This window comes from Heyndrickxia acidiproducens DSM 23148 (genome assembly GCF_000374345.1).
Classification (GTDB): domain Bacteria; phylum Bacillota; class Bacilli; order Bacillales; family Bacillaceae_C; genus Weizmannia; species Weizmannia acidiproducens.
The window spans coordinates 1-57671 of sequence record NZ_KB893976.1; the positions used below are offsets into that span (position 1 = coordinate 1).

Below are 57671 nucleotides of genomic sequence, written 5' to 3' on the forward strand. Positions count from 1 at the left end.
ACTTTAGCTTGGTTTTCGCAACTTCGGTATACATGGTGTAGGCGATTGAACGTTGAAGATTTTACGTGACAGACGTTTTTCCTGTCACAACCTCATATCTTCAGTTTTCAAAGAACAACTTACAAATATATAATAGCACATATGTTCCTGCTTTTCAACAACTTTGGCTAACGCCAACCGACATTCATCTCCCACCTATTCATTGGGCTAATGCCCTTCACATTCCTTGAGGTGGGAGTCTTCTGTCGGAAAATGATAAAATAATCCTTACTTCCTCAAAACCCAAGATTATATTTCTGAATCAAAATCTCATTCACCATTACATGCCGGAGAAAGATACCGGGACCTTGCAAAAGCCCCCGGCGTAAAATATGGCAGTGCTGAGCCAAGAAGCAGCAAAATTCATCCTTATATTTTAATATTGGAATATGATAGAAGTATAATCAAATTTGCGGAATGAACGGGGGCCGGCCGGGGCAAAATCCCGATGATGTGACAGACCGCAATCTGAGAACCGCCGAAATAAAAAACCCCATTCAGCCTGTAAACCGGCTGAATGGGGTTTTTAATGCTCAATCTAATTTTGTTTCTTCTTTTAAACGCATTTTCTTATCCTGTTCCTGCGGTGTTTCATACACGCCGACTGTTTTAATCGTAAACGAAAGGAGAAAGCCTATGATGGTCAGAACGAGTGTAAAAACAAACCCGTATTGGACGCCGTTTGTCAAAGCTTCAGCCGCATTATGCCCGTTTGATAGCGTATAGGCATGTTCACCGGCGGCCAGGAACGTCGCGGACAGGGCTGTTGCAATGGCACCGCTCACTTGCTGTGCCGTATTCATGATCGCACTGCCATCAGGTGAGAGTTCTTTCGGCAACGCATTCAGTCCGTTTGTCTGCGCAGGGGACATAACGAGCGGCGCACCGATCATGAGCAAAATATTTGCTGTGATCACGAAAAGAAAAGAGGATGTTGTTTGAATGTTTACAAACATGGCCGCTGAAATTATACAGATGATAAAGCCGATTCTGACGAGCCATTTCGCACCGTACATATCATACATTTTACCGGAGACAGCAGAAACCACCCCGTTAACAATTCCTCCCGGCAAAAGAAGGATACCGGTGAGGGCGACCGCGACCAGTTTTCCGCTTTGCCAGTACATCGGCAAAAGAAGCATGGATGACATAATGATGCTGAAGACAATCATGATCATCAGGGTGCCGATCGTGAACATTTTATGCTGGAATGCCCGGACATTCAGCATGGGTTTATCCATTTTCAATTGCCTGATGGCGAAAATCAGCAGTCCGATAACGCCAATGGCAAGCGAAACAATGACTTTCGTATTTCCCCAGCCACCTTCACCGGCGGAACTGAATCCGAACACGATGCCTTCAAAGCCAATGGTGGACAATGCAATAGAGAAGATATCGATTTTCGGCCGTGTTACTTCATTTACGTTTCTGCAAAATATAGCAGAAATGAAAAAAGCAAGGATCAGGAATGGCAGCATGACCCAGAAAATCCATTGCCATGTAAGTGTACTCAAAATAAAACCGGCTGCAGTCGGGCCAATTGCCGGAGCAAACATAATGACCAGGCCGACAATGCCGAGTGCCGCGCCTCTTTTATGCGGCGGAAAAATGGCCATCACCGTATTAAATATGAGCGGGATGAGAATACCGGTGGCGATCCCTTGAATGAGCCTGCCAACGAACAATAAAGTGAAGGTATGGGATAAGGCTGAGATGAGCGTGCCAATCATAAAGGCGCTTAATGCGGTCAGCAGCAGCTGCCTGGTTGTAAACCATCTGATCAGTAACCCGGAAACCGGAACCAGAACGCCGACAACAAGCAGGTATCCCGTTGTCAGCCATTGGACGGTGGAAGCTGTGATGTGCAGGTCTCCCATTAAGGAAGTTAAAGCGATATTTAAAGCTGTTTCACTGAACATGCCGACAAAACCGCCGATTAAAAGCCCAAGCATAATTGGAAATTTTTTTACTTCTGTTTGCAATGGTAAAATCTCCCCTTTGATTTTAAGTAGACCAGTCATCATAATCAGCAGAAAAGAACATCAGGTGTTCTTTAGAATATACGGGGTTTTTTCAGCCAGCATTTTAAAAAAAGATACATCCTGGTAGGTAATCGACATCGTCATGGCCCCTTCCATTAAAATATAAACAAGGGCAGCCGTCTGCTCCGCACTTTCTCTGGAATAACCTTTTTGAACAAGATAATCGGAAATCAAGGACATCCATTCGTGATACGCGCTTTTGCATGCTTCCCTGATATTTTCACTTGTACTGACGCTTTCAGAGGCAATTAAACCAATGCGAAACTCAACTTGCTGATCATTCAGCACTTTAGATGCGACATGAAGAAACTGGGCCTGTATAGCTTCGACAGGATCCTCATAAGAAGATAGTAAAAGTTGTACTTCCTCTTTCACCTCGTTCTTTACGCTGTCAATTGCTGCAATTGCAATTTCTTCTTTCCCATTAGGAAAATGGTAATACAAAGAGCCTTTTGGGGCCCCGCTGTCTTTAATAATTTGATTAATGCCTGTCGCATGGTATCCCTGGATCTGAAAAAGATACTTCGCAGTGTGGATGATGCTTTCCCGCGTATTCTGTTTCTTACTCATAGAAATTCTCCTTGATTATATAGATCGGTCTAAATAAAAACGTAACACTGATTCATTTGATTGTCAAACGGGCAGGACAGTCTTTTTCTTTTTGGAAAATTGCGAAGGAAACAGCTATACCGGAACGGATAAAATTGAAAAACGGATAGGAACAAATTCCTGAAATTTGCGGGCATAGGTTTTAACTGCTTTATTTACGGAAATAGATGAGCATCACAGCAGCAATCTTTTAATAAGGGTTGAGCAACGCTTACCGGGATTTTCCGGTAAGACATATTAAAAAAAGGGGGCATTATATTTTGGATCAATCTCTTATCCGCCGGCAAAAAGAAGAAGCAGTGAATATTGAAAGAGTCAAAAGAAAACCTCCTCAATTAACGCTTAAAGAAAAAGTTGCCTATGGCGCGGGGGACATCGGCTATAATTTTATGTTTGACCTCGGCCAGATTTATTTGCTGAAATTTTATACGGATACATTAGGACTGCCTGCTTCAGTCGCAGGAATGGTATTTTTGGTCTCGAAAATCTGGGATGCTTTTTCAGACTTCACAATTGGGACTTGGATTGACCATCGCAAACATATCGGGCCGAAAGGGAAATTCCGCCCGTTTATTCTCTATACAGCGGTTCCGCTTGCACTCATGACCATTACCAGTTTTATCACGCCCGGCTTCTCGCTGGATGGAAGAATCATCTGGGCCTTTGCTACTTACATGGCTTTCGGCACGATTTATAGTATTTCAAGCATACCATACGGTTCCATGGCACCGGCCATGACGAAAAATTTAAATGAACGGGCTGAATTATCCGCGTTCAGGCAGGCAGGCGCAAACCTCGGGCTGCTGATTACAACAGTAGGTTTTATGCCGCTTGTCCTGTTGTTTGACAACAATAAAATCGGCTACCCTGTAACCGTGGCGATCTTTGTATTAATGGGCGTTTTACTGCAGATTTATTCTTATGCAAACATTAAAGAACGGTATGTGGAAATCAAACCAAAAACAGAGACGCACACCATAAAAGAAAGTTACAAAGCTTTAATGAAAAATGGGCCGCTCATGATCGTCAGTCTGGTTAATTTATTCACAATTTCCGCTTACAATGTGAAACTGGCTGTCCAGGTGTACTACTGCCAATACGTGCTGAACAATGTGACCATTGTTTCTTATATGGGATTTTTTAGTATGGGCTGTGCTTTTTTGGGCATTGCTTTCGCCCCTTTGGCACAGAAAAAAATCGGCAAAAAGCTGACTTATATGCTTGGCTGTGCCATTTGGGTTGCGGGAGATTTGCTCGCTCTATTTTTTGCAAAGGAAGCCGTGATTTTTATTCTGTGTGCATGCCTCGCATTTTTTGGAAATGCTTTTGTGAACAGCTTAAACTGGGCGCTCGTTTCCGACTGTGTGGAGTACGGGGAGTGGAAGACCGGCCGCCGTACAGAAGGCATTGTGTATTCCTTCTTTACTTTTTTTCGCAAATTATCGCAGGCGGTTGCCGGGTTTATTCCGGGCCTTGTACTCGGGCTGGTTGGCTATGTGCCGAATGCCGTACAGTCCGCAACGGCCATTTTTGGCATTAAAGCGCTGATGTTTATCTATCCGGTTGTACTTGCGGCTGCAACAATTGTTGTGTTTGGTTTCTTTTACAGGCTCACAGAGCAAAAATACGAGGAAATTACGGCAGATTTGAGCCGCCGCTAACCTTGTGTGAAATTGAACAGCCTTCGCATCCGCGGAAAACGGTGCAAAGGCTGTTTTTTTGCAGTGAAAAGCTTCATTTTTTATAATTGAAATTTAACCGGCAAAAGATTTCAAATTCAAGTATAATCAATGTAGGGATTAATCCGGATGGACAAGCTTACGTCTTTACATTCATCCGGCAGTTTAACCGGTTTGATTTTGGATATAAGCTCCAGGGAAGTTCCCAACGCCGGGTTACACAAAATGGGAGGGGAATAAATGAGAGAAGTAAGATGGAGTGTTTTGTTGAAATACATCCTGCTGCTCGTAGCGGCTGTACTTGCTGTTAAGTATTTTGATTCGATCATGAATGCATTCAGACATTTGTGGAGCGTTGCTTACCCGCTTGTGCTGGGAGGAGCAATTGCTTATGTGCTCAATATATTAATGAAAAAAATAGAACGCTTCTATTTTCCAAACTCCGGCAGTAAAATCGTTGCAAAAACGCGGAGGACGGTCAGCATTCTTTTATCCTTTGTGATTATTTTCGGGATCGCATCGATACTCATTTTAATTATTGTCCCGCAACTGATACAGGCCATTACAGTTGTCATCGAAGCAATTCCCGAGTTTTATAATAAAAGTGTTGCGTACTTTCAAACAAATGGTGATAAATATTCCGATATGGGTAAATTAATTTCCAGCCTTCAAGTCGATTTGGATTCGATTTCGCAAAAAGTAACATCCTCTTTATCGAAAGTATTGACGGACATTCTGAATTCCACCTTTTCGATTGCAGGTGCTTTTACAAGCGGCATCATGAATCTGATCATTGCGATTATTTTTGCCGTTTATATTTTGTCCGCGAAAGAAAAACTGTCATTACAGGCGAACAAGGTGATCCAGGCATTTTTAAAAAGAAAAAATGCGGAAAAAGTTTATTATGTATTAAATGTGGCGAATACAACCTTTTCCGGTTTCATTGTCGGGCAATGTGTGGAAGCGGTGATTTTGGGGAGTTTGTGTACGCTTGGCATGTTTCTTTTTCAGTTTCCGTATGCTGCAATGGTGGGCGCCTTCATTAGTGCAACGGCTCTGATCCCGGTGGTGGGCGCCTACCTTGGTGCGGCTTTCGGTGCCTTTATGATTTTGACGGTTGATCCGATGAAAGCCTTGTTTTTTCTCATTTTTATTGTTGTTCTCCAACAGGTGGAAGGGAACATCATTTACCCGCGGGTTGTCGGTTCCTCGATCGGCCTGCCGGGAATCTGGGTGCTGGCGGCTGTCATTATCGGTGGCGGATTAGGCGGTGTGGTTGGCATGCTGTTAGGCGTTCCGGTAGCAGCAACCCTTTATAAACTCATCAGCAATATCGTCAATAAACGCTTGAAAACACCGCGAACCGGCTGACGGAATTTGTACGTGCTCATGCTCAACGGTGTCACAAGATTTGCTGGATAAAATATGGATTTCTACACGAAGGAGGACATCCAATGAAACTAATAGCGATTGATTTTGACGGTACATTATTAGCCGATAATGGAACGATAAGCGAGGAAAACGCAAAAGTGATTCGTGCGATGCAGCGGCAGGGGGATATTGTTGCCGCCTGTTCAGGGCGTTCGCTTCATGATACGCAGCATATTCTTAAAAAAGCAGGCCTTGCTTGTCCGGTGATAACGGGAAACGGCGCGATTGCATACCATTCGAACCAATGTATCCAAAAACTTTTGCTTCCGGATAAAGTGATGGATGAGATTCTGCCGGAACTGGAAGCACAAGGATATTATTATGAGCTGTATACCAATCAGGGCGTGTATGTGCTGCAAAAGGGAAGGGAACGGCTGCAAACTGAAATTGATTCGCTCCATGAAAAAGATGAAACATTTTCCGTCGATTGGGCTGCCGGCCAAATGGAGCTTCAATTCCAGCAGTACGGTATTCATTATTTCCATCATTATAGTGAACTGGATCTTCCTCATTTGGAAATCTACAAAATTTTTGTATTGTCATTCAGCCCGGAACGTTTAAAGCAACTCCGCAGCCGGTTAAGCGGCAGACAGGACTTATCAATGACCACATCGGGGCGTGCAAAATTGGAAATTGCCCATGCCGAAGTCAGCAAAGGCAATGCCCTTACTTTTATGGCCCGCCATTTAAACATCCCGCTGAAAGATACCATCGCAATCGGGGATAATTTCAATGACCTTTCGATGTTTAAAGCAGCCGCTGTAAGCATTGCGATGGGAAATGCGGAAGAAGAAGTGAAAAAGCAAAGCACCTATGTCACAAAAACCAATAACGAAAACGGCGTGGCCTGTGCACTGCGGAAATATGTATTGAAAAATGATCATTAAATACGGTTTAAAACGGTTGTATATGGATCCGGTTAACCATAAGGCGGATAAAGCCTGGCACGCACATAAACATTTTTCATAAGGGAAACCTAAAATAATCATACTCCTTATTAATCTTGTATAATAGAAAAATAAGCAATGATTATGAGAGGGTGTTAAGCGTTGAGCGTATACCATATTCCGGAAAAAGTCCAGATATTTGGAAAAGATATTCGGAAAGGGCAACTGAGATATCATCGTAAGCGGACGGCTGTAACGAAGGAATTTACTTTCGATGCTGCCCATCATTTGCATTTGTATGAAGGAAAGTGCAAAAACCTGCACGGCCATACATATAAAGTAAAAATCACATGCAGTGCGTATTTGAATGAAATTGGCATCAGTATTGATTTTGGCGATCTGAAAAAAATATTTCACGAAGCCATTGAGGAGAAACTTGACCATCAATACTTGAATGAAGTGCTTCCGCCGATGAACACAACTGCGGAAAATATGGTTGTCTGGATGTGGGAAGAGATCGGAAACAGGCTGAAACAGCAAAAAGATTACGCGGACAGGGGGGCAAGATTAGAAGAACTGGTATTATATGAAACGCCAAAAAGCTATGCAACGATGAAACGGGAATGGATGGAGGAAGAAACAGATGGCAAGTAAAATACCGGTGATTGAAATATTTGGTCCAACGATCCAGGGGGAGGGCATGGTCATCGGAAAGAAAACCATGTTTGTCCGCACGGCCGGGTGTGACTATGCCTGCAGCTGGTGTGATTCTGCCTTTACCTGGAACGGGGAGGAAAGAGACCGGATTGCGCTGATGACTGCAGATGAGATCTTCCGGAAACTGAAAGAAACAGCAGGGGAAAATTTCAGCCATGTCACGATTTCGGGAGGCAACCCGCTTTTGCTGAAGGGCCTGGGAGAACTGATTGAGCTGCTTAAACAGCACCATATCCGTACAGCGGTTGAGACACAGGGATCACGCTGGCAGGATTGGTTAACAGATGTCGATGACATTACAATTTCACCAAAGCCGCCCAGCTCGGGGATGCGTACAAATTTTGACCGCTTGGATTTGATGGTCGGCAAGTTAACCCATTCAGGCAGCCGTCTTTGTTTAAAAGTCGTTGTGTTTGATGAAAAGGATTTTGATTACGCTAAAACGATACACAAACGTTTTCCATTGGTTTCTTTTTATCTGCAAGTGGGCAATCCGGACATCATTTCGCCTGACCGGGATCAATTATCAAGTATGCTCATTCAAAAATATCAATGGCTGATTGACTTAACCTTGAATGCTGAGGAAATGAATGATGCTTATGTTCTGCCCCAGCTGCACACATTGGTTTGGGGAAACAAGCGAAAAGTATAAAAAAGGCCGTCCTGTACAGTTTTGGCAGGGCGGCTTTTTTGTCAGACGTGCTGGCTTGCGGTGTGATCCGGTGTGGCATTTTCAGCCTTTTTATCTTTCATCCGGCTGTAAATATTTGCAAGTAAGGAACCGGACAAATTATGCCAAACACTGAAAATGGCACTCGGGACGGCAGCAAGCGGAGAGAAGTGGGCTGTTGCGAGCGCTACACCAAGACCAGAATTTTGCATCCCGACCTCCATCGATACTGCTTTTTGTTTGGCGAGATCCATACCGCACAAGCGGGCGAAGAAAAAGCCGATCACAAAGCCGAGCAAGTTATGCAAAATGACAACGGCAAAGACCAATAAAGCAGTTTGCGCAATTTTTTCAGCGCTTCCGGAAACTACGGCGGAAACAATCAGCACGATGGCGACAACCGATACGAGCGGCATCGCCTTTGCGCCGGCCCGCGCTTGTCTGGCAAAGAATTTTTTCACGATAAAACCAAGCGCCAATGGGACAATGATAACCTGAACAATAGAAAGGAATAAAGACAGTACACTAACATGGACCCATTCGCTGGCAAATAAAAGGATTAACAGCGGTGTAACAAGCGGCGCGAGAAGTGTGGAGACCGAAGCAATCGCAACGGCAAGCGCGACATTTCCACGTGCCAGAAAGACCATCACATTCGAAGCTGTTCCGCTCGGGCAGCACCCTACTAAAATAACGCCGACCGCGATATCTTTTGGTAAATGAAGGCCGAAAGCGAGTGAAAAAGCGATGAGCGGCATGATGATAAAGTGGCCGATGACCCCGAGTGCCACTTCTTTCGGCCTTCTGAAAACCTCTTTAAAATCGGATAGTTCCAAAGTCAGCCCCATTCCAAACATAACAATTCCCAATAAAGGAACAATATAATCGCCCAGCCATACAAAGTGCTGTGGCAATAGATAAGCGATAGCCGCAAAAAGCAGCACCCACAAGGTGAATGTTTTTCCGGCAAATGTGCTGACTTTCTCAATGACTCCCATATGAAAACCTCCAAAATATAAACTGTTTTATAAAATGATAGAATATCTGACAAAATAAATCAATATAAATTATTTGATATTTTTAAATATTTGTTATGGAATCTGGTTTTTTCGCCACTTACTGCCTGTGAGTCCGGCCGAATGTCTAGTAGGAACCCCTAAATAGACAAAAGCAGCCTGTGAAACCTGCCGTCTGGTTGAAAAGATCAAAAAACAGCGCAATGCCGTTTGCATTACGCTGTTTCACCTTTTTTATTCTTTTTTCATTGCCAATACTTTTTCCACATCCGGTGTTATATAGACCGTCTGCTGGTTTTCATAAATCACAAATCCGGGTTTGGCGCCTGTTGGTTTCTTGACATAGCGCACTTTTGTATAGTCAACCGGTACGGAACCGGAATGGCGTGCTTTGCTGAAGTAAGCGGCAAGATTCGCGGCTTCCAAAATGGTTTCGTCTGCCGGGGTCTTGCTGCGGATCACCACATGTGAGCCCGGAATGTCCTTCGTATGAAGCCAGGTATCATCCCTGGCCGCAACCTTATTTGTTAAATAGTCGTTTTGCTTATTGTTTTTCCCGACTAGAATCGCGGTGCCGTCTGAAGCCACGTATTTTTCCAGCGCAATTTTCGCTGCTTTCCGGCGTGTGTTCCTGCGGTGCCGGCTTTTCAAATAGCCTTCTTCCTCCAGTTCTTCACGGATTTCCCCGATATCTTTAGGGGAAGCTGTCTCCAGCTGCTGAAGCAGGTTATCAAAATAGCGCACTTCATTTTTGGCATGTTCGATTTGTTCCTGTACGACTGTTTGGGCATGCTTTGCTTTCTGGTAACGTGAAAAATAATGTTGTGCGTTCTCAGCCGGACTTTTCCGCGGGTCAAGTTCAATTTCCACCGTTGCGCCGTTTTCATCATAATAATTTTGGACTTCGATTTTTTCCATGCCTTTTGAAACGGCATAAAGATTGGCAGTCAGCAGCTCACCAAATAATTGGAATTGCTCGGCGTTTTGCGCATCATCAAGAGTGGCTTTGAGCTTTTTGATTTTTGTTTCATTTTTCTCAAGCTCATTTTTAATAAAGCGTTCAAGATCATGGCTTTTCTGTTTGACGCGGTCGCGCTCGGCTTTGCCGATATAGAAGCGGTCGAGCAGTTCGCTCAATGTGGCAAACGATTTGACTTCGCCTTCAAGATGTTTGAGCGGCATAAAATAAAAATATTCTTTTTGCGCACCGGATATCATCACCGGCTTGATGTCGTGCGCTTTTATTTGTGCCATAACTTCCAAAAAAGCATCCGAAACAGCATCGGGGTTGGAATATTTTGCGCGGTACATGATTTCTTTTGCCAAAAGCGGGGAGACGCCGGCAAATTGCGCGACGATCTGTTTATCCATTTTCCCGCTGTTCCAGTCCAGTGCCGCGATAATATCTTCCCATGTTGCTTCGAGCGGATTCCGTTTATGCTGTTCCGGCGGAAAAACATATTCCTGCCCCGGCAGAATCGTCCGGTATGTGTTGACGGCAGGCGGCACATGTTTAATACTGTCGAGAATCAGATTGCGATCTTTTTCTACTAAAATAATATTACTGTGGCGGCCCATAATTTCCACATACAGCTGCTTATATGAAACGTCACCGATCTCATTTCGGCCTTTGATTTCGAATACGACGACGCGGTCAAGGCCGGTCTGGTAAATCTCTTCAATAACCGAGCCTTCGAGATGCTTGCGCAGCAGCATACAGAACATCGGCGGATCCTGCGGGTTGTCATAAGGCTCGTTTGTCAGCTGGATTCTTGCATAGCTTGGATGCGCCGACAAGAGGAGCCGGCGGTTTTTGCCGTTTGCCCGCACAATAAAAATTAATTCATTTTGATATGGCTGGTGGATTTTACTAATCCGCCCGCCCTTTATGGTGTCCACAAGTTCCGTTGTCATGGCGCTTGTAAATAATCCGTCAAAAGACATATGGCATTCCTCAATTCTTTATTTTTCACGGCAATGTCTGATTGCCGAAACGTTTCTCTTTGCCCGCAAGATAAATTATATCATTTTTTTGGACAGGGCTGAATATGTTGCTAGTAAGACGATATTGGGCAGAAGCAAGGGGAGAGTGTATTGTAAATGATGTTTCATGAAATGAGTGAAAAAGACGTCGAACAGGCATTAAGCACCAATCTTGAAAAAGGGCTCACGGAAAAAGAAGCAGAAAAAAGGAGAAGACAGTACGGGTATAATGAGCTGGCGGAAGGGGAAAAGGAATCTGCCCTCATTCTCTTTTTAAGCCAGTTTAAAGATTTTATGACGCTCGTCCTGCTTGCTGCGACGGTCATTTCCGGGTTTTTGGGCGAGTATGTCGACGCGGTTGCCATCGTCGCGATTGTTCTGATTAACGGGTTTCTCGGCTTTTTCCAGGAACGCCGGGCCGAAAAATCTTTGGCGGCGCTGAAAGAACTCTCAGCCCCGCAGGTTTATGTACAGCGCGGGGGGCAGTGGCTGAAAATCCCGTCAAAGGAAGTGGTGGCCGGGGATATTGTAAAATTTGAAAGCGGCGACCGTATTGGGGCCGATATCCGCATCATAAAAGCCAATAATTTAGAAATTGAAGAGTCGGCGCTGACCGGAGAATCGATTCCGTCTCCTAAAACAAGCGCCGCCCTCTCCGGGGAGAATGCCAGTTTAGGAGACCTGCGCAATATGGCATTTATGGGCACGATGGTCACAAGGGGGAACGGTATCGGGATTGTCACCGGGACCGGGATGAAAACAGCAATGGGCGAAATTGCCGATATGATTCAGAATGCCGATGCCCTGACAACCCCTTTGCAAAGAAGGCTGGAGCAGCTCGGGAAAATTTTAATTGTCGTTGCGCTCTTGCTGACATTGCTTGTCGTGCTCGTCGGTGTCTGGCGCGGACATGATTTATATTCAATGTTTTTAGCAGGTGTATCGCTTGCGGTAGCGGCGATTCCGGAGGGGCTGCCGGCCATCGTTACCATTGCCCTCTCGCTCGGCGTTCAGCGCATGATCCGCAAAAACGCGATTGTCCGCAAATTGCCGGCTGTTGAAACGCTCGGCTGCGCATCTGTGATCTGCTCCGATAAAACCGGAACCATGACGCAAAACAAAATGACGGTGACCCATCTGTGGAGCGGCGGGCAAACTTGGCAGGTTTCGGGAACCGGTTATACACCGAACGGTACATTTACGCAAGGGGAGACGGAAATCCACCCGCTGAAAGAAAAAAGCGTATACCAGTTGCTGACATTCGGGCTTTTATGCAACCATGCCGAACTGAAGGTAAAGGGTGAGGAATATATTGTGGACGGCGACCCGACGGAGGGCGCTCTCCTGGTATCCGCCTTAAAAGCCGGGCTGACAAGGGACCTGTTGTTAAAAGAGTTTACGATTGAACAGGAATTCCCGTTTGATTCAACGCGGAAAATGATGAGCATGGTGATCCGTGATAAACATGGCAAACTGTTTGTGATCACAAAAGGCGCGCCGGATGTGCTGCTGAATTTAAGCCGTTCGGTGCTGTGGGACCACCGTGAACAACCGTTGTCGGGTGAGTACCACAAACAGGTCCGGGATGCCGTTGACGGCTTGGCCTCACAGGCGCTCAGAACGATTGCGATTGCGTTCAAGCCGCTTTCCGGCGGGCAAAAAGTGGCCCATGAACAGGATGCTGAAAAAGACTTGATTTTCCTCGGTGTACAGGGAATGATTGATCCGCCGCGTCCGGAAGTCAGACAAGCCATTAAAGAATGCAAAGAGGCCGGAATCCGGACGGTGATGATCACAGGCGACCATGCAGTAACGGCGAAAGCAATCGCCAGGCAGCTTGGCATTTTGCAAAGGAATCACAAGGTCATGGACGGCGGCATGTTAAACCAAATGACGGTCGATGAACTGGAAGAGGTGATTGATGAGGTTTCTGTATTTGCACGCGTGTCTCCGGACCACAAATTGAAAATTGTCAAGGCATTCCAGAACCGCGGCCATATTGTGGCGATGACAGGGGACGGCATCAATGACGCGCCGGCAATTAAACATGCGGACATCGGCATTTCCATGGGGATTACGGGCACGGATGTGGCAAAGGAAGCTTCCTCTCTGATCTTGTTGGATGACAATTTTGCCACGATCAAATCCGCTATTCAGGAAGGCCGGAATATATATGAAAACATCAGGAAATTTATTCGTTACCTGCTTGCTTCAAACGTCGGTGAAATTCTGGTCATGCTGTTTGCAATGCTTTTGTCGCTGCCGCTGCCGGTTGTGCCGATCCAGATTCTCTGGGTCAATCTTGTTACAGACGGGCTGCCGGCGATGGCACTCGGGCTTGACCAGCCGGAAGAAGACGTCATGCAGCGCAAGCCCCGTCATCCGCGTGAGGGCGTGTTTGCAAGAGGGCTCGGCTGGAAAGTGGTGTCGCGCGGCTTTTTAATCGGGCTTGTCACATTAATTGCGTTTATGACGGTTTACTATCAAAACACCGATAATCTGGCGTATGCCCAGACCGTAGCCTTTGCGACCCTTGTTTTGGCACAGCTGATCCATGTGTTTGACTGCCGCAGCGAGCGCTCAATCCTGGCGCGAAACCCGTTTGGCAACCTTTATCTTGTGCTGGCGGTGCTATCATCTGTGCTGCTCATGCTGGTTGTCATTTATTTGCCGGCGCTGCAGCCAATTTTCCATACGCTTCCAATTCTGCCGAAAGACTGGCTGCTGATTATATGCCTGAGTGCGGTTCCGACATTTCTGCTGGCCGGTTCCTATTATATAAGAAAAAAGAATTGAATTATGGTATAATCTTTAAAGTAATAGGGAGAGACTCTATTACTTTTCTTTTTGGAAGGAAAACTTCAGCCCGCTTTTTCAGATCATAACGGGCCGGCAGCACTTTACATTTTCCTTTTCTTATTGAAACCGGCGCGGTATAATCAACCATAATAGCATGTTGCCGGTTCAGAATTTCTTGCGGAAACAAACAAGAGGATTGGACGTGAGAAGATGGTTTTAAGCATGACCGGCTACGGCAGAGGCCAAAAAGGGTCGAAACTGTTCAATGTGACCGTTGAAATCAAATCTGTCAACCATCGTTACTGCGAATTTCAAATGCGGATGCCAAAACAGCTGATAAAAATCGAAGACCAATTAAAGAAAACGATCGGCCGGTTTATCAAAAGAGGCCGTGTGGATGTATTTGTTACAGTTGCCGGAGAGGGGCTTGTCAGGCGGAAACTGCGTGTGGACTGGGAACTGCTTGATGAATACCACCAGTTTCTAAGCCGGCTCCAGCAAAAATACGGAATTCAATCAGGTTTTGGCATTCGCGAGTTATTAAATCATGAAGATTTAGTTACAATAGAAGAAATAGAAGCGGAAAATGAAGAAGTCTCTGTGCTCGTCATGGATGCTTGCAGGGAGGCAGCCGGGCAATTAAGAAGCATGCGCGAAAAAGAAGGGAACGCACTGCAAAAAGACTTGGAACAGCTCCTTGGCTCGGTTTCACAGCATCTTACCGTCATTAAAGCGCATGCTTCAACACTTGCAGATACATATCGCAATAAACTGCAAAAAAGGATGCAGGAACTGGTGAACGGGCAGATGGACGAAGCAAGAATTGCCCAGGAAGCGGCACTGTTTGCCGATAAATCCGATGTTCACGAAGAAATAACAAGACTTGAGAGCCACTTGCTTCAATTTGCGGAAACGCTCATGCTCGATGAACCGATCGGCAGGAAACTGGATTTCATGATTCAGGAGATGAACAGGGAAGTCAATACCATCGGTTCAAAAGCCAATGCTTCGCAAATCTCAACGGCTGTAGTTGAATTGAAAACAATCCTCGAAAAAATGCGCGAACAGGTACAAAACATAGAATAACGGTTGGCTGCGGAAGAGGCTGTTTCGCAAAATACGTGCATGGCGAGTGGGGGGAGGATTCATTTGGTAAAACTAATTAATATCGGTTTTGGCAATATCATTTCAGCAAATCGCATCATTTCAATCGTGAGCCCGGAATCGGCGCCGATTAAGCGTATGATCCAGGATACAAAGGACCGCGGCATGCTGATTGATGCGACCTATGGAAGAAAGACACGTGCGGTTGTGATGATGGACAGCGGGCATGTGATTCTCTCTTCTGTACAGCCGGAAACGGTTGCCAACCGTGTAAGTGACCGCGATGTGGATGGGGAGGAGGTATAAAATGAAGAAAAAAGGATTGCTGATTGTATTATCCGGCCCGTCCGGCGTCGGGAAGGGGACGGTACGGAAAGCCATTTTTTCGCAGCCGGATACGAAATTCGAGTATTCGATTTCAATGACAACTAGAAAACCGCGGGAAGGCGAAATAAACGGCGTGGATTATTTCTTCAAAGACCGGGAAGAATTTGAGGAACTGATCAGGCAGGGCAAATTGCTTGAATACGCAGAGTATGTCGGCAATTATTACGGTACGCCGATTGACTATGTGCGTGAAACAATCGACTCGGGAAGAGATGTTTTTCTTGAAATCGAAGTGCAGGGGGCAAAACAGGTTCGTGAAAAATTCCCGGAAGGCTTGTTTATTTTTCTGGCCCCTCCAAGCCTGTCGGAACTGGAGTCACGGATTACGCTGCGCGGAACAGAGTCGGAAGAGTTGATTCGGGGCCGGATGGAGAAAGCCCGCAAAGAAATTGAAATGATGAATTTATACGATTATGTTGTGGAAAATGATAAAATAGAGAACGCCTGTGAACGGATTAAGGCGATTGTGGTCGCCGAACATTGCAGAACCACGCGTGTCGCACAGATCTACAAGAAAATTTTGGAGGTTGAATAAATATGCTGTATCCATCTATTGACGAATTACTTAAGATTATTGACTCAAAATATTCGCTGGTTACGATTGCTGCAAAACGGGCGCGTATATTGCAGGAAAATGGCAATGAAACTCTGGACCATTATGTATCAGATAAATATGTCGGAAAAGCGCTGGAAGAGATTTATGCCGGCACACTCCGCATCAAACAGGACGAACCGGCTTCCTGACAACGGGTTTTAAAGGCTGAAGCCTGCTCTTGCCCGGCTTTAAGCGGAGAAAATTAACATGATTATTGTCTGCACGGGGCTGGCCGGATAGGGCTCAGCTCTTTTTCTTATTTTTACTTTTTTGATAGAATGGGGATAAGCAATCCTTGCAGAAAAGCTTTGAAAAATCTTAGGGGGACTTATGGATGCTTGGAAAAAAGATTTTATTATGTGTAACCGGCGGGATTGCCGTATACAAGGCAGCTGCTTTAACGAGCAAACTCGTGCAGGCGGGAGCGGAAGTAAAAGTCGCCATGACAAAGTCCGCCTGTCAATTCGTTACGCCTTTAACCTTTCAAGCACTTTCGCGGAACGATGTCTATACCGATATATTTGAAGAAAAACAGCCGGATAAAATTGCCCATATCGACCTGGCAGATTGGGCGGATCTTGTTTTGGTCGCCCCCGCTACCGCCAACATGATCGGCAAAATGGCAAACGGGATTGCGGATGATATGGTGACAACAACGATTCTGGCAACCACGGCGCCGGTGTGGGTGGCGCCGGCCATGAATGTCCATATGTATGATCATCCGGCTGTCCGGCGTAATATCGAAATATTGTACGAATATGGCTGCCGGTTTATTGAACCGGGAGAAGGGCATCTCGCATGCGGTTATGTCGGAAAAGGCAGATTGGAAGAACCGGAGAAAATCACCGCGCTCATTGCGGATTATTTCGATTCGGGTACGAAGCCTTTAAGCGGAAAAACGGTGCTGGTGACAGCAGGGCCGACGATAGAAAAAATAGATCCGGTCCGTTATTTGACAAACCGTTCTTCCGGGAAAATGGGATTTGCAATTGCTGAAGAAGCCGCGAAAATGGGGGCACATGTCCTGCTCGTTACCAGCGTGGACCGTCTGCCGGCCCCGGCCGGTGTTGAAAGGCTGAAGGTGCAAAGTGCAGCGGATATGTATGAGACGGTGATGGGCCTTTATAAACAAGCCGATATTGTGATTAAAAGCGCTGCGGTTGCGGATTATGCACCTGTACATACGTCAGACCGGAAATTGAAAAAACAGCCGGGCCCGCTTGTTTTGGAACTGGCGCGGACAAAAGATATCTTAAAAGAACTCGGTGAACAGCCGGACAAGCCGTATTTGGTAGGGTTCGCCGCCGAAACGGATCATCTTGAGCAATATGCCCTTGAAAAGTTAGAGAAAAAGCGTGCCGATATGATTGTCGCCAATAACGTCAGCCATGAAGGCGCGGGCTTTGCAGGTGACACCAATATTGTGACAATTTTTAAGCGGGACGGTGCAAAGATCGAGCTGCCATTGCTTTCAAAGCATGAAACCGCACGAAGAATTTTGCAGGAAATTTGCACAACGCTGGAAATGGGCTGGGCGAAATGAAGATTGCCAGTGTGATTGTCGATGTGCCTGCGATGCAGACCGACAAGCTGTTTGATTATTTGGTCCCCGAAAAGTGGGAAAATACGATCCTGCCGGGCATGCGGGTGATCGTTCCTTTTGGGCCGCGGAAGATCCAGGGCTTTGTCACCGCTTTGAAAGCTGACTCGGAAGTGGAGCATTTGCGTGCGATCATCGAACCGCAGGATCTCGTGCCCGTATTAAACGGCGAGCTTTTGGCGCTCGGGGACTGGCTCGCGGAAGAAACGTTATGCCTGAAAATATCCGCTTACCAGGTAATGCTTCCGGCTGCGATGAAAGCCAAATATGAAAAGTCGATCAGAAGGCTGGATCATCAAGCCAACCCGCTTTTGGACGAGATGTTTGGAAACAAAGAAGAAATCAGCTGGAAAGAGGCAGAGGCGCGCAACATCCTGCCGTCTTTGCAAAAAGAGGTTAAAAACGGTTCTGCGGAAGTCGTTTACGCAGTGAAAAGCAAAGCCAATAAAAAAATGGTGCGGATGATTTCCAGCCCGCTATCTTTAGATGAGTTGAATGAAAAGATTGGCACCATTCCCGGCAATGCTGTCAAACAAAAACAGCTACTGCAATTTTTCCTTGTCCATCCCGGTGCAGCTGTACCGGCGCCGGAGCTTGCCAAAACGGCCGATGCTTCTTCAGCCGCCATTAAAGCGCTCATTGAAAAAGGATGGCTGCGCGAAAAAAGGAAGGAACTGTACAGGGATCCTTATGAGCACAGCACCTTTCAAAAAAGTGATCCGCATGTCCTGACAACTGACCAAAAGCAGGCGATTCAGCCTGTCCTCTCATCCATCCGCGAAAACCGGAGCGAGACATTCCTGTTGTACGGCGTCACCGGAAGCGGAAAAACGGAAATTTATCTGCAATCGATTCAGGCCGTGCTCAATGAAGGCAAAGAAGCAATTGTGCTTGTTCCGGAGATCTCGCTGACGCCGCAGATGGTGCACCGTTTTAAAAGCCGCTTTGGGAAGGATGTTGCTGTCCTCCACAGCGGCCTCTCAATCGGCGAGAAATACGATGAATGGCGGAAAATCATCCGTAAAGAAGTAAAAGTGGTGGTCGGGGCGCGGTCGGCGATTTTTGCACCTTTTGAAAATATCGGCATGATCATTATTGACGAAGAACATGAGAACAGCTACAAGCAGGAGGACAATCCGCGCTACCATGCCCGCGATGTCGCGATTTTCAGAAGCAAAATCCATCATTGCCCGGTTATTCTTGGCAGTGCTACACCGTCGCTCGAATCATTTGCGCGCGCTCAAAAGAATGTCTATACCTTATTAAGAATGGGAAAGCGGATGAATAACCAGCCGCTTCCGGATGTTTCCATTGTTGATATGCGCGAAGAACTGCGCACCGGCAACCGCTCAATGTTTTCAACAGCGCTTTTCGAAAAGCTGCAAGACCGGCTTGAAAAAAAGCAGCAGACCGTCCTGTTGTTAAATAAGCGGGGGTATTCGTCGTTTGTAATGTGCCGCGACTGCGGGTATGTAATGCAATGCCCGAACTGTGATATTTCTTTGACCTACCACCGCCATACAAATGAAATGAAATGCCATTACTGCGGCTATCAAACATTTGTGCCGCAAGTTTGCCCTGAATGCGGCAGCAGCCATATCCGATACTTTGGGACCGGGACACAGAAAGTGGAAGAAGAACTGGGGAAACTTCTGCCCCACGCAAGGGTAATCCGAATGGATGTTGATACGACAAGCCGGAAAGGATCCCATGAGCGCCTGTTAAAAAGCTTTGCAAACGGGGAAGCAGATATTCTGCTTGGCACGCAAATGATTGCAAAGGGCCTTGATTTTCCGAATATTACCCTGGTTGGTGTTTTAAATGCCGACACAATGCTGCATTTGCCCGATTTTCGCGCCTCTGAAAAAACATTCCAGCTGTTAACGCAGGTGAGCGGGCGGGCGGGGCGCCATGAGCTTGCCGGCGAAGTTGTTGTGCAGACATACACACCGGAACATTACAGCATCCAGCTTGCCGGCGACCAGGACTATGAGAGTTTTTACCGGCAGGAAATGATGATGCGAAAAGTGGGTGCCTACCCGCCGTTTTACTATTTGGCATTGATCACCGTCAGCCATGAAAATGTAATGAAGACAGTGGCAGCGGCGGAAAAAATCGCCCGTTTCGTGCAGTCCCGCGTCTCCGGCCAAAGCGTTATTCTGGGCCCGGCGGCATGCCCTGTCCCGCGGATTAAAAATAGATATCGCTATCAATGTCTGATAAAATACAAGCATGAACCGAAATTGAAAGAAACGTTGACTACCTTGCTGGAACACTTCCAGCATCAAATCGCATCTGAGGGATTAAGCATTTCAATTGATGTCAATCCTAATAGGATGATGTAACCAGAAAAGAAACGAGTGAGCAATTTGTCTACCATGGAAATTATCAAATACCCGGCCGCAGTACTGGAAGAAACTTGCGGGCCGGTTAAAACGTTCGACCGGAATTTAAAGGAAACATTGGACCGCATGTATGAAACAATGCTTGCCTCGGACGGTGTCGGCCTTGCCGCTCCCCAGGTCGGGATTGCCAAACAGATGGCGGTCGTGGATACCGGTGATGAAACGGGCAGAATTGATCTGGTGAATCCGAAAATCATTGCAAAACGCGGGGAGCAGACGGATATAGAGGGCTGTTTAAGCTTCCCGGGCGTGTATGGGACCGTTTCGCGTGCCTACCATGTAAAAGTAAGGGCCCAAAACGCGCACGGGAAAACGTTTATAATAGAAGCGGAAGATTTTCTGGCACGTGCGCTCCAGCATGAAATTGACCATCTGCATGGTGTTCTTTTTACCTCTAAAATTATCGAGTATGTAGATGAAGAAGATTTGGAGGAGGCTGATGATGAATGACAAAAGTAGTGTTTATGGGGACACCGGAGTTTTCCATTCCGGTGCTGGAAACTTTGATCAAAGACGGCTATGAAGTGGTTGGCGTTGTCACGCAGCCGGACAGGCCGGTCGGCAGAAAACATGTGCTGACACCGCCGCCGGTGAAAGTGGCCGCCGAAAAATATAAGATCCCGGTATTTCAGCCTGAAAAATTGCGCCTGCCGGAAAATCTGGCACCCATTTTAGATTTAAAACCGGACGTAGTTGTTACCTGCGCGTACGGCCAGATTCTGCCGAAAGCCCTGCTTGATGCGCCCCCGTTTGGCTGTATCAATGTCCACGCCTCACTCCTGCCGGAACTGCGTGGCGGCGCGCCAATCCATTACGCAATTTTACAGGGGAAAAAGAAAACCGGCATTACGATCATGTATATGGCTGAAAAGTTGGACGCTGGCGATATCATCAGCCAGCGGGAAGTGAAAATTGAGGAAACCGATAATGTTGGCACGCTTCATGAAAAGCTGAGCAAAACCGGGGCACAGCTTTTATCAGAAACACTGCCTGAAATCCTTAAAAATAACATTACACCTATCCCCCAGGATCATGAAAAAGCTACTTTTGCCCACAATATTACGCGCGAGCAGGAAAAAATTGACTGGCATAAAAACGGTGAAGAAATCTATAACCAGATCAGAGGGCTTTGCCCGTGGCCGGTAGCCTTTACTGTGCTTGAAGGAAAAAATCTAAAAATATGGAAAGCAGAAAAAGTGGTGCTGACGCAAAATGCCGCGCCGGGGACAATTGCCGGCTTGCAAAAAGATGGGATATTGATTGGCACAGGGGACAACACAGCCATTAAAGTTACAGAACTGCAGCCTGCCGGAAAAAAGAAAATGACGGCTGCACAATTTTTAAATGGTATCGGTGCCCATCTTACCATTGGCATGAAGCTGGGAGACGAAAAATGAGCAAAGAAAAGAAAAATGTCCGCGAAGCCGCTTTGGAGTTATTGGAAGCAGTCGAGAAAAACCAGTCATACAGCAACCTGCTTCTGAATCATTTTATTGAAAAATACGGCATCAGAGGTCCGGATGCCGGGCTCCTGACCGAGATCACTTACGGGACTTTGCAGCGGAAGCAAACGCTCGACTTTTTTCTTGCCCCTTTCCTGCAGAAAAAAGTTGAACCTTGGGTGCGAAATTTATTACGCCTGTCTTTATATCAAATGGTATACTTAGATAAAATCCCTGATCGCGCCATCTTGTTTGAAGCGGTAGAGCTGGCGAAAAAACGCGGCCACCGCGGCATATCCGGAATGGTAAACGGTGTCTTGCGTTCGGTCCAGAGGCGGGGACTTCCGAGTTTAAAAGAGATTCAGGATCCGCTGGAAAGATTATCAGTTGCCACCAGCCATCCGCGCTGGCTTGTCGAAAGGTGGGCGGAGCAGTACGGCTATAAAACAGCAAAAGAAATGTGCGAAGCGAACCTGGCTGCGCCTGTTCAGACGGCAAGGGTAAATATGAACCGGACAACAGTGGAAGAAGTGGCAAAAATGCTCGGGCAGGAAGGGTTTAAAATTCAACCAAGCCCGGTAGTTCCGGAAGCAATCCGGTCATTAAAAGGAAATCTCGCCCGGTCGGCTGCTTTCCGTGAAGGCCTGATTACGATCCAGGATGAGAGCTCAATGTGCACGGCTTATGCGCTCGATATCCAAAAAGGCCAGCATATTCTCGATTGCTGCGCGGCGCCCGGCGGCAAAACGACGCATATTGCAGAAAAACTGCAAGGAACCGGAAGTGTCACGGCGCTCGATTTGCATGAGCACAAGATTAAGCTCATTCTGGACAATGCAAAAAGGCTTGGCCTCAGCCGGGTTGAAGCATTTGCAATGGACAGCAGGAAAGCAGGCAGCCGGTTTGCAAAAGAATCTTTCGACCGTATTTTAGTCGATGCACCGTGCTCAGGTTTCGGGGTTTTAAAAAGAAAACCGGATATTAAGTATGTAAAGTCGCTGAAAGATATCCATGCGCTGCAGCAGGTTCAGCTGTCCATTTTGTCAGAAGCAGCAGGGCTCTTGAAGCCAAACGGGATCCTGGTATTCAGTACCTGCACGGTGGATCATGAAGAAAACGCGGGAACCATCGAAACTTTTTTAGCGCACCATCCCGATTTTGAACCTTGTGCGCTCCAGGTGCCGGAAGCTTTGCATTCCTATGTGGCGGACTACTACCGGCTGCAGATTTTTCCGCAGGATTTCGGCGGGGATGGCTTTTTTATTTCCAGCATTCGGAAAAAGGCATGAGCTTGTCTGCCTGCTTTCCCGGAACAGAGGATTGCCGGCTGCCAAACGAAGAAACCAAGTGATAAAAAGAGGTGACCAATATGGAAACTGTCTATAAAACGGACACGGGGAAAGTTCGCCAGCACAATGAGGATAACGGAGGAATTTTTTTGAATTCTGCGGGTGACCGTTTGGCGATTGTCGCTGATGGGATGGGCGGGCACAGGGCCGGCGATATTGCCAGTGAAATGACGGTTCAGCATTTTAAGGAAGCTTTTGAGAAACTTGAACAGATTGCCAGTGCCGAAGCTGCTGAAACCTGGCTGGCCGAGACCATTCGGATTGTGAACAGGCGCCTGTTTGAACATGCTGCGGGCCATCCCGAATGCGAAGGAATGGGCACAACCCTGGTGGCGGCAGTGTGCACGGACCGTTTTGTGACCATTGCCAACATCGGCGACAGCCGTTGTTATATTTTTAATGATAACGGTTTTCACCAGCTGACCGAAGACCACTCATTGGTGAACGAATTGGTGAAAACCGGCCAGATATCCAAAGAAGATGCCGAAAACCACCCCCATAAAAATGTAATTTTAAAGGCACTCGGAACAGAAGCATCAATCTCTCCTGACTTGCAGACGATTATTTTTGAAGAAGAAAATTATTTGCTGCTTTGTTCCGATGGGCTGTCCAATAAGGTGCAGGCTGAAAAAATGAAAGAAGTGCTGGAGCAGGATTTTCCTTTAGAAAGAAAAGCAGACATGCTTGTGGAACTGGCGAATCATAATGGCGGGGAAGATAATATCACCATCGTTCTGATTTCGTTTGTTAACGGTAAAGGCGGGTGCCAATCATGTTGATCGGAAGGCGTATCAGCGGCCGCTACAAAGTATTAACCCTTATCGGCGGCGGCGGAATGGCAAACGTCTACCTGGCGCATGACATGATTTTGGATCGCAATGTTGCTGTGAAAATATTGCGGCTTGATTTTGCAAATGAACCGGAATTTATCAAAAGGTTCCACCGTGAGGCACAGTCGGCGACAAGCCTTGTGCATCCGAACATCGTCAGCATCTATGATATTGGTGAAGAAGACGACATCAACTATATCGTCATGGAAAATGTTGAAGGCATGACGCTTAAACAATACATACAGCAAAACGGCCCGGTTTCCGTTGAAAAAACTTTGGATATTATGGGGCAGTTAACGGCTGCAATTTTCCACGCCCACCAAAATCATATTATCCACCGTGATATTAAGCCGCAAAATATTTTGATTGATCACGATGGGGTGGTTAAAATTACCGATTTCGGCATCGCGATGGCTTTATCGGCCACCTCCATCACACAAACCAATGCCGTTCTTGGTTCTGTCCATTATCTTTCACCCGAACAGGCAAGGGGCGGAATGGCGACCTATAAATCAGATATTTATGCACTTGGCATTGTCATGTTTGAACTTTTAACAGGAAGGCTGCCGTTCTCCGGGGAATCGGCTGTCTCGATCGCTTTAAAACACCTGCAAACTGAAACACCCCCGCCGAAAAGGTGGAATCCTGATATTCCGCAAAGTGTTGAGAATATCGTATTAAAAGCAACGGCAAAGGACCCGTTTCACCGCTATAATGACGCGGATGAAATGGGGGAGGACATCCGGACGGCACTAAATCCGGAACGGGCCAATGAACCGAAGTTTGATGTGCCGGAAGATGATGAAAAAACGATTACAATGCCGGTGCTAACAGAAGCAAGGCCTGCTGCGGCCAAAAATGATGAAACCATTATGCTGAATGCCGCCGAAGAAAAAAAGGAAGCAAAAAAGGCGAAAAAGCACGGCAGAGAGAATAAAAAGCGCAGGAAAAAATGGCCTTTTGTACTTGGCTCACTCGCACTGCTAGCGGTTTTGGCGGGCCTTTTTGCTTTGTTGCTGCCGTCCATTTTAGGCCCGAAAACGGTGAGCGTTCCGGATATTAAGGGGAAAGAAGCAAGCGCGGCGGCAGCCGTCTTGGCTGCGCACGGCTTAAAAGCCGGTGAAAAAATCACAACGGCAAGTGAAACGGTACCGAAAGGAAAAATCATTAAAACGGATCCTTCGACCGGCGCAAATATTAAAGAAGGCACCGAAGTCACGCTTTATATCAGTGGCGGGAAGGCGAAGTACAGTCTTTCCGATTACACGGGCAGGCAGTATGATGACATTATCCGGTTGCTGAGCGGGGAACATTTTAAAGACATCCAAAAAGAAGAAGTGTATGATGACAGTATCGAGGGTACGATTCTTTCCCAGGATCCGAAGCCGAATGCCAAAGTCGTGCCGGAAAATACCGTCATTACGTTTAAGGTCAGCAAAGGTGTGGAAAAAGTGACCGTCCAGGATTTATCCGGTTTTTCAAAGAATGATCTCAACCATTATGCGAATGAATCCGGTTTTTCAATTGATTCGACGGAAAAAGCTTATTCCGATACGGTCAAAAAAGGACTGGTGATCTCACAGACACCGGCAGCGGGGGCCGTACTTGACAAGGGTTCTACGGTGAAAGTTGTGATCAGTAAAGGACAGGAAGAACTGCCGCCGAAAACCGTCCATAAAGAAGTGACGATTCCGTATGAACCGGACGAGACGGACAGCCATCCGGATGATACCGGGTCGGCGGACACATCCGTTACCGGTGATTCAAGCGGCACTGATTCAAATAGTAATGATTCAAAAAGCAATGACTCAAAAGACACCGGCTCAGAAAACGCCAAAACAGACGGCCAATCGGATGATCAGGATCAGGGCAGGACGGTAGCTGCACCGGTGAAACAGGAAGTACAAATCTATATTGATGATATGAATCATAACATGTCGGATCCCGTTGAAACGTTTGAAATCACCAAAACGGTGAAAAAACAGCTCGAATTTACAATTGAGTCCGGGAAAACAGCAACCTACAAAATTGTCAGGGATGGAAAGGTGATCGAAGAAGATACGGTTTCTTATCCGGATTAACGGGGAAAAAGACCTTAAAGTCATTCCTTTTTTCGCCTTTTACCGCCCGGCCGGCCCGGGGGAATATACACCAAATATTGAACAAGGAAGTGGATCTATGCCGGAAGGAAAAATCTTGAAGGCTTTAAGCGGGTTTTACTACGTCGCCGATAAGGAGAACAATGAGATTTACCAATGCCGTGGCAGGGGCATTTTCCGAAAAAATAAGATTACCCCTTTGGTCGGGGATTATGTCGTCTACCAGCAGGAAAATGGCCATGAAGGGTATATTTTGGAGATCCGCGAAAGAAAGAATGAATTGGTACGCCCGCCCATTGCCAACGTGGATCAGGCTGTTCTCGTTTTTTCGGCGAAAGAGCCGGATTTTAATACTGCACTCTTGGACCGTTTTTTGGTTTCAATCGAATCCAGACATGTCCATCCGCTGATTTTAATCACCAAATGTGATTTATTGGGAGAAGATGAAAAGAAACAATTGGCTGAAACATTTGATGTTTACCGGAAGCTGGGGTATCCCGTTATTCTGTCATCTTCAAAAGAACAGTGGGGGCTGGACAGGCTGGGCCCTTATCTGCAGGATAAAATCTCGGTAGTTTGCGGCCAGTCTGGCGTGGGGAAAACTTCGATGCTTAACCGGCTCGACCCGGAACTCCGATTAAAAACGAACCAAATTTCAACGCATTTGGGTAGAGGAAAACATACAACCCGCCACGTTGAATTGATTCCGGCTGCAGGGGGACTGGTTGCAGACACACCCGGCTTTAGCTCGCTTGATTTTAATGAAATTGACGCATACGGCCTTGGGGATTGTTTCCCTGAAATCGCAGAGCGTGCCGGCGCATGCAAATTCCGCGGCTGCCTGCACCTGAACGAACCGCATTGCGCTGTGAAGCAGGCTGCCGGGCAAAAGGAAATCGCTTCTTTCCGGTATGACCATTACATCCAATTTCTTCAGGAAATCCAAAACAGAAAGCCGAGGTATTGATGATGGTTAAAATTGCACCTTCTATCTTGTCCGCTAATTTTTCAAAGCTTGGGGAAGAAGTAAAAGATGTTGAAAACGGCGGGGCGGACTGGATCCATATTGATGTCATGGACGGGCATTTTGTACCGAATCTGACAATGGGGCCGCTCGCTGTCGAAGCGGTGCGCCCGATTACAAAGCTTCCGCTTGATGTTCATTTAATGATTGAAAATCCCGGCCAATTTTTAGAGGCTTTTGCAAAAGCCGGGGCAGACTATATTTCAGTCCATGCTGAAGCGTGCCGGCATTTGCACCGCACCATCCAGCAAATCCGCAACCTGGGCGTCAAGCCGGGCGTTGTCATCAATCCGGCGACACCGGTTGATTGGATTGTGCCGATTCTTCCGGATGTCGATCTGGTACTGCTGATGACAGTCAATCCGGGCTTCGGCGGGCAGGCATTCATTGAATCGGTTGTCCCGAAAATTGCACAAGTCTCCAAACTTGCCGCAGAACAGGACTTGAAAATTGAAATCGAAGTTGACGGCGGGATCAATCCGGCAACCGCCAAAAAATGCGCCAAAGCCGGTGCCACTGTGCTCGTAGCCGGCTCAAATATCTACCAAAATAAAAATCGTGAACAAGCAATCCAATCATTAAAAAACGTATGATAATAGAATGTTGCAAAAACATTCGGGATACTCGCCGGCGCTAAATGCCGGCTTTTCATTACCCAATGCCAGGAGGAATGATGCAAAATGGCAGCAAACATACATATCGTAGCGGGCGGTCCGCTGGAAAATGTCCCGGACTTGAAGAGCTGTGCTGAAAGTGAAAATGTGAGCTGGATTGGCTGTGACAGAGGTGTTGTGCATTTGCTTCAGCTTGGCATTGTCCCGGATATGGCCTTTGGTGATTTCGACTCCGTAAATGCTGAAGAGTGGCGGACCATCCAAAATACACTGACAAATATCAAAAAATTTAAGCCTGAAAAAGACGAGACGGATTTGGAACTGGCACTGCTGTGGGCAATCCGGCAAAATCCGCGGGCAATCAAAATTTTTGGCGCAACAGGGGGAAGGGCGGATCATGCATTGACCAATATGATGCTTTTGACCCATGAAAAAGCCCTGGAATATCACGGTATGATTGAGATCATCGACCGAATGAACCGCATTTCAGTTTGCCAGCCCGGCATCTATACGATAGGAAGCCTTCAAACCCATCCGTATATCTCGTTCCTGCCCATTACCGCCACGGTCGAAAATCTGACCTTAAGCGGATTTAAATATCCGCTTCAGGACCGGAAAGTTTACCGCGGGTCCACCCTTTGCATCAGCAACGAACTGATCCGAGATTTTGGTACTTTTTCTTTTACAGACGGCATATTAATGATGATAAGAAGCCATGATTAATCATTCCTTAATTCAGGATCAATACAGCAGTGCTGGTGAACGTATCGCATGATCAAGCATATAATAAGCGGGAGACTGGATGTTTTGTAATGGGGAGGGACAGATATGAAATTTTATACGATTAAACTGCCGAAGTTTCTGGGCGGGATCGTCAGGGCGATGTTAGGGACCTTTAAAAAAGGATAAATGGTTTTTCTTTTGAACATGACAGAAAATAAAAAATCGGCGGAGCGCCGATTTTTTTTGCATATAAAAAGAAACCAGTATGCAACTGATTTCTAAATGGGTGTCTGGATTTTAAAGGATTAAACGCGTTCCACTTTCCCGGATTTCAATGCACGGGTAGAAACCCAAACACGTTTTGGCTTGCCGTCAACCAGGATGCGCACTTTTTGAAGATTTGCTTTCCAAGTGCGTTTCGATGCGTTCATCGCATGTGAACGGTTGTTGCCTGCTGTTGTTTTGCGGCCTGTAATGACACATTTTTTCGGCATAATATAGTCCCTCCTTACTTCACGAAGCAGAAATAGAACAAATTTATTATTTCATTACTTCAATTTTCCTCGTAAAATTACTATTATAATGTATCATATTCAAGGGCAGTTTGCAAGGTTTCATCTTTGCAGCATCGCCGGGTACGGGGATTATCTGCCGGAACGGTTATTCAGCCATTTCCCGCGCACTGCATGGCGTTTGCTTTTATGGTAAACTATAGTTTATGTAACGGCAACCATTTGGATTTAGAACGCCGCATTTTTATCTCCGGCTTTCCATGCTTTATGGATTATAGTAAAATGGGAGGAGCAAGCCGAATTCTTTTTTGGCAAAACGCCAGTAAGGAGGAGCAATTTATGTCGATTGAAATGAATACTGCTTTCGGTCAAATTGATATATCTAATGAAGTGGTCGCTACGATTGCAGGTGGAGCGGCTGTCGATTGTTTCGGCATCGTCGGGATGGCTTCAAAAAATCAGATCAAAGATGGCATTACCGAAATTTTGCGGAAGGAAAACTTCTCAAGGGGCGTAATTGTGCGTCAACAGGATGAGAAAGTAGAAATTGATATGTATATTATGGTGAGCTATGGAACAAAAATCTCTGAAATCGCCCACAATGTCCAGCAAAAAGTGAAGTATACCCTGAATCAAATGGTCGGCTTATCGGTTGACGCCATTAATATTTACGTTCAAGGCGTTCGTGTAACGAACCCGTAACGAGGAGGAAATATCGTGCTTACATCATTGGATGGCAAACACTTTGCAGAAATGATTATACAAGGAGCAGACCACTTAGCCGCCAATGCAAAAGTGGTGGATGCTTTAAATGTGTTCCCTGTACCGGACGGCGATACGGGAACCAATATGAATTTAACAATGACTTCAGGTGCAAAAGAAGTCCGGAAAAACAACCAGGAGCATATCGGTGCACTGGCCGCGGCTTTTGCAAAAGGCCTGCTGATGGGAGCAAGGGGAAATTCAGGGGTCATTCTTTCCCAATTATTCCGTGGATTTTCGAAATCAATAGAGGCGAAGGCAAGCATTACAAGCGTTGAATTTGCCGAGGCGTTTCAGGCCGGGATTGAAAGTGCTTTTAAAGCAATCATGAAGCCGGTGGAAGGGACGATCCTTACCGTTGCCAGGGAAGCGGCAAAAAAAGGCGTACAAGTGTCAAAAAATGAAAAAGATATTGCTGCTGTCATGGAGGCGATCCTTGGGGAAGCCAAAAAAACATTAAGCCGTACACCCGAAATGCTGCCGGTATTAAAAGAAGTCGGCGTTGTCGACAGCGGCGGCCAGGGGCTTGTGTTTATATATGAAGGCTTTCTTGCCGAATTGAAAGGGGAAGTGCTTCCGGATGTTCCATCTGTGATCCCGTCTATGAATGAGCTTGTGAGCGCGGAACACCACAAACATGCGCAGGAATTTATGAAAACGGAAGATATTAAGTATGGATACTGTACGGAAATCATGGTAAGGCTGGACAAAAGCAAACCTGCCGGGCGCGTTTTTTCCGAAGACAGCTTCCGCCAGGAGTTGAGCCGGTACGGGGATTCCTTGCTGGTCATCTCGGACGATGATATTGTCAAAGTCCATGTCCACACTGAAAAGCCCGGTGATGTGCTGAATTACGGGCAGCAGTACGGCAGCCTGATTAAATTAAAGGTTGATAATATGCGCGAGCAGCACAGCTCCATTGTCGGGGAGACGCATCACCCGCTTGCCACCGAAAAAGAAGCAAAACCGAAAGCGGAATACGGTATTGTTACGGTTTCAATGGGGGCAGGGATTGCTGAATTGTTTAAGAGCATTGGCGCAACAGCCGTGATCGAAGGCGGCCAGACAATGAACCCGAGCACCGAGGATATCTTAAAAGCAATTGTTGAAGCCAATGCGGAGCAAATTATCATTCTGCCTAACAATAAAAATATTGTCATGGCAAGCGAACAGGCTGCCGAGCTGGCGGATGAAAAAGTTATCGTTGTCCCGTCGAAAACAGTGCCGCAGGGAATGGCAGCATTGCTTGCGTTCAATCCGTCACATTCGCTGGAGCAAAACGCAGAGGCCATGAAAGAAGCCCTTGGCCATGTAAAAACCGGCCAGGTGACATTTGCGGTCCGCGATACCAATATGGACGGCATCTCAATTAAAAAAGATGATTATATGGGGATTTACGAAGGAAAAATTGTGAAGACAAGTCCTGAGCTATTAACAGCGGCTGAACAGCTTTTGGCACAGATGATCAGCGAAGAGGATGAAATCGCCACCGTGATTTACGGGCAGGATGTCACTTCTGAACGGGTGGATGAGCTTGTTGCATTTATCGAAGACCATTATCCGGACATTGAAGTGGAAGTCCATAACGGGAAACAGCCGTTATATTCTTTTATTTTTGCCGTTGAATGAAACGGTTCATTCCGCCTTTTGCGGCATATGCTAAACATAAGCACGATAATATAAGGTGAGTGGAAACCATGAAGTACAAAAGCGTATTCGATATCATTGGGCCTGTCATGATCGGACCTTCCAGCTCGCATACGGCAGGGGCTGCGAGAATCGGCAAGGTGGCCAGAAGCTTATTCGGCAGGCAGCCAAAACAGGCCGATATTCATTTTTACGGTTCGTTTGCCAGCACCTATAAAGGCCATGGCACCGATGTTGCCATTGTCGGCGGTTTATTGGATTTTGACACCGACGACAGGCGGCTTACTTCTGCACTGGAAATTGCAAAAAAGCTCGGACTCGATGTCCGGTTTTTTGTTGAAGAAGCCATTCCCGATCATCCCAATACCGCAAAAATTGTATTGCGTGATGAAAACACGGAAATGGAACTTGTCGGGATTTCCATTGGCGGCGGAAAAATTGAAATCACGAAACTGAACGGGTTCCGGCTGCGTTTATCCGGACACCACCCGGCCATTCTTGTTGTCCATGATGATCGTTTTGGCGCGATTGCTGCGGTGTCCAATGTGCTATCAAAATATGAGATCAATATCGGCCACATGGAAGTCTCACGTAAAGAAGTAGGGAAAATGGCACTGATGACGATCGAAGTCGACCAGAATCTTGATGACACCGTTTTGGAAGAAATCGGGCGCCTGCCGAATATTTCGCAGGTTGCCAGGGTAGTAGATTAGTGTTTGAACAGATGGCCGGCCACTTATGTTCACTTCATTTCCAAAAAATACAAGTGTGCACAAGCGACAGCGACTTCCGTTTGTTGTAAGGAGGATATTTATGTTTCGAAACGTTGCTGAATTGGTCGGTTTAGCCGAACAGCAAAACAAAAAAATCTCGGAAATTATGATCGAACAGGAAATGGATGTGACGGGAGGATCCCGCGATGAAGTCATAAAGAAAATGGATCATAATTTAACCGTAATGGAAAAAGCGGTGGAACGCGGCATTGCAGGCGTAAAGTCCCGATCAGGGCTGACAGGCGGCGATGCGGTTCTGCTGCAGAAATATATTGAAAAAGGAAATTTTTTATCAGGAGAAACGATTTTAGACGCTGTCAGTAAAGCAGTCGCGACCAATGAAGTCAATGCTGCGATGGGTACAATCTGCGCAACGCCGACTGCCGGTTCTGCGGGAGTTGTGCCAGGGACACTTTTTGCCGTTAAAAATAAACTGGATCCGACAAGGGAGCAAATGTTGCGGTTTCTGTTCACGGCAGGCGCCTTTGGGTTTGTCGTCGCCAATAATGCATTTATTTCCGGAGCTGCAGGCGGCTGCCAGGCTGAAGTCGGTTCTGCTGCCGGGATGGCTGCTGCCGCCATCGTTGAAATGGCCGGCGGGGCACCGGAACAAAGCGCACACGCGATGGCCATTACGTTAAAGAATATGCTTGGCCTTGTTTGTGATCCTGTTGCCGGTTTGGTTGAAGTCCCATGTGTGAAAAGAAACGCGATGGGGGCTGCGAATGCGATGGTGGCCGCCGATATGGCACTTGCCGGAATCAAAAGCCGGATTCCTTGCGATGAAGTCATTGATGCGATGTACCGCGTCGGTTTGCGCATGCCGGTTGCGCTAAAGGAAACTGCCGGGGGAGGGTTGGCGGATACACCTACAGCAAGAAAGCTTGAATCCAAAATTTTCGGTGTTTCGCTCGATACCCATGGATAACGCCTTAAACCAGCCGGTATCTGTCATAAAAGGAATCGGCGCAGAAACTGAAAGCAATCTGGAATTGATGGGAATTACCACGGTTGGCGACCTGCTTGGTTATTATCCGTATCGTTACGAAGATTACCGGCTCCGTGATTTGCAGGATGTCCGGCATGATGAAAGGATCACAGTAGAAGGGAGGGTTCACAGCGAGCCTTCTCTTATCTTTTATTCAAGAAAACGCTCGCGGCTGTCGATGAAAGTGCTCGTCGGGCAATTTTTGATTACCGTCGTATTTTTTAACCAGCCCTATTTAAAAAAGAAAATTCAGATTCAGGATGAAATTACCGTCACAGGCAAATGGGACCAGAACCGCCAAACCATTATCGCCCAGGAAATGAAGACAGGGTCAGCAGAACGTGCCTCCCTGTTTGAACCGGTCTATTCCATTAAAGGTAAAATGACGGTCAAAAGCTTACGCAAATATATTAAAACCGCTTTTTCTGAATTTGGCGCCAAGATAGAAGACACTTTACCTGAATCGATGCTTGCTGCTTACAAACTATTTCCGAAGCGGCAGGCCATGTACGCGATGCACTTTCCAACGTCTGAGCGGGAAGTGAAATTTGCAAGGCGCACAATTGTATATGAAGAGTTTTTAAACTTTCAATTGAAAATGCAGGCGCTGCGCAAATTTGAGCGTGAACATTCCCATGGCCAGGCGATCCATTACAAACTGCCGGAGCTGAAAAAATTGATTCACTCGCTTCCGTTTGCATTAACGGCTGCGCAAAAACGGGTGGTCAATGAAATTTGTGCGGACATGAAGTCGCCATACCGCATGAACCGTCTGCTGCAGGGCGATGTCGGTTCAGGCAAAACTGTAGTTGCTGCGCTTGCGCTTTATGCGGCCGTGACAGCCGGCTTCCAGGGGGCATTAATGGTCCCGACTGAAATCCTTGCCGAACAGCATGCCAAATCATTGTACAAGCTATTGGAGCCGCACGGGGCCGTCGTTTCATTGTTAACCAGTTCGGTAAAAGGCAAACGGAGAAAGGCGCTGCTCGAGCAGTTGAAAAACGGGGAAATTGATGTACTGGTCGGAACGCATGCCCTAATCCAGGAGGATGTCGACTTTCATCGCCTCGGCCTCGTGATTACAGACGAGCAGCACCGCTTTGGTGTTGAACAGAGAAGGGTCCTCCGCGAAAAAGGAATCTCGCCTGATGTCTTATTCATGACGGCAACACCGATTCCGCGCACACTCGCGATTACGGTTTTTGGCGAAATGGACGTCTCGGTCATCGACGAAATGCCTGCGGGGAGAAAAGAAATCGAGACATACTGGGTAAAGCATCATATGCTGGAAAAAGTGCTCGGAATGGTAGAAAAAGAATTGGAAAAAGGCAGGCAGGCATACGTCATCTGTCCGCTGATTGAAGAATCCGAGAAACTCGATGTGCAAAATGCCATTGATGCCCATGCCGTTTTAACCCGGTATTTTGGCGATAGATACAAAGCAGGGCTGATGCACGGCAGGCTTCCAAACGAAGAAAAAGATGCGGCCATGAAAGCGTTCAGCCATAATGACATTCAAGTTCTTGTCTCCACTACTGTTGTCGAAGTCGGGGTGAATGTACCCAATGCCACGATGATGGTTATCTATGATGCCGAGCGTTTCGGACTGTCCCAGCTTCACCAGCTGCGCGGCCGTGTCGGCAGGGGGGATGAGCAATCCTATTGTATATTGCTTGCAGACCCGAAAACAGAAATCGGCAAAGAGCGGATGAAAATCATGACCGAGACGAATAACGGTTTTGTGCTGAGTGAGAAGGATCTTGAATTGCGCGGGCCGGGAGATTTCTTTGGAAAAAAACAAAGCGGCCTGCCGGAATTTAAAGTGGCGGATATGGTGCATGATTTCCGCGCCCTCGAAACAGCTCGCAAGGATGCCCAAAAGCTGATTGAATCGGAAACCTTCTGGCATGCTCCGGAATACCGGAGATTAAGGGCAAATCTTAAGGAATCGGGTGTGCTGGAAGGGGAAAAGCTGGACTAAAGGCGTCTGCTCATTTTTCAGAACTTGCAAGGGGATCGTGAATCCATTTTCCCTGCCTGGTAAATCTTGCAAACTTCTTTTACTTTCTATATACTACTATTAGTACCAAGTCCTAAGTTTTGGATGGTGGTTCGATTCATGAGAATGCAGAAAAAAGACAGGCAGAAACATTTACAGGAAACCATTCAACAGAATCCTTTCATAACGGATGAAGAACTGGCAGAGCGTTACCGGGTCAGCGTCCAGACGATCCGGCTTGACAGGCTGGAATTATCGATTCCGGAACTGCGGGAAAGGATTAAAAATGTTGCGGAAAAGCGGTTTGCTGATGAAGTGAAAGCTTTGCCGATCGATGAAGTCATCGGGGAAATTATTGACATTGAACTGGATAGAAGCGCGATCTCAATCTTTGATGTGAAAAAGGAACATGTATTTAAACGCAATTCGATTGCGCGCGGCCACCATTTGTTCGCGCAGGCGAATTCACTTGCAGTTGCTGTCATTAACGAAGAACTGGCTTTAACGGCAAAGGCAAACATCCAGTTTTTGCGGTCGGTAAAAGAAGGCGACCGTGTCGTCGCAAAAGCAGCCGTTTTAGATACAGGAAAAGAAACAGACAGGACAACCGTACTCGTCCAAAGCTATGTTGGAAAAGAGCTTGTTTTTAAAGGTGAATTTGAAATGTACCGAAACCATGCACGTAAAGATGGTTAAGCTATTCATAAGATTTTGGCAGCGAGTTCGGTTTTAAAAGAGACTTTTAGAAGCGGGGCTGACAATAGATGAAATTGGCAATAGATGCAATGGGCGGGGATTTTGCGCCAAAAGAGATTGTACTGGGGATCAACCGGGCAGTAAAAGCGTACGAGGACATTGAATGTATACTGTACGGCGATCAAAAGCAGATCGAACAATATTTACAGCCATCCGGACGCGTCAGGATTGTCCATACAGACGAAGTGATCGCCGGTACGGATGAGCCTGTGCGTGCAGTCCGCCGCAAAAAGAACGCCTCGATGGTGCTGATGGCGCAGGCAGTAAAAAATGGAGAAGCAGATGCCTGCCTATCTGCCGGCAATACCGGTGCTTTAATGGCAGCCGGGCTGTTTATCGTCGGCAGGATTGAAGGCATTGAAAGGCCGGCGCTTGCTCCGGTGATTCCGACAATGGATGGGCAGGGCATTGTAATGCTCGATTTGGGGGCGAATGCAGATGCAAAGCCTGAACATTTACTGCAATTTGCCATTATGGGTTCGATATATGCCGAAAAAGTCCGCGGCATTGAAAGTCCGCGCATCGGGCTTCTTAATATCGGCACAGAAGAAAAGAAGGGCAATGATTTAACGAAAAAGACGTTTCAAATGCTTAAAGAAGCAGACTTGAATTTTATTGGCAACGTCGAATCACGCGCCTTGCTGCAAAGGCCGGCAGATGTTGTCGTAACAGACGGATTTACCGGAAATATGGTTCTGAAAACAATTGAAGGTACGGCAGGGTCATTGTTCTCCATGATCAAAAAAGTATTTTTAACAAATATGAAAACAAAGATTGCCGCCGCCATGGTAAAGCCTGAATTATCCGGGCTGAAAAATATGATGGATTATTCGGAATACGGCGGTTCCGGTTTGATGGGGCTGAATGCACCGGTGATTAAAGCACATGGCTCCTCAAATGCCAATGCGATTTTCAATGCGGTGCGCCAGACACGTGAGATGGTGCAGCATGATGTCATTGGAAAAATTAAAACGGCCATCCAGCCGCACGAAACAAAGTAGGACGGAGGAAGTATCAATGGGAAAAATTGCATTTGTCTTTCCGGGACAGGGGTCACAAACAGTCGGCATGGGGCAGTCTGTTGCTGAAGCAAATCAAAATGCAGCAGCCGTTTTTGCCCGGGCAGATGAAAAATTAGGATTTTCGTTAACGGATTTGATCCGCAAAGGGCCGCAGGAAAAACTGACGCATACGGCCAATGCACAGCCGGCATTGCTGACTGTAAGCACGGCGATTTTACAAGTATTGCAGGAAGCCGGCATCAAGGCGGATTATGCCGCCGGCCACAGCTTAGGAGAATATTCGGCGCTTGTTGCTGCCGGTGCAGTCTCTTTTGAAGATGCTGTATATGCCGTGCGCAAACGCGGGGAGTATATGGATGAAGCATTCCCGAACGGCGCCGGTGCAATGGCAGCTGTACTCGGGATGGACAGGGATTCGCTTGCCGCTGTTGCCGGAGAAATCGAACAAAGCGGCGAAACCGTCCAGCTCGCCAATTTAAACTGCCCCGGACAGATTGTCATTTCAGGAACGGCAGCCGGCATTGAAAAAGCAGCGGCGCTTGCCAAGGAAAAAGGCGCAAAACGGGTGCTGCCGCTGCAGGTAAGCGGGCCGTTCCACTCCAGACTGATGGAGCCGGCAGCAAATAAATTTAAAAAAATCCTGGATGGAGTGGCCATCGGGGATGCAAAAATCCCGGTGATCGCCAATGTCAATGCGATGCCGGTTGAAAAAGCGGGAGAGATTAAGGAACACTTGCTGAAGCAGCTTTACTCCCCGGTATTATGGGAAGAATCAGTCCATCAGCTGATTCATCTCGGCGTTAGCACATTTATCGAGGTCGGGCCCGGAAAAGTATTATCCGGATTAATCAAAAAAATAGACCGCAGCGTAAAAACGTATGCCGTTCAGGATATGGAAACATGCCAGGCGGTTATCCGCGATTTAAAGCAGCCATGAAATAAATAAGAGGAGGGATAAGTGATGGAAGAAGTAAAAGACAGGGTCGTGCTTGTCACAGGTGCTTCGCGCGGTATCGGCCGCGAAATTGCACTTGAATTTGCCAAAAACGGGGCGCATGTCATTGTCAACTATGCCGGCAATGCCAACAAAGCTGAACAGGTTGCTGCTGATGTCCGCGAATATGGTTCGGAAGCGCTCGCCATTAAAGCCGATGTTTCAAAAGAAGCGGAAGTTCAGGAAATGTTCAAAGAAGTCCTCGCCAGATTCGGGAAAATTGATATTTTGGTGAATAACGCCGGCATTACCCGCGATAATCTATTAATGAGAATGAAAGAGGCCGAGTGGGATGCTGTCATCAATACCAATTTGAAAGGCGTTTTTCTCTGTACAAAAGCAGCTGCCCGCCCGATGATGAAACAGCGGAAGGGGAAAATTATCAATATTTCATCGGTCGTTGCCCTCAGCGGGAATCCGGGGCAGGCCAATTATGTCGCCGCCAAATCAGGCGTTATTGGTTTAACGAAAACGGCCGCCCGTGAACTTGCGGGCCGCGGAATTAATGTGAACGCCATTGCGCCCGGTTTCATCCATACCGATATGACGGAACAACTGACAGAGGAGTTGAAGCAGGGAATGCTGGGCCAGATTCCGCTTGCCCGTTTTGGCGATCCGCAAGATGTGGCGAAAGTTGCTTTATTCCTTGCCAGTGACAGTGCTGATTATGTCACCGGGCAAACCATCCATGTTGACGGCGGCATGATTATGTAAACCCCTCAACTGATGGAAGTTTCACTTTATCCCACTCTTAACGGGCAGTAAGACTCCCACCTCAAGATTTAAGGAACGACGAAGATAGGTGGGAGATCAAACTGCCCGTAAAGGTCCGATTGGTTCAACTAACCATCAGTGGGGATAAAGGGAAACCCCACTGATGGAAGTTTCACTTTATTATTTATTAAAAATCCTCTATAATGGCTTGAGGGGAGGTGAACCGCATGGCAGACGTGTTAGAACGTGTAACAAAAATCGTCGTTGACCGCCTTGGAGTGGAAGAATCGAAAGTTACGCTTGATGCTTCTTTTAAAGAAGATCTTGGTGCCGATTCTCTTGATGTAGTGGAATTGGTAATGGAACTGGAAGATGAATTTGGCATGGAAATTTCGGACGAGGACGCTGAAAAAATTGTAACAGTGGGTGACGCTGTAAATTACATACAAAATCAGCAGTAGTCGTTTTGATTTAAAATGTCCCGCACATTCACGGCGGGGCATTTTTCACATTATGATTGCAGGCGGAATACGTGCGCCATCTGACAATCCATCCCATCCCTGCCTAAAGCGATGGTAAATGCGCAAAGAGAAATTTTTACGCATTTACGACCGTTTGAGTAATTCGGACCGCCTTTGCACTCTGCTCCATTTTTATATACACTTAAACTAAGTTTGCGGTACTTATCCGCGCAAATAAAAGAATAACAGGTGGTAAACCATGATGAAAAAATCAAACTCAGACCATGACGCAACAGCGCATGAAAATTTAAGCAAGCTGCAGGATCAACTGCAGATCCATTTTAACAACAAGGACTTGCTGAAACAGGCATTTACCCATTCTTCTTATGTAAATGAACACCGGCAAAAACCAAATGAAGATAATGAACGGCTCGAATTTTTGGGTGATGCCGTTCTCGAACTGACTGTCTCGCATTACCTGTTCGAACATTATCCAATGATGAACGAAGGCGAGATGACGAAACTGCGTGCAGCCGTTGTTTGTGAACCGTCACTCGTACTCTTTGCCAATGAACTGCGGTTTGGCGAATTTCTCCTGCTCGGAAAGGGCGAGGAAATGACAGGCGGCAGAACCCGTCCTGCTCTTTTGGCTGACGTGTTTGAAGCCTTTATCGGAGCACTTTTCCTCGATAAAGGGATCGATACGGTCGTCACCTTGCTGGAAAAAGTGGTATTTCCAAAGATTCAGGATGGCATGTTTTCCCGTACAACAGACTACAAAAGCCAATTGCAGGAATTTATCCAAAAAGTATCTTCCGGCGTACTGGAATATACGATTTTGGATGAACGCGGCCCGGCGCATGACCGTGAATTTGTCTCAAGGGTTTCTTTAAATCATAAGGAACTTGGCACCGGAAAAGGCCATTCAAAAAAAGAAGCAGAACAGCATGCGGCCAAAACGGCTTTGGAAAATTTGCAGAAAAAGCAGCAACATTGATGTTTTCATGCAAGGAATGGAGGGGAAGTGATTGTTTCTCAAGCGTTTGGACTTAATTGGATTTAAATCGTTTGCAGAAAGAGTTTCGGTGGAGTTTGTCCCGGGCGTCACAGCAGTTGTCGGCCCAAACGGAAGCGGCAAAAGCAACGTGATCGATGCGGTCCGCTGGGTACTTGGGGAGCAGTCGGCAAAATCTTTGCGGGGCGGCAAAATGGAAGATGTTATTTTTGGCGGCAGTGATACGAGAAAACCGCTGAATTTTGCCGAGGTGACCCTGACACTTGAAAATGAAGACGGGAAGCTTCCAATTGATTACCAGGAAGTGAGCGTTACAAGGCGGGTGTACCGTTCGGGTGACAGCGAATTTTACATCAACAAACAGGCCTGCCGCCGAAAGGATATCGTCGAACTGTTTATGGACTCCGGCCTTGGCAAAGAAGCGTTTTCTATTATCAGCCAGGGAAAAGTGGAAGAAATTTTAAACAGCAAAGCCGAAGAACGCCGGACTATTTTTGAAGAGGCGGCGGGCGTTTTAAAATATAAAACACGCAAGAAAAAAGCAGAAGCCAAGCTCACCGAAACACAGGAAAATTTAAACCGGGTGAGCGACATTATTTTCGAACTGGAGGGCCGGATTGACCCGCTCAGGATCCAGGCTTCAATCGCCAGGGATTACCTGGAGCAAAAAGAAGCATTAAAAAACTACGAAATTGCGGTCACCGTCCATGAAATAGAAGAATTGCATGGCAAATGGGAGAACTTGAGCGCCTGGCTCGCGGAACATCAAGACCAGGAAGGTGCGCTTGCCACAGAAATCAAAAAAAGCGAAGCACACCTTGAAGAAAAAAAGAATCAGCTGGGTGCGCTGGATGAATCAATCAGCGATCTGCAAAATGTTTTGCTTGCAGCAACTGAAGAGCTGGAAAAACTTGAAGGGCGCAAAGAAGTATTAAAAGAACGTAAAAAAAATGCCACCCAGAACAAAGCACAGCTTGAGCGGAATATAAAAGAGGCCGCAGATACGCTATCGGCGCTTTCCAAAAATAAGAACAGGCTGCTTGAAGAAATGGAAGAGAACCGGCGTGCTGAGGCTGCCTTAAAAGAAAATGTAAAAAATAAACATGCCTTGCTTGCACAGTTCAATGTCAATATTGACGAAAAAATCGAGTCGTTAAAAAGCGACTATATTGAACTTTTGAATGAACAGGCGAGCGGAAAAAACGAAAGAAATTATTTACAGCAGCAATTAAAGCAGTCCGCTGTCCGCATTCAAAAATTGGACAGTGATAACCAAAAATATGTGGAAGAAAGAAAAACCATACGCGCCCGGAAAAAGGAAGCACATGCACGATGCAATCAGCTTGTACAAAAGCTGGAAGACGAAGTGGCTGCCTTCCGGGAAAAGCAAAGGCAGCTCGAGGCGGCCAATAATCGTTACCAGAAGCAGGAATCCAATCTGTACAAAGCCTATCAATATTTGCAAAAAGCCAAATCGCGCAAAGAAACATTGGAGGAAATGGAAGAGGATTATACCGGCTTTTATCAGGGTGTCCGTGCAGTCCTGAAGGCCAGAACGAAAGAACTGGATGGGATTGAAGGCGCCGTGGCCGAATTAATTCAGGTGCCCGGAACCTATGAAAAGGCGGTTGAAACGGCTTTGGGCGCAGCCATGCAGCATGTTGTTGTGGAAACGGAACATCACGGCAGGCGCGCAATTGAATTCTTAAAACAGCGGAAAGCGGGCCGTGCTACATTTCTGCCGCTTAATATTATCAGGCCGAAAATGATTCCGGCTGCACAGTTGAATCCGCTCCGCAGCGAGGATGCTTTTATTGGCATTGCGGACGGCCTCGTTCATACGGATGAGCGCTACCGGACGATTATATCGAATTTACTCGGAAATGTCGTGATTGCCCGTGACTTAAAAGGCGCCAATAAACTCGCCAAACTGCTCAGTTACCGGTACCGCATTGTAACGCTGGACGGCGATGTCGTGAATCCTGGCGGCGCAATGACAGGCGGGGCATCGAAACAAGGCGGCATATCATTGTTAAGCAGAAAAGGCGAGCTTGAATCACTAAAAGAAAAGCTCGCAGATATGGAAGCCAAAACGCTGGAACTGGAAGCGAATGTGAAGTCGCTGAAGAGCGAGGCGGAGAGAAAAGCAGAGGAACTGGAAGAAGCGAGAAAACGCGGGGAAGATCTGCGGCTTCAGGAACAGGGCGCAAGGGCGGAAATGCAAAGGCTTGAGCTGGCTGAGAAAAATATGAATGAGCATTTGCTTGTGTATGATATGGAAAAATCGGAAGCAGAAGAAAACAACCGCAGCGTTACAAAACGAATATCCGAAATTGAAGCCATGCTTGCCAGCCGTACGGAAGATTGCCGCAGGCTCGAGGCCGAAATTGAAGCCCTTTCGCTAAAGAAGAATGATGATACGACAACAAAAACCCAGCTTCAGGGCGAACTGAGCGATTTAAAAGCAAAACTGGCCGTCGAAGCCGAAAAATCAGCGCGGAACCGTGAAGAATTGGAGAAACTCAATCAAAGTATAAAGGAATGGTCGGAGCGAAAGGAAAGCTATGAGGACCAGTACCGCTTTTTGATGGATGAACAGACCCACCACCATACTTCTGAGAGTGAACTCATTGCGGCGGCAGAACAAAAAGCACGAGATAAAAATGATACCCTGGCCTTTATCTCAATCCGCAGGGAAGAAAGACTGAGGATGCAGGCAGAAATAGAAGATGCCGAACTGGCCTTAAAAGAGCTGAAACGCCGGCAGAAGGGGCTGCTTGTTGCGATTCAGGATGAAGAAGTAAAAGCAAACCGGCTTGAAGTTGAACTTGAAAACCGGCTCCGGCGGCTCCGCGAAGAATATACGCTCAGCTATGAAGCGGCTAAAGAAGCATATCCGCTGCAAGTATCAATTGAAGAGGCCCGCAAAAAGGTGAAATTGATTAAACTTGCAATCGATGAACTCGGCACCGTCAACCTCGGTGCAATTGAAGAATACGACCGGGTATCGGAACGCTACCAATTTTTAAAAGAACAGGAATCCGACCTGCTGGAAGCAAAAGATACGCTTGGCCAAGTTATTTTGGAAATGGACGAAGAAATGATCCGGCGCTTTGATGCAAACTTCAAAGCGATCCGCCATGAATTCGAGCCGATATTCAGGGAGCTTTTCGGCGGCGGCCGCGCGGATTTAAGGCTTACCGATCCAAAAGACTTATTAAATACAGGCGTGGAGATTGTTGCCCAGCCGCCGGGGAAGAAGCTGCAAAACCTTGGGCTTTTGTCAGGAGGAGAAAGGGCCCTGACCGCAATTGCGCTGTTGTTTGCGATTTTACGCATACGGCCTGTCCCGTTTTGCATCCTCGATGAAGTGGAAGCAGCCCTGGATGAGGCCAATGTCTACCGCTTCAGCAAATATTTAAAACAATTCAGCCGGGAAACCCAGTTTATTGTCATTACCCACCGTAAAGGGACAATGGAAGAAGCGGATGTTCTCTACGGCGTTACCATGCAGGAATCGGGCGTATCCAAGCTCGTATCTGTGAAACTTGAAGAATCCGCGGACCTGGTGGGCCAGGTTTCCTCTTAAGATTAAGCAATGAAGGAAGTGTCGATATGAGTTTCTTTAAAAAATTAAAAGAGAAAATTACCCATTCTTCCGATTCTGTGACAGATAAATTTAAAAGCGGGCTGGCCAAAACAAGGGACAATTTTACAAATAAAGTCAATAATCTTGTGGCACGGTACCGTAAAATTGATGAAGATTTTTTTGAAGAACTGGAAGAAATTCTGATTCAGGCCGATGTCGGTTTTCAAACCGTAATGGAATTAATTGAAGAACTTAAAATGGAAGTCAAGAGAAAAAATATCCAGGAACCATCTGAAGTCCAGCCAGTGATCTCCGAGAAGCTGGTAGAAATCTATTCAGAAGGCGGGGATGTACCGAATACATTGAATATAAAAGACGGCGGGCTGACGGTTATCCTGTTTGTCGGCGTCAATGGCGTTGGCAAAACGACGACCATCGGGAAACTCGCTTACGCTTTGAAAGAAGAGGGCAGGAAAGTGATGATGGCCGCGGGCGATACCTTCCGCGCCGGGGCAATTGAGCAGCTCGAAGTGTGGGGAAACAGGGTTGGCGTGGAAGTCATCAAACATGCGGAAGGTTCTGATCCGGCCGCGGTCATGTACGATGCCATCCAGGCTGCAAAAGCACGGAAAGCGGACATATTGCTGTGCGATACCGCCGGGCGCCTGCAAAACAAGGTTAATCTAATGAAGGAACTGGAAAAAGTCAAACGCGTGATTGAAAGGGAAGTCCCGGGCGCGCCTCATGAAGTACTCCTTGTGCTTGATGCAACGACCGGGCAGAATGCGATGATCCAGGCGAAAACCTTCAAAGAAGCAACCAATGTGACCGGCATCGTGCTGACAAAATTGGACGGGACGGCAAAAGGCGGCATTGTGCTTGCAATCCGCAACGAACTCCATATCCCTGTTAAATATGTCGGGCTTGGAGAAAAAATGGATGATTTGCAGGCCTTTGATGCAGAAAAATATGTATACGGGCTGTTTTCGGAGCTGATTGAAGAAACAGAAGAAGCGTAAGCACTTGTAAGTATGGGTGTGGCGCACGCCTTTATCATATCCATTGACAAACGCCCGGAACCTTTGTATCCTAACAATATGTAAAGGTGTTTCACTTAACAGGGGGCGGCGAATATGCTGGAGAAAACAACGAGAATGAACTACTTATACGATTTTTACCAGTCGTTGCTGACTCCGAAACAGCGCAGCTACATGTCCCTCTATTATTTGGATGATTTTTCGCTTGGCGAGATTGCCGCAGAATACGGGGTCAGCCGCCAAGCTGTTTACGATAATATTAAACGCACGGAACAAATGCTGGAAGAATACGAGAAAAAGCTGCAGCTGCTGCAGAAATTCCAGGCACGTGCACAGATTTTTAAATCAATGCGAAAATTACTGGAGCAGCATGCTGATTCAGAACTGCTCCACTTGCTTGAAGCACTTGAAAAACTGGAATAGGGGGCGAACATATGGCGTTTGAAGGACTCTCTGACCGTTTGCAAAGCACGATGCAAAAAATCCGCGGCAAAGGGAAAGTCTCAGAAAGCGATGTAAAAGAGATGATGCGGGAAGTCCGGCTCGCGCTTCTTGAAGCGGACGTTAACTTTAAAGTCGTAAAGAATTTTGTGAAAAAAGTAAGCGAACGGGCTGTCGGACAGGATGTGCTGAAAAGCTTAACACCCGGGCAGCAGGTCATCAAAATCGTTCAGGAAGAACTGACCAATCTGATGGGCGGGGAGCAAAGCCAGATTGCCGTGGCTAAACGCCCGCCGACTGTTATTATGATGGCCGGGTTGCAAGGGGCCGGGAAAACAACAACTACCGGAAAACTGGCCAATCTGCTGCGAAAAAAATATAACCGCAAACCATTGCTGGTGGCTGCCGACATCTACCGGCCGGCTGCAATCAAACAGCTGCAAACACTCGGCAAACAGCTCAGCATGCCGGTGTTTTCGCTCGGCGACCAGGTCAGCCCGGTAAAAATCGCCGAAGAAGCCATCCAAAAGGCGAAGGATGAGCATTATGATTATGTGCTGATTGATACAGCCGGCCGCCTCCATATTGACGGTGAGCTGATGAATGAATTAAAGGAAATCAAGGAATTGGCACACCCGGATGAGATTTTCCTTGTCGTTGATGCCATGACCGGCCAGGATGCCGTGAATGTCGCGCAAAGCTTTAATGAACAGCTCGGAATTACCGGTGTTGTGCTGACAAAGCTTGACGGTGATACACGCGGCGGGGCGGCTTTGTCCATCCGTGCAGTAACGGAGAAGCCCATTAAATTTGTCGGGATGGGCGAAAAAATGGATGCCCTTGAATCGTTTCATCCGGAAAGAATGGCCTCACGCATCCTCGGCATGGGCGATATCCTTTCGCTTATTGAAAAAGCCCAGGAAAATGTTGACGAAGAAAAAGCACGTGAACTCGAAAAGAAAATGCGGGATATGTCGTTTACGTTTGACGACTTTTTGGATCAGCTCGGCCAGGTCCGCAAAATGGGCCCGCTTGGTGACCTTCTGAAAATGATTCCGGGCGCGAATAAGATCAAAGGGATGGACAATCTGCAAATTGATGAAAAGCAGATTACCCATGTCGAAGCAATCATCCAGTCGATGACAAAGAAGGAAAAAACGCATCCCGAAATCATCAACGCCGGCAGAAAAAAGCGGATTGCCAAAGGTTCGGGCCGCCCTGTCCAGGAAGTCAACCGGCTTTTGAAACAATTTGAGGAAATGAAAAAAATGATGAAGCAAATGCAGGGCTTCACGCAAAAAGGCAAAAAAAGAGGCCTCAAATTCCCTTTTATGTAAAAAAATAAGGTGTTAAGAAAAAAGACTTTACACCACGCTGTTTTTTTGGTATCATTTTATCTTGTGATAAACATTATCGGAGGTGCTATTTTAAGATGGCAGTAAAAATTCGTTTAAAACGTATAGGAGCTAAAAAAACTCCTTTTTATCGTATCGTGGTTGCAGATTCCCGTTCACCTCGTGATGGACGTTTCATTGATACAGTAGGTACTTACAATCCGGTTCTGAACCCGGCTGAAGTAAAAATCGATGAAGAATTAGCATTGAAATGGATGCAAAACGGCGCGCAACCGTCTGATACTGTCCGCAACTTGTTCTCAAAACAAGGTATTATGGAAAAATTCCATAACGCAAAATACAGCAAATAATCGTGGCAGCCATGGATGAATTCATTTTAGCGATTGTAAAGCCCATTGTTGACCATCCTGAAGATGTCCGGGTGGAACGGGAAGAAGGCGATGCGGAAATCACGTACCGGCTATTTGTCCGCCAGGAAGACATCGGCAAGGTGATTGGGAAAAAAGGGCGTGTTGCTAAAGCCATCCGTACGGTTGTCTATGCAGCAGCCGGAGTACATGAACATAAGAAAATCCATTTGCAGATTGCCGATTAAAAACAGGCTAAGGAAACGGCCTGAATTTTAACATCAAAGAAGGGAGGGCCAACCTCCCTTTTTACATATTATCTTTTTAAACGGTTGAGCCGGCGGATGCTAAAATATCAAACGTTTACATAAACCTTCGCGGCCAACTGCTTGATACACAAAACTTGGCTGTTAAAGGGGGCGGGGAATCGTGAAAATCCTTCAAAATGTCACAGTCAAACAAATCCTTACCGAAACGAGTAAGCAAGCGCTGCAGCAAAAGTACTACGAAAGCAAACTCCAGCTGCAAAAAGAATGTGACCAGCTGCGGTTTGAATCAAAAAAACTGGAAAAAGCAAAAAAGTTCGCGGGCACGAGTTTAAAAATGCATTTTGAGAAAGAAATAAATAATCGCCAGGAAAAAATTAAACTGGTCGATTTTCAGATGGAACAATTGGAACTGCTTCCGATTGGCACGGAATTAAAAGAAAAGGAAATTCAGGCCATCGTTGAAATCCGGGAAGGCGATGATTGGAATTCAGTTTCAAAGGAAAAAACCATCATTGTGAAAGATGGGATCATCTTAGAAATACGCGAGAGGTGAGAAAATGACACAATGGTTTAATGTCGGAAAAATCATCAATACACACGGAATCCGGGGCGAGGTCAAAGTGATTTCAATGACGGATTTCAAGGAAGAACGCTACCAGCCGGGCAATAGCCTTTATCTGTTCCTCCCGGGTGAAAACGAACCGTTAAAGGTGCGCATCAAAAGTTACCGCAGCCACAAGCAGTTTGACCTGTTAAGCTTTGAAGGCTTTGACTCCATTGAAGCGGTTGAACCATGGAAAGAAGGCATTTTAAAAATATCAGAGGCGCAATTAAGCCGTTTAGGCGAAAATGAATATTATTTCCATGAAATCATCGGCTGTACAGTCTTCACGGCAGACGGCGGGAAAATCGGTACGGTAACAGAAATCTTGACCCCGGGGGCAAATGATGTCTGGGTCGTCCGCACAGATGACAGGAAAGAATATTTGATTCCTTATATCGGGGAGATCGTGAAGGACATTGATGTGTCCGGAAAAAGAATCGTGATTGAACCGATGGAAGGGCTGCTGTCATGAAAATCGATATTTTGAGTTTGTTTCCGGAAATGTTTGACGGCGTCCTCGGTTCGTCAATCTTAAAAAAAGCTGAAGAAAAAGGAATTGCCCGCTACAATGTCATCAATTTCCGCGACTACAGTGATAACAAGCATAACACAGTTGACGACTATCCGTACGGGGGCGGCGCCGGCATGGTGTTAAAGCCGCAGCCAATTTTTGATGCAGTGGAAGACCTGCTTCAAAACAATCGGGGAAAAAAACCGCGGATCATACTGCTCTGCCCCCAGGGTGAAACCTATTCGCAAAAAAAAGCAGAAGAACTCTCAAAAGAAGACCATCTTGTTTTCATTTGCGGACATTATGAGGGCTATGATGAAAGAATCCGTGAACATCTCATCACAGATGAAATTTCAATTGGCGATTATGTGCTGACAGGCGGGGAGCTGGGCGCAATGGTGGTCATTGACAGCATTGTACGCCTTCTGCCGGGCGTCCTTGGCAATGAGGCTTCCCCTGTTACCGATTCATTTTCCACAGGCCTGCTGGAGCACCCGCAATACACCAGGCCGGCAAATTTTCGCGGGATGAAAGTCCCCGATGTCCTGTTATCCGGGAACCATGAATTGATTCGAAAATGGCGCGATAAAGAATCGCTCTACCGGACGTATAGGAGAAGAAAAGATTTACTCCGCCATTATCCGCTTACAGACCAGCAAAAAACCTGGCTCAAAGAATGGGAAGAAGGCCGCAGTTAAGGAGTTGCATTCGGACTGCTTTTATGCTATGATTTCACTTGTGGCTTGCTGATGCAGGCTGCCGCAAAACAATGTTCCGCTGCAATTATACTAAGTTTTGCAAGAGCATTTGTTGGAAGGAGTTGAATACGATGCACAATATTATTGCTGAAATTACAAAAGACCAGCTTCGCACAGATCTTCCTGTTTTCCGCCCTGGCGATACTGTCCGTGTCCATGTGAAAGTTATTGAAGGATCACGCGAACGTATCCAAATTTTCGAAGGTGTTGTCATTAAACGCCGCGGCGGTGGAATCAGCGAAACTTTTACAGTACGTAAAGTTTCTTATGGTGTTGGGGTTGAGCGTACATTCCCTGTCCACACACCAAAAATTGCGAAGTTAGAAGTCGTGCGTCGCGGTAAAGTTCGCCGTGCGAAACTTTACTACCTGCGTAATCTGCGTGGTAAAGCCGCCCGTATTAAAGAAATCCGTTAATTCAGGAATATTTGTTTTAAAAAAGGGGCTTTTCGAAAAGCCCCTTTTCTTCATTTTCTAATAAAATGATTAAATCCTTTCAAAATACTATATAATGAATAGAAATACACAATACGATTATTGTGAATGAGGCGGTGTGAAAATGGCAAAACAAAAACAACCAAAAAATGAGCTCTGGGAATGGATAAAAGCACTGCTAATCGCTGTTGCACTGGCCGGTGTCCTCCGTTACTTTTTATTCGCCCCGATTGTGGTTGACGGTTCATCAATGATGCCGACGCTGAAAAACGGGGACCGGATGATTGTCAATAAGCTTGGCACACCGAAACGTTTTGATGTTGTCGTTTTCCATGCACCTGAAGGAAAAGATTACATAAAAAGGGTAATCGGGCTTCCAGGCGACCATATTGCGTATAAGAATGATGTCCTGTATATTAATGGAAAAGCCTATAAAGAGCCTTATCTCGACAAGTACAAAAAAGTAGTTGTTGACGGTCCGCTTACAGAAGATTTTACGTTGAAGGACTATATTGGGAGAGATACGGTGCCAAAAGGCCAAATCTTTGTCATGGGTGACAACCGCCGCTACAGCAAAGACAGCCGCCAAATCGGCACCATCCCTCTGAAAAAAGTCGTCGGCGACACAAAATTTGTATACTGGCCCCTCAAAGACGCCCATATTCTGAAATAGAAAAGCGGAGGGCGCCACAAAAAGGATCATAATATGTTGGAGTTGAAGCAGGATGGCAATACAATGGTTCCCCGGGCATATGGCCAAGGCGAGAAGAGAAGTAACAGAAAAACTCAAGCTCGTCGACATTATTTTTGAACTGGTCGATGCCAGGATCCCGGTTTCATCGGCAAACCCGATGCTGGACGAAATCATCCAGCAAAAACCGCGGATCACATTGCTGAGCAAGGCTGATATGGCAGATTCAAAAATGACGGCGCGTTGGCTTGAACATTTCGCAAACCAAAACCGGCACGTTCTTGCTATCGATGCACAAACCGGCACCGGCCTCGACAAAATGGTAAAACTGGCCGAAACGATTTTAAAACCAAAGCGGGACCGGATGCGTGCAAAAGGCATGAAGCCAAGAGCGATCCGGGCAATGATCATCGGGATTCCAAACGTTGGGAAATCCACGCTGATCAACAGGCTTGCTAAAAGAAACATTGCAAAAACAGGCAACACACCTGGTGTAACAAAGGCACAGGCCTGGATCAAAGTCGGCAAATCAATGGAACTGCTCGACACGCCCGGAATCCTGTGGCCGAAGTTTGAAGATGAAGAAGTCGGTTATAAACTGGCGCTAACCGGCGCCATCAAAGATACGATTTTAAATTTGCAGGATATTGCAGTATTCGGTTTGAAATTTACAGAAAAGCATTATCCGCAGGCCCTGATGGAACGTTATCAATTAACGGAAATACCGGCGGAAGTAGTGGGATTATTTGACCATATCGGCCGGCTGCGCGGTTGTTTAAGGGCCGGCGGTGAAGTGGATTATGACAAAACGGCAAAATTGATTATCCGTGACATTCGCGGGCAAAAACTCGGGCCGTTAACATTTGATATCCTGTAAGCACTCCCTTTTTTGGGAGTCTTATTTTTTTGAGGTGTTCAACAGATGAAAATCAGTGAAATTGAAACCCGGCTCGCCCTGCTCAGCAACCCGGATGATCCGTTTATTTTGGAGATGAGCCGGGATGGGCGCAAGGGCGTACAGAAAGCACTGGAAAAATGGAAAAAAAACCTGGAAAAACAAAAGCAGGCACGGGAAAAATTCGGGCGGATGCTGCATTATGAAAATACATTAAGGCAACAGGGCTGCCGGCTGATCGCAGGTATTGATGAAGCCGGGAGAGGCCCGCTTGCAGGCCCCGTAATTGCAGCAGCGGTCATTTTGCCTGAGGACTTTTATTTACCAGGATTAAATGATTCCAAGCAGTTAAGCGCAAAGCAGCGGGAAGCCTATTTTACAGGAATTTGCGAAAAAGCGCTAAAAATCGGCACCGGCATCATCGGTGCAGCGGAAATTGATGCCTTCAATATTTATCAAGCGGCCAAAAAAGCCATGGTACAGGCCGTTGCCAATTTACAGTTGAATCCGGACCATCTTCTGATCGATGCCATGGAATTGTCTGTTCCGTATCCGCAAACCGCCATCATCAAAGGAGATGCAAAAAGTATTTCTATCGCTGCTGCTTCCGTTATTGCAAAAGTGACGCGCGACCGGATGATGCACAAACTGGCAAAAACGTATCCGCAATACGGATTTGAAAGGAATATGGGTTACGGGACAAGGGAACATTTAAAAGCATTAGAACATTTTGGCCCATGCCCGGTACATAGAAAATCGTTTGCACCGGTTAAAGATTTGTTGTGAAACCGGCGATATATCAATAAAAGAAACAAATTTAATGCAAAAGGCGTGAAAAAAATGCAATTTGGCTCTGTAGTTGAATCGGCAATCTCAAGGCTTGCCCATACAAATTTGCAGACTTTCGAATTTAAAACCGGGCAAATTTTTTTCGCCAGCATTCAAAAGCTGTTTTCAAACCGCACCGCCCTGGTCAAAGCGGGTCCGCATACTTTTGTGGCGAAGCTGGAAGTCCCGGTTGAGAGCGGGAAGGGTTATTGGTTCCAAACCGTTTCCGCCGGGGGGGATGTGCAGTTGAAAAGGCTGGCCGGGCCGGACCGTACGGGAAGTGATACGCTCTTTTCCCAATTGCAACTGCCGGCCGGCAAAGAATACCGGGCCCTCGTCTCCTATTTGTCAAGCCAAAATCTTCCGTTCACAAAAGGGATGATCAGCGATCTTGGCAGCTGGCTGAAAGAAGCCCCGGACTTGCAAAAAGGGTTGGAGGCGGCAAAGGCAATGCTTGGAAACGGGTTGCCGCTGACAGAAGGCATCTTCCATTCGCTCGCCACAGCGGATCAGGCTGTGCCGGCTGCCACCCTGCTTAAAACCCTGCAGGCACAATTACAGCAGGAAAAACCGGCGGCACCATTAACCAAAACTATTTTATCAGCGCTGCAATCCGTTCTTGAACCGGAGAATCAGCCGCTTAGCGCAACCGGCAGCGGAATTGCCATGCAGATCAAAGACTTGATCAGAAAACTCGGCCTCTTTTATGAAAGCGGGATTCCTGACCTGCAGGAAAATTGGGATCAGGTTGCTGAAAAACCGTTAAAAGCACTGCTTGTTGAAATGCTGCAAAAAGAAGCCGGCCCGCAAAAGGCGCGTGAGACAGCGGAACAGCTTGTTTTAAAGATGAATGGCCAGCAGCTGGTTACCGCCCTCAATACACCCGTTCAGCATATTCTGATAGACCTGCCGCTGAATTTTCCGCATTTTCAAACCCACGCTGCCATCCAGTGGTCAGGCAAACAGAAGAACAATGGACAACTTGACAGTGATTATTGTAAAATCGTCTTTTATCTTGATTTGCAATTTTCAAATGAAACTCTTGTTGAAATGAATGTCCAAAACCGAATCATTTCTATAAATGTCAGCAATGGCAGCCCGCAATTTCAGGAGGCGGCGTGTAAAATCCTGCCGGCATTAAAAGCCAACTTGCAAAAGCTCAATTATACATTGTCGGCCGTCCATTTTCGTGCCCCCGGGGACGGGCTGCCGCTGCTTCCGGCTGCATTGCAACAAGAATCTTCCTATAAAGGGGTGGATATCAGGATATGAAAACAGAACACCATCCTGCACAAAAAGAAGCGGTTGCGCTCAGCTACAAGGCCGGCATCGATACTGCCCCCGTTGTAAAAGCAAAAGGGAAGGGGGCAGTTGCCGAACAAATTCTTCAAAAAGCAAATGAAAATCATGTGCCGATCCAGGAAGATCAGGATTTGGTCATGCTGCTGGGCCAGCTGAATATCAATGAAACGATTCCCGAAGAACTTTTTGAAGCGGTAGCCGAAGTGTTTGCCTTTATTTACAGGACCGACCAGTCTATGAAACCACCATCCTGAAAATATTTTTAAATAATATTCCGTTTTCTGATCTTAATTGTAGACATATTACCGGATGTTTATTAAAATGAAAGCGCAGTTAATTTTTTGAAGAGTTTGATAGGAGGATGGAAGATGAATATTCACGAGTATCAAGGCAAAGAGATCCTCAGAAAGTACGGGGTTGCTGTGCCGAACGGAAAAGTTGCTTTTACAGCCGATGAAGCGGTCGAAGCGGCAAAAGCACTCGGTACAGATGTTTGTGTCGTAAAAGCGCAAATTCACGCCGGCGGACGCGGAAAAGCGGGCGGCGTCAAGGTTGCAAAAAATCTGGATGAGGTTCGTACATACGCGCAGGAATTATTGGGAAAAACTTTGGTCACACACCAAACGGGCCCCGAAGGTAAAGAAGTAAAGCGCCTTCTGATTGAAGAAGGATGCGATATCCAAAAGGAATATTATGTCGGCCTTGTGCTTGACCGCGCGCAGTCAAGAGTCGTTTTAATGGCATCTGAAGAAGGCGGCACGGAAATTGAAGAAGTCGCGGCAAAAACGCCGGAAAAGATTTTCAAAGAAACCATTGATCCCGCTGTCGGTTTGCTTCCATTCCAGGCGCGCCGGATTGCGTTTCACATCAATATTCCTGGTAAACTCGTAAACCGGGCCGTGAAATTTATGATGGGCCTGTACCAGGTATTCGTTGAAAAAGACTGCTCAATCGCGGAAATCAATCCGCTGGTGACAACGGGAGACGGCAAAGTCATGGCACTGGATGCCAAATTAAACTTTGACTCTAACGGACTCTTCCGCCAGCAGGATATTCTCGAATACCGCGATTTGGATGAAGAGGACCCGAAAGAAATTCGAGCTTCAAAATACGATTTAAGCTATGTTGCCCTGGACGGGAATATCGGCTGCATGGTGAACGGGGCCGGCCTCGCAATGGCAACAATGGATATTATCAAATATTATGGCGGCGATCCTGCAAACTTCCTGGATGTCGGGGGCGGCGCAACTGAAGAAAAAGTGACGGAAGCGTTCAAAATCATCCTCTCAGATGAACATGTGAAAGGTATTTTTGTCAATATATTTGGCGGCATTATGAAATGCGATGTGATCGCGGCGGGCGTTGTAGCTGCATCCAAGCAAGTGGAACTGAAAATCCCGCTCGTTGTGCGCCTTGAAGGCACAAATGTGGAACTTGGCAAGAAAATCCTTAATGAATCCGGTCTGAAGATTATCGCTGCCGATTCAATGGCGGACGGTGCGCAGAAGATTGTTGAACTCGTCGGCTGATTTTTAAATAGAATAGCAATTATTTCCAATACGAACAATATTCTTGACTTAGAAGGCAGGGGAATAAAGTGAGCATTTATGTTAATAAAGACACGAAAGTCATTGTCCAGGGGATCACAGGGAAAACAGCACTTTTCCATACAAAACAATGTCTGGAATACGGTACAAAAATTGTCGGCGGCACGTCTCCTGGCAAGGGTGGTATGGAAGTAGAAGGCATTCCTGTTTTTAATACGGTGGAAGAAGCGGTAAAAGCAACCGGCGCAACCGTTTCGGTTATTTATGTGCCGGCGCCGTTTGCAGCGGATGCCATTATGGAAGCCGTTGATGCGGAGCTGGATCTGGTCATCTGCATCACTGAACATATTCCGGTTTTGGATATGGTAAAAGCCAAACGTTATATGGAAGGCAAAAAAACACGCCTGATTGGTCCGAACTGCCCGGGAATCATTACACCGGATGAATGCAAAATCGGCATTATGCCGGGATATATTCACAAAAAAGGCCATGTTGGTGTGATTTCACGTTCCGGTACGCTGACTTATGAAGCGGTTCATCAGCTGACGCGTGCCGGCATCGGCCAGACCAATGCGATCGGGATTGGCGGTGACCCTGTCAACGGCACGAATTTTATCGATGTTTTGACAGCGTTTAATCAAGACCCTGAAACCGAAGCCGTCATTATGATCGGTGAAATTGGCGGGAATGCGGAAGAAGAAGCGGCCCGCTGGGTACAGGCGAATATGACCAAACCTGTTGTTGGCTTTATCGGGGGGGTAACTGCGCCTCCGGGAAAACGGATGGGCCACGCCGGCGCTATTATTTCCGGCGGCAAAGGCACGGCAGCTGAGAAAATCCGTGTGATGAATGAATGCGGCATTCAAGTTGCGGAAACGCCGGCTGTTATTGGGGAAACATTGGTCCGTGTCCTGAAAGAAAAAGGGTTGTACGAAAAATGCCATAATCTCTAAGCCGGTAAAAGAATGTGAATCAACCAGACCGGATCCGGCCATGCACGGCAATCGTTAAAGTGCATGGGCCGGGTCTGTTTGGTTTCTATTTATCTACCCTTTTGGGATCAGTTTAACCGTGGCAAAATGCCAAACAAGAAAGCGAGGAATGACATGGAACCGTTAAAAGCAAAATACATTCGTCTTGATCACTGCAGGGGAATCAGGCCCGTACATAAAATGAAATTGCTAAAATACGACCCCCCGCTTGAAAAACTTTTGCATATGCCTCCCTTATCCTTAAAAAAACTGCTCAATATGCAGGCCGCACCATTTGAAGCCTTTTATTATGATCTCCACCATCTTGATATCAAACCCGTTTTATCCCTTTACGCCAAACACCACATCCGCCTCCTCACCCCCCTTGACCCTGAATATCCTTCTTTATTAAAAGAAACCTACCAACCGCCGCTCGTTCTTTATGCAATCGGGGATCTTTCACTCTTGCAGGCGCGGTCACTGGCAGTGGTCGGTTCCAGAAAAGCAGCCGGCGATGCGCAGCAGGTCGTTGAGCAGATCCTGCCCCTTTTGATTAAAAAGAACTTTGTGATCGCAAGCGGATTGGCCCGGGGTGTGGATACGATTGCCCACACTGCCGCCATGAAACTCGGCGGCAGAACCATTGCGGTGCTCGGAAGTGGTTTTTTTCATATTTATCCGGGGGAAAATAAACTTATAGCCGAACAAATCAAACAAAACCATTTACTGCTCTCTGAATATCCGCCCGCAACCCGGCCGCAAAAATGGCATTTTCCGGAAAGAAACAGGATTATCAGCGGCCTGTCTGAAGGGGTTCTCGTTGTCCAGGCTGAAAGGAGAAGCGGCTCGCTCATTACCGCTGACTTTGCGCTCCAGGAAGGGCGGGAAGTGTTCAGCATCCCCGGCAATGTACTGGATCCGCTCTCGGCCGGAACGAATCATTTAATTCAGCAGGGGGCCAAACTTGTAGCCAGCAGCGAAGACATATTAGAAGAATTACGGATGGATGGCTGAGAAGGCATCCATCCCCATACCGGAAAAATGCTTTGGAAATGCGGCAAACTTTAAAGAAAAATTCATAAAGTGAGGTTGCTTTTTTTCTTTTTATGAAAAAACTCATGATTTTTGGATAAGATGTATATAAAATAGAGATAGAAAAGATCAAATTTTCGAAATGGAACCGTTTGCTGGCCAGGTGTTGAATGGCGTGATAAAATATTTAAATTGACAAATGCCAACTTCAAGGCTAATATTTACATTTGATTTCAAGTATAAAAATAATGAACCGGCAAGGATGTTGTAAATAGAGGGTATGTTAACCTCTGGGGAGGATTTTGAATGTCAGACTACTTAGTAATTGTGGAATCACCCGCAAAAGCGAAAACCATTGAAAAATATTTAGGAAAAAAATATAAAGTAAAGGCTTCCATGGGGCATATTCGGGATCTGCCGAAAAGCCAGATGGGAGTCAATATTGAAAACCATTTTGAACCCAAATACATTACGATCAGAGGAAAGGGCCCGGTATTAAAAGATTTAAAGACTGCTGCCAAAAAGGCAAAAAAAGTCTATCTGGCAGCTGACCCCGACCGTGAAGGGGAAGCGATCGCCTGGCATCTGGCCAACAGCCTCGATCTCGATGTCAATTCGGACTGCCGCGTGGTATTTAATGAAATCACAAAAGATGCGATTAAAGAATCTTTTAAACATCCGCGGCCGATCAATATGAATTTGGTCGATGCCCAGCAGGCGCGGCGGATACTGGACCGTTTAGTCGGTTACAACATCAGCCCGCTCTTGTGGAAAAAGGTGAAAAAGGGTTTAAGTGCCGGCAGGGTGCAGTCTGTTGCTGTCCGGTTGATTATTGACCGCGAGAATGAAATCAAAGCATTCGAACCGGAAGAATACTGGACCATCACAGGCGCTTTTAAAAATGGAAAAAATTCATTTCAGGCTTCTTTTTACAGTGTGGACGGCAAGAAAACGAAGCTTAAATCCGAAGCGGACGTAAAGAAAATTCTGGACATGATCCAAAATGACCAATTTACTGTTTCCTCTATTACACAAAAAGAAAAGAAACGGAATCCGGCGCCGCCGTTTACCACGTCATCTTTGCAACAGGAAGCCGCCCGTAAAATCAATTTCAGGGCGAAGAAGACGATGATGATCGCCCAGCAATTATATGAAGGAATTGAATTAGGCAAAGAAGGGACAGTCGGGTTAATTACCTATATGAGAACCGACTCGACCCGGATCTCCGAAGTGGCGAAACAAGAAGCCAAACAATTTATCACGGATAAATACGGTGAAAAATATTTGCGGAAGGATGAAAGAAAAGACAAAAAGCAAGCCAATGCCCAGGATGCCCATGAAGGGATCCGGCCGACAAGCATCTTCCGTGATCC

At 46.6% G+C, this 57671-nt stretch carries 56 protein-coding genes (1 of these 56 running past the window's edge); 51 read left to right on the forward strand and 5 right to left on the reverse strand.

The window, feature by feature from the left end:
• Window positions 1-572: 572 nt before the first annotated feature.
• Window positions 573-2060: a DHA2 family efflux MFS transporter permease subunit gene (locus tag C232_RS0100005; RefSeq protein WP_169338738.1), complete on the reverse strand. Its 1488-nt coding sequence runs from the start codon at window positions 2058-2060 to the stop codon at window positions 573-575.
• A 21-nt stretch (window positions 2061-2081) separates the two neighbouring features.
• Window positions 2082-2651 carry a TetR/AcrR family transcriptional regulator gene (locus tag C232_RS0100010; RefSeq protein ID WP_018659993.1) on the reverse strand — a complete coding sequence of 190 codons (570 nt, stop codon included), beginning with the start codon at window positions 2649-2651 and terminating at the stop codon, window positions 2082-2084.
• A 299-nt stretch (window positions 2652-2950) separates the two neighbouring features.
• On the opposite strand from C232_RS0100010, the gene C232_RS0100015 reads away from it, so the two are divergent.
• From C232_RS0100015 to queE, 5 genes are all read left to right on the forward strand, one after another.
• Window positions 2951-4351, forward strand: a complete 1401-nt coding sequence (locus C232_RS0100015) for a glycoside-pentoside-hexuronide (GPH):cation symporter (protein WP_018659994.1) — start codon at window positions 2951-2953, stop codon at window positions 4349-4351.
• A 258-nt stretch (window positions 4352-4609) separates the two neighbouring features.
• Window positions 4610-5740: an AI-2E family transporter gene (locus tag C232_RS0100025; RefSeq protein ID WP_018659996.1), complete on the forward strand. Its 1131-nt coding sequence runs from the start codon at window positions 4610-4612 to the stop codon at window positions 5738-5740.
• A gap of 83 nt (window positions 5741-5823) precedes the next feature.
• The gene (locus C232_RS0100030) at window positions 5824-6687 is read left to right on the forward strand and encodes a Cof-type HAD-IIB family hydrolase (protein ID WP_018659997.1); all 864 of its coding nucleotides are present in this window, start codon (window positions 5824-5826) and stop codon (window positions 6685-6687) included.
• 162 nt (window positions 6688-6849) lie between these two features.
• On the forward strand, window positions 6850-7341 hold the full coding sequence (queD, locus tag C232_RS0100035) for a 6-carboxytetrahydropterin synthase QueD (protein ID WP_018659998.1): 492 nt from the start codon (window positions 6850-6852) through the stop codon (window positions 7339-7341).
• Window positions 7331-8056: a 7-carboxy-7-deazaguanine synthase QueE gene (queE, locus tag C232_RS0100040; protein WP_018659999.1), complete on the forward strand. Its 726-nt coding sequence runs from the start codon at window positions 7331-7333 to the stop codon at window positions 8054-8056. The genes queD and queE overlap by 11 nt, the downstream gene beginning before the upstream one ends.
• Before the next feature lie 41 nt (window positions 8057-8097).
• On the opposite strand, the gene C232_RS0100045 is transcribed toward queE, so the two are convergent.
• Window positions 8098-9072 (reverse strand): bile acid:sodium symporter family protein, encoded by a 975-nt coding sequence (locus C232_RS0100045; RefSeq protein ID WP_018660000.1) that lies wholly within the window; start codon window positions 9070-9072, stop codon window positions 8098-8100.
• Between the two features lie 252 nt (window positions 9073-9324).
• Window positions 9325-11034, reverse strand: coding sequence for an Rqc2 family fibronectin-binding protein (locus C232_RS0100050; RefSeq protein ID WP_018660001.1), 1710 nt, complete (start codon window positions 11032-11034; stop codon window positions 9325-9327).
• A 156-nt stretch (window positions 11035-11190) separates the two neighbouring features.
• On the opposite strand from C232_RS0100050, the gene C232_RS0100055 reads away from it, so the two are divergent.
• The 16 genes from C232_RS0100055 (at window position 11191) to spoVM (ending at window position 28230) form a co-directional block, all read left to right on the forward strand.
• Window positions 11191-13869: a cation-translocating P-type ATPase gene (locus C232_RS0100055; protein ID WP_018660002.1), complete on the forward strand. Its 2679-nt coding sequence runs from the start codon at window positions 11191-11193 to the stop codon at window positions 13867-13869.
• A gap of 213 nt (window positions 13870-14082) precedes the next feature.
• Window positions 14083-14958, forward strand: a complete 876-nt coding sequence (locus tag C232_RS0100060) for a YicC/YloC family endoribonuclease (protein WP_018660003.1) — start codon at window positions 14083-14085, stop codon at window positions 14956-14958.
• A 39-nt stretch (window positions 14959-14997) separates the two neighbouring features.
• The gene (gene remA / locus C232_RS0100065; protein WP_026314414.1) at window positions 14998-15282 is read left to right on the forward strand and encodes an extracellular matrix/biofilm regulator RemA; all 285 of its coding nucleotides are present in this window, start codon (window positions 14998-15000) and stop codon (window positions 15280-15282) included.
• Between the two features lies 1 nt (window position 15283).
• Window positions 15284-15898, forward strand: a complete 615-nt coding sequence (gmk, locus tag C232_RS0100070; RefSeq protein ID WP_018660005.1) for a guanylate kinase — start codon at window positions 15284-15286, stop codon at window positions 15896-15898.
• A 2-nt stretch (window positions 15899-15900) separates the two neighbouring features.
• Window positions 15901-16107, forward strand: coding sequence for a DNA-directed RNA polymerase subunit omega (gene rpoZ / locus C232_RS0100075; protein ID WP_018660006.1), 207 nt, complete (start codon window positions 15901-15903; stop codon window positions 16105-16107).
• Window positions 16108-16292: 185 nt separating this feature from the next.
• Complete coding sequence (gene coaBC / locus C232_RS0100080) at window positions 16293-17501, forward strand: bifunctional phosphopantothenoylcysteine decarboxylase/phosphopantothenate--cysteine ligase CoaBC (RefSeq protein ID WP_018660007.1); 1209 nt, start codon at window positions 16293-16295, stop codon at window positions 17499-17501.
• Window positions 17498-19903: a primosomal protein N' gene (gene priA / locus C232_RS0100085; protein WP_018660008.1), complete on the forward strand. Its 2406-nt coding sequence runs from the start codon at window positions 17498-17500 to the stop codon at window positions 19901-19903. The genes coaBC and priA overlap by 4 nt, the downstream gene beginning before the upstream one ends.
• Before the next feature lie 33 nt (window positions 19904-19936).
• Window positions 19937-20413 carry a peptide deformylase gene (gene def / locus C232_RS0100090; protein WP_081622710.1) on the forward strand — a complete coding sequence of 159 codons (477 nt, stop codon included), beginning with the start codon at window positions 19937-19939 and terminating at the stop codon, window positions 20411-20413.
• Complete coding sequence (gene fmt / locus C232_RS0100095) at window positions 20410-21360, forward strand: methionyl-tRNA formyltransferase (RefSeq protein ID WP_018660010.1); 951 nt, start codon at window positions 20410-20412, stop codon at window positions 21358-21360. The genes def and fmt overlap by 4 nt, the downstream gene beginning before the upstream one ends.
• A complete protein-coding gene (gene rsmB, locus C232_RS0100100) occupies window positions 21357-22694 on the forward strand; it encodes a 16S rRNA (cytosine(967)-C(5))-methyltransferase RsmB (RefSeq protein ID WP_018660011.1) in 1338 nt (445 codons plus the stop codon). The genes fmt and rsmB overlap by 4 nt, the downstream gene beginning before the upstream one ends.
• A gap of 80 nt (window positions 22695-22774) precedes the next feature.
• Complete coding sequence (locus C232_RS0100105; RefSeq protein ID WP_018660012.1) at window positions 22775-23533, forward strand: Stp1/IreP family PP2C-type Ser/Thr phosphatase; 759 nt, start codon at window positions 22775-22777, stop codon at window positions 23531-23533.
• Window positions 23527-25665 (forward strand): Stk1 family PASTA domain-containing Ser/Thr kinase, encoded by a 2139-nt coding sequence (gene pknB, locus C232_RS0100110; protein ID WP_018660013.1) that lies wholly within the window; start codon window positions 23527-23529, stop codon window positions 25663-25665. Before C232_RS0100105 ends, pknB begins: the two co-directional genes overlap by 7 nt.
• Before the next feature lie 97 nt (window positions 25666-25762).
• Window positions 25763-26650 carry a ribosome small subunit-dependent GTPase A gene (rsgA, locus tag C232_RS0100115; protein ID WP_018660014.1) on the forward strand — a complete coding sequence of 296 codons (888 nt, stop codon included), beginning with the start codon at window positions 25763-25765 and terminating at the stop codon, window positions 26648-26650.
• Window positions 26651-26652: 2 nt separating this feature from the next.
• Window positions 26653-27300, forward strand: coding sequence for a ribulose-phosphate 3-epimerase (gene rpe, locus C232_RS0100120; protein WP_211211468.1), 648 nt, complete (start codon window positions 26653-26655; stop codon window positions 27298-27300).
• 87 nt (window positions 27301-27387) lie between these two features.
• The gene (locus tag C232_RS0100125) at window positions 27388-28044 is read left to right on the forward strand and encodes a thiamine diphosphokinase (RefSeq protein WP_018660016.1); all 657 of its coding nucleotides are present in this window, start codon (window positions 27388-27390) and stop codon (window positions 28042-28044) included.
• Between the two features lie 105 nt (window positions 28045-28149).
• Window positions 28150-28230 (forward strand): stage V sporulation protein SpoVM, encoded by an 81-nt coding sequence (gene spoVM, locus C232_RS18270; protein ID WP_017551496.1) that lies wholly within the window; start codon window positions 28150-28152, stop codon window positions 28228-28230.
• A 119-nt stretch (window positions 28231-28349) separates the two neighbouring features.
• Here the strand turns inward: spoVM and rpmB are convergent, their stop codons facing one another.
• A complete protein-coding gene (rpmB, locus tag C232_RS0100140) occupies window positions 28350-28538 on the reverse strand; it encodes a 50S ribosomal protein L28 (RefSeq protein WP_018660018.1) in 189 nt (62 codons plus the stop codon).
• Between the two features lie 357 nt (window positions 28539-28895).
• Here rpmB and C232_RS0100145 point away from each other — a divergent pair, with 357 nt between their 5' ends.
• From C232_RS0100145 to topA, 30 genes are all read left to right on the forward strand, one after another.
• On the forward strand, window positions 28896-29258 hold the full coding sequence (locus tag C232_RS0100145) for an Asp23/Gls24 family envelope stress response protein (protein WP_018660020.1): 363 nt from the start codon (window positions 28896-28898) through the stop codon (window positions 29256-29258).
• A gap of 15 nt (window positions 29259-29273) precedes the next feature.
• The gene (locus tag C232_RS0100150; RefSeq protein WP_018660022.1) at window positions 29274-30947 is read left to right on the forward strand and encodes a DAK2 domain-containing protein; all 1674 of its coding nucleotides are present in this window, start codon (window positions 29274-29276) and stop codon (window positions 30945-30947) included.
• Window positions 30948-31015: 68 nt separating this feature from the next.
• Complete coding sequence (gene sdaAB / locus C232_RS0100155; protein ID WP_018660023.1) at window positions 31016-31678, forward strand: L-serine ammonia-lyase, iron-sulfur-dependent subunit beta; 663 nt, start codon at window positions 31016-31018, stop codon at window positions 31676-31678.
• A gap of 100 nt (window positions 31679-31778) precedes the next feature.
• Window positions 31779-32666 carry an L-serine ammonia-lyase, iron-sulfur-dependent, subunit alpha gene (sdaAA, locus tag C232_RS0100160; RefSeq protein ID WP_018660024.1) on the forward strand — a complete coding sequence of 296 codons (888 nt, stop codon included), beginning with the start codon at window positions 31779-31781 and terminating at the stop codon, window positions 32664-32666.
• The gene (gene recG, locus C232_RS0100165; protein ID WP_018660025.1) at window positions 32659-34707 is read left to right on the forward strand and encodes an ATP-dependent DNA helicase RecG; all 2049 of its coding nucleotides are present in this window, start codon (window positions 32659-32661) and stop codon (window positions 34705-34707) included. Before sdaAA ends, recG begins: the two co-directional genes overlap by 8 nt.
• 138 nt (window positions 34708-34845) lie before the next feature.
• Window positions 34846-35421, forward strand: a complete 576-nt coding sequence (fapR, locus tag C232_RS0100170; protein ID WP_018660026.1) for a transcription factor FapR — start codon at window positions 34846-34848, stop codon at window positions 35419-35421.
• Window positions 35422-35489: 68 nt separating this feature from the next.
• Window positions 35490-36482 carry a phosphate acyltransferase PlsX gene (plsX, locus tag C232_RS0100175; RefSeq protein ID WP_018660027.1) on the forward strand — a complete coding sequence of 331 codons (993 nt, stop codon included), beginning with the start codon at window positions 35490-35492 and terminating at the stop codon, window positions 36480-36482.
• 16 nt (window positions 36483-36498) lie between these two features.
• Window positions 36499-37440 carry an ACP S-malonyltransferase gene (fabD, locus tag C232_RS0100180; protein WP_018660028.1) on the forward strand — a complete coding sequence of 314 codons (942 nt, stop codon included), beginning with the start codon at window positions 36499-36501 and terminating at the stop codon, window positions 37438-37440.
• Between the two features lie 24 nt (window positions 37441-37464).
• Window positions 37465-38211 (forward strand): 3-oxoacyl-[acyl-carrier-protein] reductase, encoded by a 747-nt coding sequence (fabG, locus tag C232_RS0100185; RefSeq protein ID WP_018660029.1) that lies wholly within the window; start codon window positions 37465-37467, stop codon window positions 38209-38211.
• A 227-nt stretch (window positions 38212-38438) separates the two neighbouring features.
• Window positions 38439-38672, forward strand: a complete 234-nt coding sequence (locus tag C232_RS0100190; protein ID WP_018660030.1) for an acyl carrier protein — start codon at window positions 38439-38441, stop codon at window positions 38670-38672.
• 259 nt (window positions 38673-38931) lie between these two features.
• Window positions 38932-39669 carry a ribonuclease III gene (gene rnc, locus C232_RS0100195; protein ID WP_018660031.1) on the forward strand — a complete coding sequence of 246 codons (738 nt, stop codon included), beginning with the start codon at window positions 38932-38934 and terminating at the stop codon, window positions 39667-39669.
• 31 nt (window positions 39670-39700) lie between these two features.
• Window positions 39701-43276 carry a chromosome segregation protein SMC gene (gene smc / locus C232_RS0100200; protein ID WP_018660032.1) on the forward strand — a complete coding sequence of 1192 codons (3576 nt, stop codon included), beginning with the start codon at window positions 39701-39703 and terminating at the stop codon, window positions 43274-43276.
• 26 nt (window positions 43277-43302) lie between these two features.
• Complete coding sequence (gene ftsY, locus C232_RS0100205; protein WP_018660033.1) at window positions 43303-44295, forward strand: signal recognition particle-docking protein FtsY; 993 nt, start codon at window positions 43303-43305, stop codon at window positions 44293-44295.
• A gap of 114 nt (window positions 44296-44409) precedes the next feature.
• On the forward strand, window positions 44410-44736 hold the full coding sequence (locus C232_RS0100210) for a putative DNA-binding protein (protein ID WP_018660034.1): 327 nt from the start codon (window positions 44410-44412) through the stop codon (window positions 44734-44736).
• Window positions 44737-44747: 11 nt separating this feature from the next.
• The gene (ffh, locus tag C232_RS0100215) at window positions 44748-46091 is read left to right on the forward strand and encodes a signal recognition particle protein (RefSeq protein WP_018660035.1); all 1344 of its coding nucleotides are present in this window, start codon (window positions 44748-44750) and stop codon (window positions 46089-46091) included.
• A 95-nt stretch (window positions 46092-46186) separates the two neighbouring features.
• Complete coding sequence (gene rpsP / locus C232_RS0100220) at window positions 46187-46459, forward strand: 30S ribosomal protein S16 (protein ID WP_018660036.1); 273 nt, start codon at window positions 46187-46189, stop codon at window positions 46457-46459.
• A gap of 11 nt (window positions 46460-46470) precedes the next feature.
• On the forward strand, window positions 46471-46704 hold the full coding sequence (locus tag C232_RS0100225; protein WP_026314415.1) for a KH domain-containing protein: 234 nt from the start codon (window positions 46471-46473) through the stop codon (window positions 46702-46704).
• Window positions 46705-46885: 181 nt separating this feature from the next.
• Entirely contained in the window at window positions 46886-47278 is a 393-nt protein-coding gene (locus C232_RS0100230; RefSeq protein WP_018660038.1) for a YlqD family protein, read from the forward strand.
• A gap of 4 nt (window positions 47279-47282) precedes the next feature.
• Complete coding sequence (rimM, locus tag C232_RS0100235) at window positions 47283-47801, forward strand: ribosome maturation factor RimM (RefSeq protein ID WP_018660039.1); 519 nt, start codon at window positions 47283-47285, stop codon at window positions 47799-47801.
• Entirely contained in the window at window positions 47798-48538 is a 741-nt protein-coding gene (gene trmD, locus C232_RS0100240) for a tRNA (guanosine(37)-N1)-methyltransferase TrmD (protein ID WP_018660040.1), read from the forward strand. The genes rimM and trmD overlap by 4 nt, the downstream gene beginning before the upstream one ends.
• 131 nt (window positions 48539-48669) lie before the next feature.
• Entirely contained in the window at window positions 48670-49014 is a 345-nt protein-coding gene (gene rplS / locus C232_RS0100245) for a 50S ribosomal protein L19 (protein ID WP_018660041.1), read from the forward strand.
• 142 nt (window positions 49015-49156) lie between these two features.
• The gene (lepB, locus tag C232_RS0100250) at window positions 49157-49705 is read left to right on the forward strand and encodes a signal peptidase I (RefSeq protein ID WP_018660042.1); all 549 of its coding nucleotides are present in this window, start codon (window positions 49157-49159) and stop codon (window positions 49703-49705) included.
• Between the two features lie 52 nt (window positions 49706-49757).
• Window positions 49758-50600, forward strand: coding sequence for a ribosome biogenesis GTPase YlqF (gene ylqF, locus C232_RS0100255; RefSeq protein ID WP_018660043.1), 843 nt, complete (start codon window positions 49758-49760; stop codon window positions 50598-50600).
• A 45-nt stretch (window positions 50601-50645) separates the two neighbouring features.
• Complete coding sequence (locus tag C232_RS0100260) at window positions 50646-51404, forward strand: ribonuclease HII (protein ID WP_018660044.1); 759 nt, start codon at window positions 50646-50648, stop codon at window positions 51402-51404.
• A gap of 54 nt (window positions 51405-51458) precedes the next feature.
• Window positions 51459-52718 (forward strand): hypothetical protein, encoded by a 1260-nt coding sequence (locus C232_RS0100265; RefSeq protein WP_018660045.1) that lies wholly within the window; start codon window positions 51459-51461, stop codon window positions 52716-52718.
• Complete coding sequence (locus tag C232_RS0100270; protein WP_018660046.1) at window positions 52715-53002, forward strand: EscU/YscU/HrcU family type III secretion system export apparatus switch protein; 288 nt, start codon at window positions 52715-52717, stop codon at window positions 53000-53002. The genes C232_RS0100265 and C232_RS0100270 overlap by 4 nt, the downstream gene beginning before the upstream one ends.
• Before the next feature lie 114 nt (window positions 53003-53116).
• The gene (gene sucC, locus C232_RS0100275; protein ID WP_018660047.1) at window positions 53117-54277 is read left to right on the forward strand and encodes an ADP-forming succinate--CoA ligase subunit beta; all 1161 of its coding nucleotides are present in this window, start codon (window positions 53117-53119) and stop codon (window positions 54275-54277) included.
• A gap of 68 nt (window positions 54278-54345) precedes the next feature.
• A complete protein-coding gene (gene sucD / locus C232_RS0100280) occupies window positions 54346-55248 on the forward strand; it encodes a succinate--CoA ligase subunit alpha (RefSeq protein WP_018660048.1) in 903 nt (300 codons plus the stop codon).
• Between the two features lie 153 nt (window positions 55249-55401).
• Window positions 55402-56280 (forward strand): DNA-processing protein DprA, encoded by an 879-nt coding sequence (gene dprA / locus C232_RS0100285; RefSeq protein WP_018660049.1) that lies wholly within the window; start codon window positions 55402-55404, stop codon window positions 56278-56280.
• A 324-nt stretch (window positions 56281-56604) separates the two neighbouring features.
• Window positions 56605-57671, forward strand: partial view of a type I DNA topoisomerase gene (gene topA, locus C232_RS0100290; RefSeq protein ID WP_018660050.1) — the 5' portion only. 1009 nt of this gene lie beyond the right edge of the window; the window shows 1067 of its 2076 coding nt (coding positions 1-1067); its start codon is at window positions 56605-56607; the stop codon falls past the right edge of the window.

Excerpts from the sequence above, each read along its gene's own strand:
- C232_RS0100005 (WP_169338738.1), bottom strand. The coding sequence starts at position 2,060 with ATGACTGGTCTACTTAAAATCAAAGGGGAGATTTTACCATTGCAAACA.
- C232_RS0100010 (WP_018659993.1), bottom strand. The coding sequence starts at position 2,651 with ATGAGTAAGAAACAGAATACGCGGGAAAGCATCATCCACACTGCGAAG.
- C232_RS0100025 (WP_018659996.1), top strand. The coding sequence starts at position 4,610 with ATGAGAGAAGTAAGATGGAGTGTTTTGTTGAAATACATCCTGCTGCTC.
- C232_RS0100030 (WP_018659997.1), top strand. The coding sequence starts at position 5,824 with ATGAAACTAATAGCGATTGATTTTGACGGTACATTATTAGCCGATAAT.
- queE (WP_018659999.1), top strand. The coding sequence starts at position 7,331 with ATGGCAAGTAAAATACCGGTGATTGAAATATTTGGTCCAACGATCCAG.
- C232_RS0100045 (WP_018660000.1), bottom strand. The coding sequence starts at position 9,072 with ATGGGAGTCATTGAGAAAGTCAGCACATTTGCCGGAAAAACATTCACC.
- C232_RS0100050 (WP_018660001.1), bottom strand. The coding sequence starts at position 11,034 with ATGTCTTTTGACGGATTATTTACAAGCGCCATGACAACGGAACTTGTG.
- C232_RS0100055 (WP_018660002.1), top strand. The coding sequence starts at position 11,191 with ATGATGTTTCATGAAATGAGTGAAAAAGACGTCGAACAGGCATTAAGC.
- C232_RS0100060 (WP_018660003.1), top strand. The coding sequence starts at position 14,083 with ATGGTTTTAAGCATGACCGGCTACGGCAGAGGCCAAAAAGGGTCGAAA.
- remA (WP_026314414.1), top strand. The coding sequence starts at position 14,998 with ATGGCGAGTGGGGGGAGGATTCATTTGGTAAAACTAATTAATATCGGT.
- gmk (WP_018660005.1), top strand. The coding sequence starts at position 15,284 with ATGAAGAAAAAAGGATTGCTGATTGTATTATCCGGCCCGTCCGGCGTC.
- rpoZ (WP_018660006.1), top strand. The coding sequence starts at position 15,901 with ATGCTGTATCCATCTATTGACGAATTACTTAAGATTATTGACTCAAAA.
- coaBC (WP_018660007.1), top strand. The coding sequence starts at position 16,293 with ATGCTTGGAAAAAAGATTTTATTATGTGTAACCGGCGGGATTGCCGTA.
- priA (WP_018660008.1), top strand. The coding sequence starts at position 17,498 with ATGAAGATTGCCAGTGTGATTGTCGATGTGCCTGCGATGCAGACCGAC.
- def (WP_081622710.1), top strand. The coding sequence starts at position 19,937 with ATGGAAATTATCAAATACCCGGCCGCAGTACTGGAAGAAACTTGCGGG.
- fmt (WP_018660010.1), top strand. The coding sequence starts at position 20,410 with ATGACAAAAGTAGTGTTTATGGGGACACCGGAGTTTTCCATTCCGGTG.
- rsmB (WP_018660011.1), top strand. The coding sequence starts at position 21,357 with ATGAGCAAAGAAAAGAAAAATGTCCGCGAAGCCGCTTTGGAGTTATTG.
- C232_RS0100105 (WP_018660012.1), top strand. The coding sequence starts at position 22,775 with ATGGAAACTGTCTATAAAACGGACACGGGGAAAGTTCGCCAGCACAAT.
- pknB (WP_018660013.1), top strand. The coding sequence starts at position 23,527 with ATGTTGATCGGAAGGCGTATCAGCGGCCGCTACAAAGTATTAACCCTT.
- rsgA (WP_018660014.1), top strand. The coding sequence starts at position 25,763 with ATGCCGGAAGGAAAAATCTTGAAGGCTTTAAGCGGGTTTTACTACGTC.
- rpe (WP_211211468.1), top strand. The coding sequence starts at position 26,653 with ATGGTTAAAATTGCACCTTCTATCTTGTCCGCTAATTTTTCAAAGCTT.
- C232_RS0100125 (WP_018660016.1), top strand. The coding sequence starts at position 27,388 with ATGGCAGCAAACATACATATCGTAGCGGGCGGTCCGCTGGAAAATGTC.
- spoVM (WP_017551496.1), top strand. The coding sequence starts at position 28,150 with ATGAAATTTTATACGATTAAACTGCCGAAGTTTCTGGGCGGGATCGTC.
- rpmB (WP_018660018.1), bottom strand. The coding sequence starts at position 28,538 with ATGCCGAAAAAATGTGTCATTACAGGCCGCAAAACAACAGCAGGCAAC.
- C232_RS0100145 (WP_018660020.1), top strand. The coding sequence starts at position 28,896 with ATGTCGATTGAAATGAATACTGCTTTCGGTCAAATTGATATATCTAAT.
- sdaAB (WP_018660023.1), top strand. The coding sequence starts at position 31,016 with ATGAAGTACAAAAGCGTATTCGATATCATTGGGCCTGTCATGATCGGA.
- sdaAA (WP_018660024.1), top strand. The coding sequence starts at position 31,779 with ATGTTTCGAAACGTTGCTGAATTGGTCGGTTTAGCCGAACAGCAAAAC.
- recG (WP_018660025.1), top strand. The coding sequence starts at position 32,659 with ATGGATAACGCCTTAAACCAGCCGGTATCTGTCATAAAAGGAATCGGC.
- fapR (WP_018660026.1), top strand. The coding sequence starts at position 34,846 with ATGAGAATGCAGAAAAAAGACAGGCAGAAACATTTACAGGAAACCATT.
- plsX (WP_018660027.1), top strand. The coding sequence starts at position 35,490 with ATGAAATTGGCAATAGATGCAATGGGCGGGGATTTTGCGCCAAAAGAG.
- fabD (WP_018660028.1), top strand. The coding sequence starts at position 36,499 with ATGGGAAAAATTGCATTTGTCTTTCCGGGACAGGGGTCACAAACAGTC.
- fabG (WP_018660029.1), top strand. The coding sequence starts at position 37,465 with ATGGAAGAAGTAAAAGACAGGGTCGTGCTTGTCACAGGTGCTTCGCGC.
- C232_RS0100190 (WP_018660030.1), top strand. The coding sequence starts at position 38,439 with ATGGCAGACGTGTTAGAACGTGTAACAAAAATCGTCGTTGACCGCCTT.
- rnc (WP_018660031.1), top strand. The coding sequence starts at position 38,932 with ATGATGAAAAAATCAAACTCAGACCATGACGCAACAGCGCATGAAAAT.
- ftsY (WP_018660033.1), top strand. The coding sequence starts at position 43,303 with ATGAGTTTCTTTAAAAAATTAAAAGAGAAAATTACCCATTCTTCCGAT.
- C232_RS0100210 (WP_018660034.1), top strand. The coding sequence starts at position 44,410 with ATGCTGGAGAAAACAACGAGAATGAACTACTTATACGATTTTTACCAG.
- ffh (WP_018660035.1), top strand. The coding sequence starts at position 44,748 with ATGGCGTTTGAAGGACTCTCTGACCGTTTGCAAAGCACGATGCAAAAA.
- rpsP (WP_018660036.1), top strand. The coding sequence starts at position 46,187 with ATGGCAGTAAAAATTCGTTTAAAACGTATAGGAGCTAAAAAAACTCCT.
- C232_RS0100225 (WP_026314415.1), top strand. The coding sequence starts at position 46,471 with ATGGATGAATTCATTTTAGCGATTGTAAAGCCCATTGTTGACCATCCT.
- rimM (WP_018660039.1), top strand. The coding sequence starts at position 47,283 with ATGACACAATGGTTTAATGTCGGAAAAATCATCAATACACACGGAATC.
- trmD (WP_018660040.1), top strand. The coding sequence starts at position 47,798 with ATGAAAATCGATATTTTGAGTTTGTTTCCGGAAATGTTTGACGGCGTC.
- rplS (WP_018660041.1), top strand. The coding sequence starts at position 48,670 with ATGCACAATATTATTGCTGAAATTACAAAAGACCAGCTTCGCACAGAT.
- lepB (WP_018660042.1), top strand. The coding sequence starts at position 49,157 with ATGGCAAAACAAAAACAACCAAAAAATGAGCTCTGGGAATGGATAAAA.
- ylqF (WP_018660043.1), top strand. The coding sequence starts at position 49,758 with ATGGCAATACAATGGTTCCCCGGGCATATGGCCAAGGCGAGAAGAGAA.
- C232_RS0100260 (WP_018660044.1), top strand. The coding sequence starts at position 50,646 with ATGAAAATCAGTGAAATTGAAACCCGGCTCGCCCTGCTCAGCAACCCG.
- C232_RS0100265 (WP_018660045.1), top strand. The coding sequence starts at position 51,459 with ATGCAATTTGGCTCTGTAGTTGAATCGGCAATCTCAAGGCTTGCCCAT.
- C232_RS0100270 (WP_018660046.1), top strand. The coding sequence starts at position 52,715 with ATGAAAACAGAACACCATCCTGCACAAAAAGAAGCGGTTGCGCTCAGC.
- sucC (WP_018660047.1), top strand. The coding sequence starts at position 53,117 with ATGAATATTCACGAGTATCAAGGCAAAGAGATCCTCAGAAAGTACGGG.
- dprA (WP_018660049.1), top strand. The coding sequence starts at position 55,402 with ATGGAACCGTTAAAAGCAAAATACATTCGTCTTGATCACTGCAGGGGA.